Here is a 45543-nt window from a genome sequence, read left to right as displayed (position 1 = left end):
AAGCCAAAATCCGCTAAGGGGCGTCCATGCAGCAAACAACTATGGAAAGACGTGACCCGAGCATGAACGGGAAAGAATCACATCTCAAGCCACGGCTGCGGCGGCGCAGCACCTTTGAGTATGTTGCCTGGGTTATCTGCAGCCTGATCGGCATCGGCATTCTGGTCTCGGTCTCGACCAACCCCAACTTCAGGTGGGGTGTCGTCGCCCAGTACTTCACGCATGAATCCATCCTGCGTGGCCTGATGCTCACGATCTTCCTGACTGTTGCGAGCATGGCCCTGGGAACGCTCCTGGGGCTGGGGCTGGCGATCATGCGGTCCTCGAGCATCAAACCGGTTGCGGCCACCGCGAATGTTTACATCACGATTTTCCGTGGGACACCGGTCCTGGTGCAGTTGATCTTCTGGTTCAATGTTGCGGCGCTGTACCCGAACCTGACCATTGGGATTCCGTTTACGGATATCGGCACGGCGATCGATGTGAACGCCCTGATGGCGCCGATCACCGCGGCTCTGGTCGGGCTGACGCTGAACGAGGCCGCGTACATGGCCGAGATTATCCGTGGCGGCTTCTCCTCGGTCGGCAAGGGCCAGATCGAGGCCGCCGACTCCCTGGGCATGAGCAGTGCGATGAAGATGCGCAAGGTCATCATCCCCCAGGCCATGCCCTCGATCATCCCGGCGACCGGTAACCAGGTCATCGGCATGTTCAAGGGAACGTCCCTGGTCAGTGTGCTCGGCGTTGCCGAGTTGCTCCAAAGCGCCCAGCTCATCTACGCCCGCACCTACGAGACCATCCCGCTGCTGATCGTCGCCAGCCTCTGGTACCTCGTGATGACCCTGCTGCTGAGCTACCCGCAGTCCAAGCTCGAGCAAAAATACTCCCGCGCAACGTCCCGCCTTCCCCGGAAGGCGAAGAAGGTTGTGCTGACAGAACCGGAAGGGACCCTGCGATGAGCAACGACGGCACCATTCACGCCCGCGGAATCCGAAAGTCTTTCGGACCCAAGACGGTCCTGAAGGACATCAACCTGGACATCGCCAGCGGAGAGATCTGCTGCATCATCGGCCCCAGCGGTTCCGGCAAGTCCACCGTCCTGCGCTGCATCAACGGCCTGGAGACCGTTGACTCCGGTGTTCTGAAGGTCAACGGTGAGGACTTCGGCTATTACGAGACTGCGCACGCCTACCACGCGCACAGCCCCAAGAAGCTGGCTGAGCAGCGTACGAGGGTGGGCATGGTGTTCCAGTCGTTCAACCTGTTTCCGAACATGACCGCCCTGGAGAACGTCATGTCCGGGCCGGTGCTGGTCAAGGGCGCCGACAAGAAAGAGTCCGCCAAGCGGGCCCAGGAACTCCTCGCCAGTGTCGGCCTGGCCGGGTTCGGGGACTACTACCCCGCGCAGCTCTCCGGCGGGCAGCAGCAGCGCGTGGCGATCGCCCGGTCCCTGGCGATGGACCCGGAGATCATCCTGTTTGATGAACCAACGTCCGCGCTGGACCCCGAAAAGGTCGGCGAGGTCCTGGCCGTGATGAAGGATTTGGCGAAGAAGGGCATGACCATGGTGGTGGTCACCCACGAAATGGGTTTCGCCCGCGAAGTGGCCGACTCGCTGATCTTCATGGATGACGGCTACGTGGTTGAACGCGGCGACGCCCGGGAAGTCCTGGCCAACCCGAAGGAACCCCGCACGCAGGCCTTCCTGGAAATGGTGCTCTAGGCATGGACGGAAAACTCGCAGTCATCGGGCTGGGCAGTATCGGAAGCATGGCCCTGTGGCAGGCCTCCCGCCTGTCTGATTCAGTGGTCGGGTTCGAAGCCGCGTCTCCCGGCCACGGCCGCAGCGCCGTGGGCGGGGACACCCGGCTGTTCCGCATGATCTACCGCGGCAACCCGGACCTCTACCCCATCCTGGAACGCTCCCGCAGCCTCTGGGCCGAACTCGAAGCCGAGACCGGCCAGAGCATCCTGACCCGCTGCGGCGGTCTCTCCATCGGCACTAAAGACGGCGCCTACCTCTCGGCCCTGCTGGAAACCACCCGGACCAACGGCGCCGAGCACGAAATCCTCAGCCGCGAAGAGATGGCCGAACGCTACCCGCAGCACAACCTCCGCCCGGACGACATCGCCGTCTACGACCCGCACGCCGGTGCCCTGCGCACCGACCGTGCGGTCACGGCCGCGGTCGCGGCCGCCCAGGCCAACGGCGCGACAGTCCACACCAACACACCCATCGACAGCATCACCGAAACCGTCGACGGCGTCGTCATCACCTCGGGTGAGAAGTCCTGGACGTTCGAGAACGTGATCGTCTCCTCCGGCGGCTGGTCCCAGAAGCTCATGCCCGACTACCTGAAGGCAGCAACGCAGACCAAGCGGCTCATCCTGACCTGGTTCGTCGCCAAAAACGCAGCAGAGTTCTCGCCGGAGAAGTTCCCCGTCTTCAGCCGGGTCCACGAGGGCCGCTCCATGTACGGCGCTCCCGCCGTCGACGGCGCCACAGTCAAAGCCACCCTTGACGGCCGCGGCAGACCAACACCGGACCCGGACGCCGTGCCCAGGGAACTGACCCCCGCGGAAATCACCGAGACGACCGAAACCGTCGCCGAGTTCCTCCCCGGCCTGATCCCCAACATCGTCCGTTCCGACACCTTCCCCGAGCTCTACACCAAGGACGGCAACCCCATCCTTGGCCGGTTCAGCGAAGGCAGCAGGCTCTACTGCGCCACCGGCTTCTCCGGCGGCGGCTTCAAAAACGCCACCGGATATGGCCAGATCGCGGCCCACGAGGCCCTCGGCAAACAAACCTACGAGGGCCTGGGCTTCGTACGCCCGGAGCGGTTCAAGACGAGCTAAACCCCATCTGTCAGCAATAGAACAAGCTATGAAGCCATCCTTGCACCCAGCACTGAAAGCGTGACATGAGCACTTCATTTGACCCCAGCACCCTTCACACAGATCTGTTCATCAACGGTGGCTGGCAAAAGGCCGCCAATGGCGCCACTTTCCCTGTTGAAAATCCGGCCACAAATGAAATCATTGCCCACGTCGCCGACGGCGGGTCCGAAGATGCAGCACAGGCCATCGAGGCTGCCAGCCGGGCCCAGGCGCAGTGGGGAAAGTCCACTCCGCGTGAGCGGGCCGACATCCTGCGCCGGGCCTTTGAGCTGGTCATCGCCAACACCGACCACATCGCCGCGATCATGACCGCGGAGATGGGCAAGCCGCTGGCCGAGGCCAAGGGCGAGGTGGCCTACGGCGCCGAAATGCTCCGCTGGTTCTCCGAAGAAGCCGTCCGCATCGGCGGGGACCACACCACCTCGGTGGACGGCAAGACCCAGATCATGATCACCAGGGAACCCGTCGGTCCCTGCGTGCTGGTCACGCCGTGGAACTTCCCGCTGGCCATGGGGGCACGCAAGATCGCCCCGGCCGTGGCCGCGGGCTGCACCATGGTCTTCAAGCCCGCAGCACTGACACCCCTGACCTCCCTGGCGCTGGTGGACATCTTCCGGCAGGCCGGCCTTCCCGACGGCGTCCTGAACGTCGTCACCACCTCCAAGGCCGCCGCAGTGGTAGATCCATGGATGAGCAGCGGCATCGCCCGCAAGATCAGCTTCACCGGCTCCACCGGCGTGGGCAAGATCCTGCTGCGCCAGGCGGCCGAGAACGTCATGCGCTCCTCAATGGAACTGGGCGGAAACGCCCCGTTCATCGTCCTGGCCGACGCGGACATCGAAAAGGCCGTCGACGGTGCCATGAAGGCCAAGATGCGGAACATGGGCGAGGCCTGCACCGCCGCGAACCGTTTCTTCGTGCACCGCTCCGTCCTGGCGGAGTTCAGCGAGAAGTTCGCCAAGAAGATCTCCGAACTGCGGGTCGGCGACGGCGCCCTCGAGGGAACCGAGGTCGGGCCCCTGATCGAGCAAAAGGGCCTGGACAAGGTCGAAAGCCTGGTCGCCGATGCCGTGTCCAAGGGCGCACGCGTCCTGACCGGCGGACGCCGCCCCGAGGGCCCCGGCTACTTCTACACCCCCACCGTCCTGACCGACGTGCCCCTGACCGCGGACCTGATGAACACCGAGATCTTCGGACCCGTCGCAGCCATCACGGCCTTCGACAGCGAAGAGGAAGTGCTCCGCCTGGCCAACGACACCGAATGGGGCCTCGTGGGCTACGTCTTCACTGAAAGCATGAACAAAGCCCTGCACTTCTCCGCAGAACTCGAAGTTGGCATGCTCGGGATCAACACAGGACTGGTATCCAACCCGGCAGCACCCTTTGGCGGGGTCAAGCAGTCGGGACTGGGACGCGAAGGCGGCAAGGTCGGCATAGAGGAATTCCTCGAGATCAAATACACGGCAATAGCTGTCCAGTGAATATGTAGTCGGCGATGAGTGAAAAGAGTGGGATGTCAATGGCACCGAAAGGCCTGTTCACCCTGGAAGGAAGGCCCACCGCGCAGCTGATCGCCGATCAGCTGCGCGAACAGATAGTCCAGGGGACCTTCCGCCCGGGACAGCAGATCAACGAATCTGCCGTGGCCAGCCAGCTGAACCTCCTGTCCAGAGGCCCACTCAGGGAAGCGTTGCAGCGCTTATGCCAGGAAGGGATCCTCATCAGCCGGCGTAACCGCGGAGTCTTCGTCCTGGAACTTAAAGCAGAGGACATCAGGGAGATTTACGCGGTCCGCGAAGCTGCGGAAATCTCCGCCGCCAACAGCCTGCTCGATGGCGGGCCGGAGCAGCTCCAAGACACCTGCGAAGTGCTCAAGGTAATCGTCCGCGATATGACGAAACAACTGGGTGTCCCCGACTGGCAGGTCTTCGCACGGCTGGACATGCAGTTCCACACCTCCTTCATTGCCGGGACGGGAAATTCCCGTCTTGTCAGGATGTACGAGACCCTGGCAACCGAATCACGAATGTGTATCCTCAACCTTGCGGCTTCCCACCGAAGCGTTGACGTCCTGGTTGAGGAACACCAAAGCATCCTGGATCTGCTGGAGGCAGGCGATAGGAAAGGGCTCCACGAGGCCATTAAGAAACACATGCAACACGCCGTTGAAGGCTTCACCGCAACACGACAGGACACCGCGTGAAGAGTTCCCGGTACAGCCCGTGGTCTGGAATATCCTGTATAATCGACAATCGACAACAGGAGGCGACCGCATGGAACCGAAGTTCGAGTGGCAAGCGCAGCGGACGACGACACCGGACGGCGTCTACAGTGTGCTGCGGACCGCCATTCTGGACGGAACTGTGCCCCCCGGCGGGCAGCTGCGGGAAATGCATATCGCTAAAGATCTCGGGATCAGCCGGTCACCGCTGCGCGAGGCAATGACGAGGCTGGAGGAGGAAGGGCTGATCGTAAAGGTCCCCTTCCGCGGGTCCTTCGTTGTGGAGGTAAGCGCTCGGGAGGTCGCCGACATCGCATCCGTCCGACTGCTGGTCGAACCGTACGCTGCCCAGCTCTCTGCCGAAGCGCTGTGCGGACCCCAGCGGCCGCTGTTGATGCAAACCATCGAGGAGCTCAACCGGGCAACGGAGAATAACGACATCCCGGCCAGCATTGACGCACACCTTCGCTTCCACAGGCTCTTTTACGACTTTTCAGGGAATGGCGCGCTGCAAAACCTTTGGAATGGTTGGGAGAACAAGCTGCGTCTCTACCTCGCCATCGACCATCGCTCGTACCACGATCTGCACGACATTGCCGTTGAGCACGAGAGATTGGCTGCTTTTGCCCTGGACGGCGACACTGATGGGTTCCGGCAGGAGCTGGCCAACCATTTCCAGTCGGCGCTGCGCGGCTAACTGTAAGACTGCATCAACAAGCCGCATTGTTTCGGAATGACACGCAAGATCATCCTCATGATGTCGGTCTCCCTGGACGGATTCTTCGAGACGGCCGACCGGGACATCAGCTGGCACCAGGTGGATGACGAAATCCTCCACCACTTGAACGCGCAGTTCCGGTCGATGGGAGCCTTTATGTTTGGGCGTGTCACTCATGAGTTGATGGCCGGTTACTGGCCCACGGCAGACCAGGATCCGGACATCTCGGCGGAACTCGTTGAGTTCGCCGGGATCTGGCGCGAGATGCCCAAGTTCGTGTTTTCGCGGACCCTCACGCAGGCAGGCTGGAATACCGCGGTGATTCACGACGTGGTGCCGGAAGAAATTGCGGAACTGAGGGCGCAGCCCGGCGGCGATATTGCCCTTAGCGGCGCCAACTTGGCTTCCACTTTCATGCGGCACGGTCTGATTGACGAGTTTCAAGTTCTCGTCCATCCCGTGGTTCTGGGGCAGGGCCGGCCGCTGTTCGAGTCCCCTGATGTCAGGATGGACCTCAGGCTCGAGGGGACACGGTCGTTCGGCAACGGCGTCGTTTTGCTCCACTACTCGAGCGGCGGCGCCATCAGCGCCAAACAATGACCCGGTCCGCACGGTGCCGCGTGGCTTCAATGAGCCGCGCGTTCGCTTCGTCGGATCCGTTCGCCCAGGCTTCGGCCGCAGGCCGGTCCATTCCAAAGAGCATATGCCGCTCCACGAGGCGGGAGAGCCGCAGTTCCGGGGGAGTATCGATGAACCACACCTCGTCCAGCTGTGACCGCACCCGCTGCCACGCGGGGTCCTCGGCCAGCAGGTAGTTCCCTTCCGTGATGATGAGGGGTACCGAGGCCGGCACGGCTATAGAGGCAGCCACAGGTTCGTCGAGGGACCTCCGGAAGTCCGGTGCGTAAACAACGTCCTCGTCCCGCAGCGCCAGCCGCTGCAACAGGGAGAAATAACCGCCGACGTCGAACGTGTCCGGGGCGCCCTTGCGCCGCTTCAGCGGCGTGCCGTCGATGACGGCGTTCCCCAGGTGGAAGCCGTCCATGGGAACCACCAGCGCCGCCTGCGGTCCGAAGAAATCGGCGAGGAAGGCGGAGAAGGTGGACTTTCCGGAGCCGGGGGCACCGGCTATGCCAAGGAGTATGCGGGAACCGTTGGACATCCGGAGGCGCAGCTCTGCGACGGCCTGCCGGATGTCCGGGGAATCGAAGGCCCGGGACGCAGACGGCTGGGCGTTGGGCTTAATCATGCAATGAATCCTAGGCCAGGCCCGGCGGCGCGTCAGTCCAATGGAATGGTGACGGTTACTTCGGTGCCGGTTCCGGGTTCCGACGAGATGGCGACGGTTCCGCCGGCTTCCTGCACCTCTGTGGACATTGTCCGAAGCCCGTGGCGGCGGCCGTCGGGAGCCTCCGGAAATGAGGTGTTGCCGGAGCCGGTGTGGGCCGCTGAACGCTTGCCGAATCCCTTGCCGTTGTCGGCAACCGTCAGACGGATGCCGTGGAAGACGGCCGTGAGCCGGACCGTCACGTCAGTGGCATGGGCGTGCCTGAACGCATTGTCCAAGGCTTCCTGCGCAGACCGGTACAGCAAAGAGGCGCAGCCCGCCGGGATCTCCACGCCGTGGTGTGGTGTCTCCCAGTGGACGCAGGTGCCCTGGCGGCGCAGCGGAACCGTCAGCCGGTCGATGCAGCCAGCGAGTCCGAGCCGGTGAAAATCCGCAGACACGGGAGCCGCAGCCGTGTCCGCTGCCTCCGCCACACCGTCGAGAGTTGCTGAGCTTTCCATGCCGGCCCCGTCTCCTTGCACCCTAAATGCGTGAGTTCCGGGGACCTTTCCCCGGGCTGTTGCATTTAAGGGTGGCGCGGGAGGATCAGGCTTAGCGCGGCATATCCTCAGGATCGGATCAGGATTTATGCCTGAAGAATCCCAAGGCCGGGTTTACTGGGCGAACGTCCAGGGCTGGAGCGCCTGCTGCGGATACGTGACCGCGTCCGCGGCGTCGAGCACTTCGAGTGCCGTCATGTGGGCTGCCGCGGCCACTTCGCGTATAGGTTTGCCGTGCGTCACGGCGGCTGCAACCGCAGTCTGCAGAGTCACTGCGGCGGGTTCGTGCTCGGCGCTGGTGGTTTCCAGCGTGGCAACGGCTTCCTCCACTGCCCGGATGTCTTCATCGTCCATCAGTGCACTCCTACTCTCTGCTCCATTGCAGTAACTCCTGCGGCGTCACCGGGACGGGGTTCCGGTGAAGCTGCGTCATGCTGATAAAACAATAAGACAGACAGGTCTGTCTCGGCCAGTCCCGCGGTAGAGTATTTCCTTGATGAACGCACCTGAAGCAAGCGAGGGCACTTTGCTGCCCCAAGGGGTTCGTGCCGGCCAGAACGAACCCCTGCACCGGATACTATCCGCTGCCTACGAGCTCTTCTCCCGCCGCGGGATCCGCGACGTCGGCATTAACGAGCTGATCGAGCGCTCCGGCGTGGCCAAATCCACGTTCTATCGGCACTTCCCGTCGAAGGACGCGCTGGTTCTTGCCTTCCTCGCCCTCCGCGACCAAGTGTGGACCGTGGACCTCATCGTTGCCGAAGCCCGGCGCAGGGGAGATACGCCTGAGGGGCGCCTCCTGGCCATCTTCGATGTGTTCGGCGACTGGTTCCAGCGCGACGACTTCGAGGCCTGCACGTTCATCAACGTCCTCCTTGAAATGGGCCCCGAGCATCCTCTGGGCGAAGCCAGCATCGGCTACCTGGCCCGAATCCGCGGCCACCTCCAGGCACTTGCTGAAGAGGCCGGCTTGCGCGACACCGAGGAATTCGCCCGCTCCTGGCACATCCTGATGAAGGGCTCGATCATTTCGGCCACGGAGGGGGACTTCCTTGCTTCCAAGCGTGCCCAGCAGATGGCCGGCTGGCTGATCGCGCACCACCGGAGCTGAGACCGAATTTCTGCTCACCCCTCCTTATCTTTTCCTTTGCCGGGCCCATTATCTGAGCCCTTGCCTGGCCCCTTGCCACCGTTTTCGTCGCCAGGCGCAGGGGGCGACGACGGCAGGGGCGCCACGGTGGGCGGCGATGGGTGGGCGGCGAGGTTTTGACCCGCAGCCGCAGCCGCTTCCGCGGTTTCGGCCGCCGCCTTCGCGGCCGCGGCCTCGGCCTGGGACGCTGCCGCCTTCTCTGCCGCAGCTTTGGACGCCGCCGCCTTTGCGGCAATGGCGGCGCGGAGATCTGCCCGGACCGCTTCAATCGCTTTCATGATGCTTTGATGGCGCTTGAAGGAGACCTTCCCGTCCGCTGCGGCGCGGGTGACGTGATCCGCGAGTTCATCAAGGGTCCGCAGACCGGTTGCGGGATCTGCACTGGCGGCTGCAGTGCTGACGGTCAAGACCCGTGTCTGCAGTTCCTTGCCGGTCTGCGGGTCCAGATCGGGTGAAGCTGGACTGCAGCCCAAAAGAGCAGCAGCCATGAAGCAGGCGGCCAGCGGCTTGGCGGCGACGCCCAGTCTCCGGCCCGTGCGGTCCAGCGAATCCTTCAAAGTTCCCAACCCTTGTGCGACGGTCCCCGGCTGAGGATCTGCCACAGCCGGAGCGGCGCCGTCAGGTAACGGCAGCCGAATAGATCATAAGCCTACTTAGCTTCAGTCGCAGACTCCGCGGAAGACGAGGGGGCGGCGCGAGTTCTCGTGCAGGTGGCACAACAGCGCCTGCTCAGGGCAGTCGGGGTGGGCGGCGAGATGGCGCAAAAGCCTTAGCCTGACCTCCGACTGGGGATCTGTGGCTGAAATGATGTCCAGGATGAGGTCAATGACCTGCTGGCGCAGCACGGTCCGGCCCCACGGGTCGGATGGCCCGGTGCAGGTCGGATAGAGGCTGACCGCTGGTTGGCAATTCCGAAGCCCCGGTCCTGGTTGCGGCTCGCTGTCCGGCACTTCGCGCTTCTGCCGGTCGGGGACGCTAGCGGCCATCACGGCCCCCCAGGTCGTCGGCGCCTGCCGCTGCAGGAAGGCCTGGGAGTAACAGCTTCTTCATCGGGGGCTCTCCTTCACGGGGCTTCGCTGCGGGACACAGCCCAGTATCCCGCCGCGCTCCTGTGAAAATCTCGGCGTGCCATCCCCGCAACCCGGGGATGCGGGCGGGAATTGGGGGGTGCGTGAAGCGGAATGGTCCCCGCCCGGGGGAGTGCCAAAGTTTCCGTCAGGTAATCCCCGGCTTTTCCCAAGGAAGCAGCAGGAAGTGGCGGGATATCGCACGGACGGAGCCTTAACATGCGGCTGCCTCCGGCGTAGTTTATTGGTGTCGGATGCATCCCGGCCCGTACGCTGCATATAAAAATCCGCTGCATGTAAAAACAGGGTCGGTCACAGACAGGAGGTAACAGCGATGGCTAACATTCTCCGCCGTGCCGGTGTTGAGTTCCCGGAGCCGTTCCGCCGGTTCCTGGAAGGAGATCTGGACTCCTGGCTCCGCGTGGAGGAATACCGTGAGGGCGGTAACTTGGTGGTTAAGGCCGAGGTCCCGGGAATTGACCCGGATAAGGACGTCGACATCACCCTGGCGGGTAATCAGTTGGAGATTTCGGTCCGGCACGAGGAAAAGGCCGAGCACAGGGATAAAGACGGTTACCGTTCCGAATTCCGCTACGGCACCTTTGCCCGCACGGTGAGCCTGCCCGCTCCCGTAAGCCAGGAAGACGTCAGCGCCTCGTACACTGACGGGATCCTTGAAGTCCGCATCCCCGTGCCCGAAGAGCCCGCGGCCGGTGCCCGGAAGATCCGGGTCTCACGTGGTGCCGCGACGGCGCCCGGTTCCGCCGGCCCTGAGTAATACCTTCAGCGTAAAACCTTCAGCGAATCACTGCGTTATCGCGGAGCCCTCGGGCCCCGCGTTGGATAGAGTCGACCTGCACGCGGCCGCCCGGCCGGCCGCATGCATCCCGGTCGGCGAAAGGGACGCAGTGTTTCGGATCAGACAAACGTTCGTGAGGCGTATGGCGGGGTTGCTCGCTGTCGTGATCCTTGCTGGAGGGCTTGCTGGCTGCGCTGTCTCAATGCCCCGGGACCCGGACGGCACCTTGGAGCGGGTCACTGGGGGAAACCTGCGGGTTGGTGTCACGGCCAACGGCAAGTGGGCCAGCCTCCGTGACGGACAGGAACCCCAAGGCATCGAACCAGCCTTGGTGCGCTCCTTTGCCTCCTCCATCAGCGCCAGGCCCGAATGGGTCACCGGAAGCGAACAGGAGCTTACCAAGGCGCTCAAGGAGGGTGAGCTGGACCTGGTGATCGGGGGTTTTGCCGCTGACACACCGTGGATCACACACGCGGGAACCACGCGCCCGTACACCGAATCGAACGACGCCTTTGGCAAAACCGTGAAGCATGTGTTCCTTGTGCCGCTGGGCGAGAACGCCTTTCTGCTGGCCCTGGACCGCTTCCTCCTGCAACAGGACGTGCAGGGGTGAGCCGCACGGAAACCGCCGCCAAGTTCGGCAACACAGAACTGCCCCGGGAGCAAAAAGAGGCCCTGCAAAAGGCGATCAGGTTCGAGTGGATCACCCTTGCTTTTCTGACCGTTTCCACCGCTCTCGTCTTTTTGGTTCTGGGCAATTCCCAGGCAATGAAGGCCGCCTGGATCGAAGACCTCCTCTCGTTCCTGCCGCCTCTGGCCTTCCTGCTGGCCGCCCGGCTGATTCGTCGGCCTCCGACGCAGAAACATCCGTACGGCTATCACCGCTCAGTGGGGATTGCCCACCTTGTTGCCGCGGTGGCGCTGGTGGCCATGGGATCCTTCCTGGTTGTCGACTCCGGCGCCGGCCTGGTCAGCGCGGAGCACCCGACGATCGGCGGCATCGAGCTGTTCGGCCAGACCATCTGGCTGGGCTGGCTGATGATCGCGGCGATGCTGCTGACCGCGGCTCCTCCGGTGTACTTGGGGCGGGTCAAAATCAAGCTGGCCGAAAAGCTCCACGACAAAGTGCTCTACGCCGACGCCGATATGAACAAGGCCGACTGGATGACCGCGGGCGCCGCGGCTGTGGGTGTTTTCGGCATCGGCGTCGGCCTTTGGTGGGCAGACTACGCGGCTGCCCTGCTGATATCGGTCAGCATTCTCCGGGACGGAGTGAAGAACCTTCGCGGTGCCGTGGGAGCGCTGATCGACACCCGGGCGCACACCGTGGACGACTCCGCGCCGGACCCGCTCAACCGGCGGATCGACGTCTACCTGAAGGGGCTTCCCTGGGTTAGCCAGGCCGCCTCACGCATCCGCGACGAGGGGCACGTGTTCCACATCGAGTCCTTCGTGGTGCCGGCCGGGGGAGCCGCCCCGTCCCTGGAAACCATGGAGGAAACACGCAAAGCCTGCGCCGGGCTCGACTGGAAGGTGCAGGACCTCGTCATCATTCCGGTTGCGGAGCTGCCGAAGGAATTCCTGCCCGGACTGCGGTCCCCGGGTGCGGAGTACTGAGCCTAGCCCTCGTAGTGGGTCTTCGCCGGCCCCTGTCCGAGTGAGTCGACGATCGCCGTCGCCACGCTGTGGAGCTTGGTGTTCCGCGTGCTGGAGGCGGCCTTCAGCAGCTGAAATGCCTCCTCCTGGCTGCACCGGTTCTGGGCCATGATGACCCCGACGGCGACGTCAATCACCGTCCGGGACTCCAGTGTTGCCTTGAGGTTTGCGGCCGCATCACTGTAGTGGGCAAACCGCACGGCGAGGCGCAGTGCCATGGATGTCTGGGTGACAAAGTCCTCGGCGAGGTCCAGGACGCGTCCCTCGAACCTGCCGGGGCGGTGGGAGTAGAGATTCAGGGCGGCGCGCGTCTCGCCCTCAAGCTGGAAGGGGATGGCCAGGATGGAACGTACGCCATGGGCCAGCACCTTGCGGGAGTACTGGGGCCATAGCCCGTGCTCTTCAAGATCCGGGATATGGACAGTCACCTGCTCGCGCGAGGCAGTCATGCAGGGCCCGTCACCGAAGTCGTATTGGATCTCGTCCATGGCCTGGGCCTCGGGGGTGCTGCTTGCCACCGTGGCGGCTTTGCGGTGCCGCAGCAGTGTGATTCCGCACAGGACTTCGTCGCCGGGTTCGGAAAGGCTCCGGGCCGAGACCCGGGCAAGCTCATGGAGGAATGCCTCCACATCCGAGCTTGCGAGCACCATCTCATTCAGGTGCTCCGTGATTGATGTTTCAGATTTTGCGGTCGACTCGCTGGCCACGATTTCCAGTACCGTTTCGCTCAGGTCAAGACGAGCCGGCGGGCGCAGCGCATACCACGGAAGGGGAGCGGGTAGCGGCAGCAAAGAGCCGGATCGAACAACTATCCAACGGCCTTCTGCTAAACCGTACCGAGAAATTATATACACCAGTTCGCAGGGCATTATGACTGCGCCGGCGCATCCTCCCGCCTAGGCTGGGGGAGAACGAACCCGAGGAGACCACCATGAGAATTGCTGTGACAGGCGGAAGCGGAAAACTGGGGCGCAGCGTTGTCCGCAGGCTGACGGAGGACGGCCATGCGGTCCTGAACCTGGACCGGACGGGCGAGAGAAGTCCGGCCCTGGCCATCGTGGACTTGCGGAACTATGGCCAGGTCCTGGATGTTGTCCTTGGCCTGGATGACCGGCACCAGGGCTTTGACGCGATCGTCCACCTTGGTGCCATTCCTGCGCCCGGACTTGTGCCGGATGCCGCCACGTTCGAAAACAACATGCTCTCCACATACAACGTCTTCCAGGCGGCCCGCCGGGCCGGCATCAAAAGGGTGGTGTACGCCTCCAGTGAGACGGTGCTGGGACTGCCGTTCGACGTCGACCCTCCCTACATCCCGGTGGACGAGGAGTATCCGGCACGGCCGGAAAGCACCTACTCGCTGGTGAAGCACCTGGAGGAGCAGATGGCCATCGAAATGACGCGGTGGGACCCGGAGCTCAGTATCACCGGCTTGCGGTTTTCCAACGTCATGGACCCCGAGGACTACGAGGATTTCCCGTCCTTCGATTCCGATGCCACGCTGCGCAAGTGGAACCTCTGGGGCTACATCGACGGCCGCGATGGTGCCCAGGCTGTGGCGCGCGCACTGGAGAACGGCAAGCCCGGGTTCGAGGCGTTCATCATCGCCAACGAGGACACGGTGATGAGCCGCTCCAGCGCCAGCCTTGCCGCGGAGGTGTTCCCGGGTGTCCGGGTGACCAAGGAGCTGGGGGAGCACGAGACCATGCTCTCCATCGACAAGGCCAAGCGGCTCCTCGGATTCGCGCCGGAGCACAGCTGGCGCAACTACCACTCCAACCGCACCACGCCCACGGAAGACTGACGATGTGCACCGGACGCGAGTGGCGTCAGCGGATGAGTTCCCGCGTCGTTCCGAACGGCACCTGATCGGAAAGCGCAGCCGTGTAACGGTCGGGTGCGTGGCGCGTGATCAGGATCCCATGTGTCCCGGATTGCATGGCCACTTCCTGAAGGGCCCGCACCGCGTCGTCGAGTTGCTGGTCCAGCGCTGGCCGGCTCGTGACCTGAATATCGATGCGTTCAGTGACGTCAGTCATGGTGCCTTTCCTTCCCGGTGAAATCAGCGGTTCTCGGCGTTCATCGGGTGGGGAACCGATGCCACGGTAACGGGTGTTTTGGCTGCTGCTGGCTGGGGTTTCTCGACGGCGGCGGGCGGGGTTGTCTTCCACTTGAACCGCTTGCCGATGGTGGATCCGCTGCCGCCGCCGCTGCGGTTCTTGTTGAAGATGTCGAAGCCCACTGCGAGCAGGAGCACCAGGCCCTTGATGAGCTGCTGGTAGTCGGTTCCGAGGCCGAGGATGGACATGCCGTTGTTGAGGACGCCCATGATCAGGCCGCCCACCATGGCTCCTGCCACGGTGCCGATGCCGCCCTGGACCGCTGCCCCGCCGATGAAGGCCGCGGCGATGGAGTCCAGCTCGAAGCCCGTGCCGCCGGCGGGCTGGGCGGAGTTCAGGCGTGCCGTGAAGACCAGGCCGGCCAGCGCGGCGAGGACGCCCATGTTCACGAAGAGCCGGAACGTCACGGCCTTGGTCTTGATGCCGGAGAGTTCGGCTGCGTGCAGGTTCCCGCCGATAGCGTAGGTGTGCCGGCCGAAGATGCTGTTGCTCATCAGGGCGGAGTAGGCGATGACCAGGACCGCGAGGACGATGAGGACGATCGGGGTACCGCGGTAGCTTGCCAGCAGGAACGTGATGGTGAGCATCAGCAAGGCGATGAACGCTGTCTTGATGGCGAACCAGGCCATGGGTTCGTTTTCGAGGTTGAACCTGCGGCGGACCCGGCGCTCCTTGATGGCCTGGAAGAGGATGGCCGCGGTGCCTCCCACGCCGAGGATCACGGTGAGCCACTCGAGCATGGAGGTGCCGCCCGAAATGTCGGGGAGGAAGCCGCCGCCCAGGGCGCGCAGCTCGTCAGGGAACGGCGTGATCTGCTGGTTCTTCAGGGTGATGAGGGTCAGCCCGCGGAAGATGAGCATCCCGGCGAGGGTGACGATGAACGCGGGGATCCCGACGTAGGCGATCCAGTACCCCTGCCAGGCGCCCACGAGTGCGCCGACGAGCAGGCACGCGGGGATCGCGATCCACCAGGCCCATCCCCAGTGGACGATCATCACGCCCGATACGGCGCCGATGAAGCCTGCAATGGAGCCGACGGACAGGTCGATGTGCCCGGCGATGATGACCATGACCATGCCGATTGCCAGGATCAGGATGTAGCTGTTCTGGACCACGAGGTTGGTCACGTTCTGGGGCTGCAGCAGGATGCCGTCGGTGAGGACCTGGAACAGGATGACAATGAGGATCAGGGCGACGAAGATGCCGACCTGGCGGAGGCGGCTTGCCAGGAAGCCGAGGGATTCTCGTAGGGCGGACATGTCCGTTATTCCTTCTCTTGGGTCATGTAGTGCATGAGTGTTTCCTGGGAGGCCTCTGCGATGGGGACCTCGCCGGTGACGTGGCCTGCGGACAGGGTATAGATCCGGTCGCAGATGCCCAGGAGCTCCGGGAGCTCGGACGAGATCACGATAACGGCTTTCCCCTGGGCGGCCAGTTCGGCGATGATCGTGTAGATCTCAAACTTGGCGCCGACATCGATGCCGCGGGTGGGCTCGTCGAGGATCAGCACATCGGGGTCCGAGAACATCCATTTGCTCAGGACCACCTTTTGCTGGTTGCCGCCGGAGAGTTTTCCGGTGATGGCCGCGACCGAGGGTGCCTTGATGTTCATGCTCTTCCGGTAGCGGTTGGCCACCGTGGTTTCTTCGTTCCTGTCCACCCAGCCGCGTTTGGCGAGCTTCCCGAGGGCGGCCATGGAGATGTTCCGCTGGATGTCCTCGATGAGGTTCAGGCCGTAGTGCTTGCGGTCTTCGGTGGCATAGGCGATGCCGTGGCGGATGGCTTCGGGCACGGTGGAGGTGTTGATCTCCCGGCCGTACTTGAAGACCTTGCCTGAGACGGCGTGTCCGTAGGTCCGGCCGAACACGCTCATGGCCAGTTCGGTGCGCCCGGCGCCCATGAGCCCGGCCAGTCCTACGACTTCACCCTTGCGGACGTTGAGGCTGGCGTTGTGGACCACAGTGCGGGTGCGGTCCTGCGGGTGCTGGACGGTCCAGTCTTCGATGCGGAGGACTTCCTCGCCGATCGATGGGGTGCGTTCGGGGTACAGGCTGTCGAGGTCCCGGCCCACCATGCCGCGGATGATCCGCTCCTGGGTGATCTGGCCCTGGTCCACGCGCAGGGTCTCGATGGATTTGCCGTCGCGGATGATGGTGACGGCGTCCGCCACCTTGCGGATTTCGTTGAGCTTGTGGCTGATGATGATGCTCGTCACGCCTTGGCCCTTCAAATGCAGGATGAGATCCAGGAGGTGGTCGGAGTCCTCATCGTTCAGCGCCGCCGTCGGCTCGTCCAGGATGAGCAGCTTGACTTCCTTGGAGAGGGCCTTGGCGATCTCCACCAACTGCTGCTTGCCGACGCTGATGTGCTGGATCGGCGTCACCGGGTTTTCGCTGAGTCCCACCCGGGCGAGCAGCTTGGCCGCCTCAAGGTTGGTCTGGCGCCAGTTCACCCAGCCGCGGGAGGCCAGTTCGTTGCCCAGGAAGATGTTCTCCGCGATGGACAGGTACGGGCTCAGGGCCAGCTCCTGGTGGATGATCACGATCCCGCGCTTCTCGCTGTCGGTGATGCTGGAGAACTCGCACGGTTCGTTCTCGAAGAGGATGTCCCCCTCGAAGGTGTTGTGGGCGTAGACGCCGGAAAGCACTTTCATCAGGGTGGATTTGCCGGCTCCGTTTTCGCCGCAGATCGCATGGACCTCGCCGCGGTTCACGTCCAGGGTGACGTCCTGGAGGGCCTTGACGCCGGGGAAGGTCTTGGTGATTCCCCGCATTTGAAGGATGGGTACGTTCATGGTGCTTTCCCGCTGGCTGGTGGGGTGCCGGGACCCTGCGGCTGCAGGGCCCGAGGGAGGGCGCGGCCCGGCCGGATGCCGGGCCGCGCCCTTCCCGGCGCCTACTTGATGTCGGCGTCGGTGTAGTAGCCGGAGTCGATGAGTTCCTGCTTGTAGTTGTCCTTGGTGATGATCACGGACTCAAGCAGGTATGCCGGGACTACCTTGACCTTGTTGTTGTAGGTCTTGGTGTCATTGGTTTCAGGCTCCTGGCCCTTCAGGACTGCATCGACCATCTTCACTGCCTGCTCGCCGAGCTTGCGGGTGTCCTTGAAGATCGTGGAGTACTGCTCCCCGGCGATGATGGACTTGACCGAGCCCTTCTCTGCATCCTGCCCCGTCACGATCGGAAGGCTGCCCTTGGAGTAGCCGCCGGTGCTGGTCAGCGCGGAGATGATGCCGATGGACAGGCCATCGTAAGGCGACAGCACGCCGTCGAGCTTCTTGCCGGAACTGTAGGCGGAGGTGAGGATGTCCTCCATGCGCTTCTGCGCCACCGGCGCCTGCCAGCGGAGGATGGCGGCCTGCTCGAACTTGGTCTGGCCGCTGGGCACCTTTAGTGTGCCGGCGTCCATGAACGGCTTCAGCGTGTCCATGGCTCCGGTCCAGAAAAAGTTCGCGTTGTTGTCGTCCGGGCTGCCGGCGAACAGTTCCACGTTGAACGGGCCCTTGCCGTCCACCTTTTTTCCGCTGGCATCCAGAAGACCCAGGCCCGTCAGGAGCGAGGTGGCCTGCTGGACGCCCACGGTGTAGTTGTCAAAGGTCGTGTAGAAGTCCACGTTAGGTGTGCCGTTGATCAGTCGGTCGTAGGCGATGACCTTGACGTTCTGCTCCTTGGCCTTGGCCAGGACATCGGTCAGGGTGGTGCCGTCGATCGCGGCGATGATCAGGGCCTTGGCGCCCTTGGTGAGCATGTTCTCAATCTGGGACACCTGCGTGGGGATGTCGTCGTTGGCGAACTGCAGATCCGTCTTGTATCCGAGTTCCTTCAGGGACTTTTCGACATTGCCTCCGTCGGCAATCCACCGCTCAGATGTCTGTGTCGGCATCGAAATGCCCACAAGGGAGCCGGCAGCATCGGTGCTGGCGGCGGGTGCCGCGGAGCCGGGCCGGCTGCCGCAGCCGGTGGCCCCGACCGTCACGGCCAGGACCACGGCGAAGGCTCCCAGGAGTTTTTTGAAACGCACGATGTTCTCCTTCCGCGGCTGACTCGGGCCGCGAATTGCTGCTGAGCCGGGAGGCATCTGCGCCTTCCGACGGGACCGGCATTGGGCTCCGGTCGGCTGCTGCGCGATCCTGAGGCCCGCACACCAGTGGGCTTTGCGGTCGGGGCGGCGTCCGTGCCGCCCCGTTCACTTCCTTGAAGCTGCTGCTCAATTCCTTGAGCGGGCTGTCGCTCTTGTGAGCGCTAACAATTACGAGAATAGCTCACCCCTTATTGTGGGTCAACTCACATGTTTACCAGATTGTGCGGGGGTTTTGCCTCTTCGGTGGGCTGGCGAAACCGCCGGGCAGTGTTGCCGCCCGGCGGTGGACTGCGGGGTGTGGCGCCCTCGGGCGCCCTAGCCGCGCCGCTGCAGTCCCGGAACGCCGTCCTCGATGCTGAAGGTTGCCTTCGTGCTGACCGGAGAGCCCGCTGCCGTGACGTACTCCAATACCCGGTAGTCAGCCGTGAGGGACTCCTTGGTAATCGTGGTCCGGACGTATCCCCGCTGGTCGTTGTAGAACTTCAGGTGCGGGTTCCATGCCATCGTCGGCTCCTTGACTGAGCCGGTTCCATTCCCGTTGGACGTGATGGAGGTGCATACCAGTTCCGAACCCACCACCGGCGCATCCGGATCCTTGAAGTCCACTTTGACGTCGCTGGCCCAGTTGCGGTGGACGTCGCCGGTAAGTACGACGGCGTTGCGCACCTTGGCGTCCACCCAGCCTTGCGTGATCCGGCGGCGTGAGGCGGCGTAGCCGTCCCAGCCGTCCATGGACATGTCATCGATGTCCGCCGCCTTGTTGCGGTCGCGCTCCGCGAAGAAGACCTGCTGGCCCAGGATGTCCCAGCGTGCCGTGGACTTCCGGAACCCGTCGAGCAGCCACTGCTCCTGAGCGGCGCCCGTGATGGTCCTGTTCTCCGCCAGGCGCCCGCCGACGTTTTTCCGCCAGCCGTCCCCGGCCAGCTGGTCGTCGCGGTACTGGCGGGTGTCCATCATGTGGAAGTTTGCCAGCTGGCCCCACTGGACCGAGCGGTAGATTTTCATGTCGGGGCCGGACGGAACAGACGGTGCTCGCAGCGGCATGTTTTCGTAGTAGGCCTTGAAGGCGGCGGCCCTCCGGGTGCGGAAGTTGGCGGCGGAGTCGTTGAGCTGTCCGGGATCTGCGTTCTCCGGCACCTCGTCCGCCCAGTTGTTGTCCACTTCATGGTCATCCCAGACCACCAGCCAGGGTGCCGCGGCGTGGGCCGCCTGGAGGTCGGCGTCGGCCTTGTACTGCGCGTGGCGCTGGCGGTAGTTCTCCAGTGTCACAGTCTCCGGGCCCTCATGGTCGCGGACGTTTCCGCCGCCCACCACGTAGGAGTCCTTTTTGTACTCGTACTGGTAGTCGCCGAGGTGGAGGACCAGATCCGGCTGGTCTTCCGCGAGGCGGCGGTAGGCGGTGAAAAAGCCGTGCTCGTACTGCGCGCAGCTGGCGAAGGACATGGCCAGCGCCGCCGGCGTCTCATACCAGGCCGGGCTGGTCAGTGTGCGGCCAACAGGGCTGATGTGGCGGCCCGCGCGGAAGCGGTAGAAATACTCGCGGCCCGGCTTCAACCCGCGCAGTTCGACGTGCACCGAGTGGGCACGCTCGGGAACCGCCCGCTCCACGCCGCGCTGCACCACCCTTTTCATGGCGGCGTCTTCGGCGACTTCCCATGCCACGCCCACCGTGCGCGACGGCATGCCGCCAAGGCCGTCCTCTGCCAGCGGGCTCAGGGCGAGGCGGGTCCAGATGACAAAGCCGTCAGGCCACGGGTCGCCCGAGGCAATGCCAAGGGTGAACGGATCGCCCGGGAGGCTTGCCTCCGAGTTCCGCTGGTCCGCGACGGCAGTACCCGGCAGGGCGATGACCAGGCCGGCACCCAGGCCGGCGGTGATGAGAGATCTGCGCGAAATGTCCATGGCACGAACGTAGCCAGTCCGTTTTGACAGCCGAAGTCACGCGCGTGAATCCCAGGTGAACGCGCGTGACCGTGGTTACTGGGAAGGTTGCGGAACCTCGCAGGCCATCTTTGGGTTGACCCCCATATAATTCAGCGGCCCCGCGGCGATGGTGATCGCCACAGTCCCGGCCTCGGTGCACGAGTCCGGCGAACCGCCGAAATATCCTCGTTGGAATGCGGCGAGGACGCCGATAATGAGCCAGATGATCACTAGCGTTCCGACGATCCTCATGGAATCCTCCGTAGCCCCGTTGCCACACTCCAGTGTGTGTCCAATTATCCACCGCGGGGGCCTTCCAGGACAGGGCTCCCGGACGCGGCCCGCGGCGGCGAGTCAGCTGGGCTCTGTTGTTTCCACCGGGGTCTCTTCCACGTCAGGGGTGTCCTCGGCCGTGGCAACCGACGTCTCTCCACGCGCCGAAGTGTCCTTGGTCTCGGTCCCCTCCTCCGGCTCAAACGTGTTGGGCTCGCCGGCGCCGAGCCCAACGCCGTTTTCCGAGCCCGGAACGGTGCCGCCGTTTTCAGTGTTTTCGGTGCTCATGTCGTCTCCTGATCCTCGTGGGGCTGGAAAAACCACGGTAACAGCGGCAGGCCGGCTTCGTAAGGGCCCACACGCGCCCCAGTGTCCGGCAGGCAGGAGATAATCTTCAACACAGAAATCGCTTCATTCCTTCGGCGCACAGGCGGGATTCCACGTGGTAGACGAATCAACGGGCAAGGCGGGGTGGTGGCGGGTATTCCATGACAAGTTCGTGGTCGAGGAACGCTACGTGGACGCGGGAGACCGCAAGGCGCTGTATGTCACCGCAATTGTCCTTGCCGCAGCGGGTGCCCTCGTCTTCTTCCTGACGCTGACGGATGTGCTTCAGAAGGATGGCCTGGCCGCCGCCGATGAGTCTGCCCGTAGGTGGCTGCTCACCACGCGCTCGGAAGCGCTGACGGTTGGCATGATCATCCTGGCGGTTGTCTTCGGTCCCGTAGCGCTGCCGATCATTGTGCTGGTGGTCACCCTGGCATGGGGAATCCTGGCCAAACACGCCTGGCGGCCTGTCCTGCTTGCGGCAGCAATGGTGACGGGCGTTGTACTCGCCCAAATCATTGGGCATGCCGTCGAACGCGCCCGTCCACCCGTCGATCTCATGCTGTTCGGTGCCGACCATACATTCTCCTTTCCGTCCGGGCACGTGCTCGGCGCCTCGGACTTCCTGCTCGTGACCGCTTTCCTGGTCTTTTCCCGCCACCGGCGCCCGGCAGTCACCGTCGTCGGTTTTGTCTTCGCGGTCATCGGCGTGATCCTGGCCGCCCTCAGCAGGCTCTACCTGGGCTACCACTGGGTGAGCGACGCTGTGGCCTCGGTGTCCCTGTCCCTCGTGGTGCTCGGGGCCGTCATTGCCGTGGACACGTGGCGGACCGCCAGGGTGCCCGGCGAAGCGGTGACCGGCGAATTGTCCAAGGCTGATTCCCCGGCGGACTAAGGCCGGCTGCACCCGGCGCCGGCGATTGCGGAGGCCGCCGGCCGGTGCCAGAGTGGGGCATGGCCACTGAAGACGATGTCCGCCGGATCTGCCTCGCCCTGCCGGGAGTCACTGAGCGCAGCAGCTGGAACCAGCCCGCCTGGTTCGCAAAATCACTGATGGCCCGGATGTGGGAGGAGGGCGTGCTGACGGTCAAGACCGGGGAACGCGAGGCATTGGCCGGTACCGATCCAGATACTTATTTCTGGACGCCGCACCATGAGCGGTCGCCACAGTTGGTCCTGGTCCGGCTTTCAAGGCTCGACGGCGGCGAACTCGCCGAACTGCTGGAAGAATCCTTCCTGTTGGCCGGTGGGCGGATGTGAGGCCGCGGCGTCGCAGCAGGGACTAGCCTTCCGGCTGCCGGGCGTTGCGTGCACGGGCGCGTTCAAGCTGCCGGCGGAGCCTGGCGTTGTCCACCTCGAGTTCCAGCACTTTCGCCACTCCTGCCAGGTTGAGCCCCTCATCCAGGAGCTCACCGATCCGACGGAGCACCGCCAGGTCTGAGTCGCTGTACTGCCGTGTTCCCCCGGAGGTCCGCCCCGGCGTCAGCAATCCGCGCCGCTCGTACAGCCGGATGTTTTGTTGCCCCGTTCCGAGCAGATCGGCCACCACGGAAATTGCGTAAAGGCCCCTGCCTTCGTCTTGATCTGCCACGGTGTTTCCTCGGTTGAGAATAATTTGAACTGCCTCTTGCACCAGTTTGACACCAGTGCTATAAAAAATCTATATCCACCACCATAGATGAAGGTGGGTTAACGTGACATTACATATGTGCTTAAGGAGTGGGAAATGATGCTCATCCGTACCGACCCGTTCCGTGAGCTGGACCGGCTCACTCAGCAGGTCTTCGGAACCGCGGCCCGCCCGGCCGCTATGCCGATGGATGCCTGGCAGGAGGACGGCGAGTTTGTAGTGGCCTTCGATCTTCCGGGCGTTCTGCCCGAGAAGGTGGACCTCAACGTGGAGCGTAACGTCCTTACCGTCCGGGCAGAACGCCAGGACCCCACGCAGCCCAATGTGGAGCTGGTGGTGGCCGAGCGGCCCCGCGGAGTTTTCAGCCGCCAACTGATCCTCGCAGACACTCTCGACACGGAGAACATCAAGGCGAGTTACGACGCCGGCGTGCTGACGCTTCGAATCCCCGTGGCGGAACAGGCCAAGCCTCGCAAGATTGAAATCGAGCGCAAGGGTGAACTCCACGAGATCGGAACCTAGTCCGCGCCGGCGCTTGGCAAGGCAATCACGTGATGCTGCCGGGGCGGCTTCCGGCTTCAAGGTGCCGGCTCCATGCGGCCGGCACCAGGCCGGAAGCCGTTCCTGGTCCCTGACGGGCCATCTGGTCCGCCGCTGAGCCAGCGCCTCCTGCGGATTCACCAAGGGAGGGACAATGCCGGGCAATTTTCCCGATCACTACGCGGCCCTGCATGTGCCGCGGACGGCGACACAGCGGGAAATAGCGCGCGCCTACCGGTCCCTTCTGCGAACGCACCACCCGGACTTGGCCAATCCCACCGCAGCACCCGCCGAACTGCAGCTCATCATGCAGGCCTTCAAGGTGCTCCGTGACCCGAAACAGCGCCTCGCCTACGACCACGAGGTTCTGAGCAACGAACGCGAGGTTCTGAGGAACGAACACAGGGCCGCCGCGGCCGGTCCCAGGGACGGCCAGTCCAAAGACCATTCCCGCGAGGTTCCCGTGCGTCACATCCGCCATGAGGATCCACCCCTACGTGCAACGCCCGTCAGGTGGGAAAGCGGGCCCTGGGCCACCATCCGTTTCGACCCCGGAGGAAAACGAAGACGATGAGCGATTGGCGCCGATACGACTCCCACCTGATCCCTGCCTTTCATGAGCGGTTTGAAGAACGCTGGGGCAAGAACACCGCGCCCTTCCTGGATCCGGAGGCCCATGAAGAGCCGCTTCCGCGCGCGCAGTGGATCAACCCGGCCACCGGGGCTGCCCTCGCCGTGGTGCCCATCTGGTCAGATGATGACCGCCAGCACCGATCGTTCGGGGTCTTCTACCTGCCGCCGGGTGGGGATATCTGGGTGCTCCGCCCGGGCTTCACCGGCTACCTGGAGCCGGGGGAGGACAGTTCCGAGCATCTGCTGGCCCTGAGGAACGACGCCTTTAAGAAGGCCGTCGCCCATGCCAAGGACTTCCTGTTCGGCCCCGCCGTGATGCACTAGGCGCCTGGGCGTTCGCCTTGTCCGGTGCACGCCGCCGTCGTGGGGCACGTCATCCTGCCCTCGTCAGGTGGCGCGGCCTGTGTCATTCTGGAAGGCACCTAAAGTGCCGACGAAAGAGAGGGCCATGTTTTCGCCAAGGGGTTCGTTTTCCAGCTGCAGCGTCAGCGATGCGGCGCAGGCAGTGATCCAAGGGGAGGGCCTGCCGTCCTGAGCGTTTCAGGCAAACTCTTTTCCTGCCCATTTCGAACAACACAGAGGTCCGACTATGCATGCATCCGCCAAAGAGTTGGCCGCGAAGATTCCGCCGGGCTTCACCCTTGGAGTAGCCACCGCCGCATTCCAGATTGAGGGTGCCGTTGACGTGGACGGCCGGGGGAAGGCAGGATGGGACGTCTTCGCAGCCAAACCCGGCGCCATTGTGGATGGCCACAGCCCGGCCGTGGCGTGCGACCACTACCACCGGATGCCGCAGGACGTGGCGCTCATGAAGGAACTGGGCGTCGACTCGTACCGGTTCTCGCTCTCCTGGTCCCGGATCCAGCCAGGAGGCCGCGGCCCCGTGAACAGGGCCGGTCTGGACTTCTACGACCGGCTGCTCGACGAGCTCCTGGCCAACGGCATATCTCCCATGGTGACCCTGTACCACTGGGACACGCCGCTGCAGCTGGACGAGGCAGGCGGATGGCTCAACAGGGACACCGCCTACCGCTTGGCAGAATTCGCCGCCATTGCCGCAGCAGCCTATGGGGACCGCGTGGCGCGCTGGGTGACCATCAACGAACCCGCCACAGTGACCACGAACGGTTATGCATTGGGCCTGCACTCACCGGGGAAGGCGGACTTCGCCAACGGGCTGCCCTCGGTCCACCACCAGCTGCTTGGCCACGGTCTGGCGGTCCAAGCGCTGCGGGCAGCCAAAGTGCCGGGGGAGATAGGCATGTCGAATGTGTACTCCCCGATGGTGCCGAATTCCTCCAATCCACTGGACAGGCTGAGCGCCGGCGCCATGGACGTGGCGCAGAACCGCCTCTACGCCGACCCCGTCCTTGCCGGGAAGTACCCCGACCTTGTCCGCCTCGGGAAGTTCTTTTCGTCCTTCGAGCATCCCGACGAGGACATGGCCATCATTTCGCAGCCGCTGGATTTCTACGGGCTCAACTATTACATGCCCACAAGAGTGGCGGCCGGCGGGGGTGACAGTCCTGTGCCGGCGGCCATGGCGGAAGCCATCGGGGACGATCTCAGCACTGCCACACCGGGCGCGCCCCTGCACATCGAACCTTGGCCGGACACCGAGACCACGGCCTACGGGTGGCCCGTCAAGCCTGCCTATATGGCCGTCGCCCTCAAGGAGATGGCCGCACGGTATCCGAATCTTCCGCCGGTCATCATCACCGAGGGCGGGGCCAGCTTCGAGGACATCATCGTCCGTGACAAGTCCACGAACCGCCGCTTCATTCCGGATGAACGCCGCCTGCGGTACCTGTCGGACCACCTCGGCACTGCGCTCCGTGCCACGGCCCCCGGCGGTGAGGCCGAGGCGGTGGATCTTCGCGGTTACTACGTGTGGTCCCTGCTGGACAATTTTGAGTGGTCCGGCGGTTATAACCAGCCGTTCGGCCTGGTGCACGTGAACTTCGAGACGCTCGAGCGGACACCCAAGGCGTCCTACTACTGGTTCCAGGAACTCCTGGAGGAACGGACGTTGGTCGCTGCCGCAGGAGCCGCCGTCGCCGCTGCCGCTGAAGGTGTCGTTCCCGAGGGTGCCGTTCCCGAAGGCGCTGTGGTGGAGGGCGCCGTCCCCGAGGGCGCGGAACGCGAAGTGTCCGACGGCGAGGCGTCGCCGTTGGGGAGCTGACCTTCCGGTTCAGCTCAGACCGGTTCAGCTCAGATCAGTTCAAGTTCCTTGAGCTTCCGTGCAATGCCGGCGCCGTCAGGCGAGTAGATCCAAGGTACGGAGGAGGCACTGTGGTCTCCGTTTTCCGAATGCCCGCCGGCCAGGACCGACTCGCTGACGGAGAGCTGCCGGATGGCGATTGCGGCCACCTTGTCCGAATGCTCCCGGGTAAACGCGGAGTAGATTTGCTCGTCATGCTGGCCGTTGTCCCCAATGAGCAGCCAGCGCATGTTCGGAAATTCAGCGGCGAGGCGCTCCAGGTTTTGGCGCTTGTGGTCTTGGCCGCTGCGGAACCACCGGTCCTGGGTGAGTCCCCAGTCCGTGAGCACGAGCGCACCGGAGGGATACATGTTGCGCGAGAGGAACCTGCCAAGGGTCGGGGCGGCATTCCAGGGCCCGGTGGACAGGTAGATCACCGGGGCATCGGGGTGTTCCACCGTCAGCCGGTCCAGCAGCACCGCCATGCCCGGAGTGGCCATCCTTGCCCGCTCGCTCAGCACGAACGTGTTCCACAGGGCAAGGAAGGGCCTTGGCAGGGCCGTGACCATGACTGTGTCGTCGATGTCTGAGACGATGCCGAATCTGGCCTCGGGACCGATGACGAAAATGCTGGCCTCCGCCGGCTCGGTGCCTTCCGCCCGCAACACAGCCGTGTGCCAGCCCGGGGAAAGGGAGACCTGGACATCAATGTCGACGAGCCCGCCCCGGTCGGCCCTGACTTTCGTCACGGTGCCGCCGACCGCAATTTCCACCTCGGAGCCCGGGATGGGAACGCTGGTGAATGCGCGCCAGCCCCGGATGTTCTGGGTTCCGTTTTTTGCCGCGTGATCGGCCCGGCTGCCGGGGACAGGCTTGCTGGCCAGCACCACCCTGCCCAGTACCCGGACCCACGTCGTGGAGCCGTAGCCCTGGTAAGCGATTGTTTTGGGTTCGAAATTCCACCTGCGGGCGAGCTTCAGCCGGGCGGTGTTGATCGCATTGGAGAGCCGGTGGGCCAGGCGGAAGACCTGAGTACCGGACAAAGAAGATTCCTGTGACGCCATGTCCATGCCTTCACTCTGCCACAGGCCCCGATCCTGCGGGCGGTTCCCTGACTCTGTTACCTGACCCGGCCGGCTGGGCCTGTTTCATCACGGCGGTCAGCCGTCCCCCAGCAGCCACCGCAAAGTGTCCGCGTTCCGCACCGCGTTGCCGCCGCCGTCGTTATTGAAATAGGCGTATACATCCTTGCCCGCGCCGCGCCACTCACGGATCCGGTCCGCCCACCACCGCAGGTCCTCGTCGGAGTACGAGCCGCCGTACAGGTGCTCGTGGTCCGGACCGTGCAGCCTGACATAGACGAAGGGCGCCGTGGCTCTCAGGATGCACGGCAGGTTGGCCCCGCTCATCACGCAGTAGGCCGCGCCGTGGCGCTCCAGCAGGCTGTACACGTCCGGGTGGTCCCAACTCGGGTGGCGGAACTCGACACTCACCCGGATCCAGGTGGGCAGGGCAGCGAGGAAGTATTCCAGCCGGCCGTCGTCGCGCGCGAGGTCCGGCGGGAGCTGGACCAGCAGGACGGCGCGCTTGTCGCCAAGTTCGTGCCAGCACCGGGAAATCCTCTCGATCCAGACTTCCGGGCCGTAGAGTTTCTTGCCGTGCGTGAGGCCGCGCGGGGCCTTGACGGACAAGGCGAAACCGTCGGGAAGCCGCCGCCGCCAGCTCGCAAAGGACGTGTCCCGCGGCCAGCGGTAGAAACTTGCGTTCAGCTCCACCGTGCTGAACCTCGCCACGTAACGCTGCAGCCTGTCGCGTGCGGGAAGCCCCGGCGGGTAGAGCACGTTCTCCCAGTGGTCGTAACTCCAGCCTGAGGTGCCGATATGCACGGACATGGGATTACTCGAAGTGCGTGCTCAGGTGTCCTCCACCGGCCGACTCCACGATCGCGGCAGCCACCTCGCGGAGTTTTATGTTGCGGTTGCTGGAGGCGGACTTGATCAGCCCGATGGCCTCCTCCTGGCTGCAGCGGTTCTGCGCGATGATGATGCCCACCGCGGTGTCGATGATGGTGCGTGACTCCATCGCCGCTTTCAGGTTCGAGGCCGCGTCGCTGTGCTGGGCTATCCGGATGGCGAGGCGCAGGCCTTTCGAGGCCTGGCGGACGTAGCTGACGGCGCGCTCCACGGCATCGTCGTCAAAGGCATTCGGCTTGTCCGAATAAAGGTTGAGGCCGGCCTTGGCGTTGCCCCCGGGCAGGTCGAACGGCACAGCCAGAACGGAGCGGATGCCGGCTTTGAGGACAGTTTCGTTGTATTCGGGAAATATGTTGTCCAGTTCAAAATCAGGAATGTGGACGATGATGCCTTCCCGGCACGACCGGAGGCACGGCCCGTCCTTGAACTGGTACTGGATTTCGTCAACCGCCCGTGCCTCTTCGCTGCTGCTGGCCACGGTGCCGGCACTGCGGCTCCTCAGGAGCGTGATGCCGCAATACAGCTGGCCGTGGGCTCCAGACAATTGTTCGGCCGAGTAGCGGGCCAGCTCGTTGAGGAAGTCCTCGACGTCTTGGGTGTCCAGCAGGAGGTCCTGGACGTACCCTGTCACGTCAGTCTCGTTCAGACGACTATCCAAGGGAGTCTCCTGTTCTGCCCTTGTCCACCGGTGTGGCTGGCCGGGGGACACGTCCAAAGTCATGATTCGTGGCAGTTGCACCGCCCACACTTCAGGCTACACCCGGGGTTGCTCTCGTGCGGACGTTCCAGCTGTGGCACTGTAAGGGCATGGTACGCATCGAGGATTATGCGGTGGTGGGTGACCTGCACACCGCAGCCCTGATCAGCACTGAAGGTTCCATTGATTGGCTGTGCCTGCCGCGCTTCGATTCGCCGGCCTGCTTTAACGCCTTGCTGGACACGCCCGAGTCCGGACGCTGGAGGCTTGCTCCGGCGGGCGCGGCGGAGTGCACCAGCCGGCGCTACCGCAAACATACCCTGATCCTGGAAACGGAATGGGAAACGGACGACGGGGCCGTCCGGGTTATCGACTTCATGCCTCCCCGTGACGAAGTGGCGGACATCGTACGGATTGTCGTTGGCCTTCACGGTCAGGTCAAGATGCGGGGCGAGCTGGCTCTGCGTTTCGACTACGGCCACATCATGCCCTGGGTGCGCCGCGACAGCCGCGGGCTGCACGCGATCGCCGGGCCGGATTCCGCCTACCTGGCGACGAACGCGCCTCTCCGTGGGGAACACATGCACACCGTCAGTGACTTCACTGTGAAGGCGGGCGAACGCGTGCCCTTTGTGCTGACGTGGGCGCCCAGCCACGTCCGCCGGCCGCGGGCGGTGGACGCGGAAGTTGTCCTGGAGTCCACGGAGAAGTTTTGGCTGGACTGGGCCGGGCAGTCCAAGGTAACAGGTCCATACAAGGACGCGGTGGAGCGCTCGCTCATCACGCTCAAGGCCCTCACCTATGCCCCCACCGGCGGCATCGTGGCTGCCGTGACCACGTCCCTGCCCGAACAGCTGGGCGGACCGCGGAACTGGGACTACCGCTACTGCTGGCTCCGTGACGCAACCCTGACGCTGCAGTCGCTGCTGGCAGTCGGCTATACCGCCGAGGCTGCCGCGTGGCGGGACTGGCTGCTGCGGGCCGTCGCGGGCGATCCCGCTGACCTGCAAATCATGTACGGCATCCACGGCGAGCGCCGGCTGCCCGAGATGGAGCTCCCGTGGCTCTCGGGCTACGAGGACTCATCCCCGGTGCGGATCGGCAACGGCGCGGCCGGACAGCTGCAACTGGACGTCTGGGGCGAGGTGCTGGACTGCCTGTCGCTCACCCGCAATTCCCTGCTCACGCATCCCGACGAGGCCTGGGACGTCCAGGTGGCGCTGATGGAGTACCTGGAAGGTGTTTGGAACCGGCCGGACAACGGGCTCTGGGAAATGCGCGGGCCGAGGCGCCATTTCACACATTCGAAGGTCATGGCCTGGGTTGCCGCGGACCGGATGGTCAAGGGCGTACGGGAATCGGGGTTGCCCGGGCCCGCCGCCCGTTGGGAGGCGCTGCGGGATACGATCCGGAAGGATGTCATGACCCACGGCTTTGACGCTGACCGCAACACTTTCACGCAGTCCTATGGCCGCCCCGAACTGGATGCCAGCCTGCTTCTCATCCCGCGCGTGGGGTTCCTGCCGCCCGACGATCCGCGCGTGATCGGCACCATCGACGCCATTCAGCGCGAGCTGACAGAGGACGGTTTCCTGCTCCGGTACCGGCCCGAAATCAGCGACGACGGCCTCCCCGGTGGCGAGGGAGTCTTCCTGGCCTGCTCCTTCTGGCTGGTGGAAGCGCTCCTCGGTGCGGGCCGCCACCGGCAGGCGACCGAGCTGTTTGAACGCCTCCTGGCGTTGCGCAACGACGTCGGGCTGCTCAGCGAGGAATGGGGGGTCCAGAGTGCCCGGCACCTGGGAAACACCCCGCAGGCCTTCAGCCATTTCGCCCTGGTGACCAGCGCCCTGGAACTGCAACAGCACCGGACACGGCGCAGCAACAAGCCCCTGCGGGCAGGAACTGCGCCGTAGCTACCGTTTCCTGCCAGAGGCCTCTCCATACGCCAAGGCAGTAAGTATACTTACTAACACCTGTCCGACTGGTCAAGGAGGAGGAGAGCTGGGATGTCTGGATACTTCGAACTGGTGGATGCCCCTGACGGCGGTTACCGGATCCGGCTGCTGGACGGCGCTGGCGCACTGATGGCAGTGTCCGTCACCTTCCCCACGAAGCGGGCGGCCGTGGCCGGCGTTGCCCGTGCCCGTGAAATTGCTGGGACCGGGCTGATCCGCGACAACTCCCGCGATGCCGTGGAGCGGTCGGCATTGCTGTCGCCTGAATCCTCCGAGACGGAACGCTGAGGGCCGGGGTGCCGAACCGCCGTGCCGCGGGCACGCGCCGGAAGGGAGTCCTGTTCGACGTCGACGGGACCTTGGTGGACTCCGCCTACCTGCATACGCTCGCGTGGTGGCAGGCGTTCCGCCAATCCGGCTTCGACGTGCCGATGGCGCGGATACACCGCTGCGTGGGCATGGGCGGTGCGCGGCTGGTAGACCATCTGTTGCCGGACGGGCGCGACAAGTCCGTCGATGAGGATGTCCTCGCGGCACACTCGGGAATATTCGGCACCTACTGGCCGGCACTGAGGCCCTTGGAGGGTGCTCGGGATTTGTTGGCGCAGTGCTGTGAAAGCGGGTTGGCGGTGGCGCTAGCGTCCTCAGCCAGGGAACAGGACCTCAAGGCCCTCCGCGCGAGCCTGGCCGCCGATTCCTTCATCGATGCTGCGACGAGCGCCGCGGACGCAAAGGAGAGCAAGCCTGAGCCGGACATACTCGTTGCGGCACTGCATGCCGTCGGGATCGAAGCCTCGGATGCCGTCTATGTAGGTGATGCCGTGTGGGACGTCTATGCCGCGGCCCGGCTCGATATCCCCACCATCGGGGTGACCTGCGGCGGCACGAGCGAGGCGGAGCTGCGGGAGGCGGGGGCCGTCGAAGTGTATTCCGGGCCTCGCGAACTGCTGGATGGCCTCAGGGACAGTGCCATCGGGAAGCTTCTCGCCGGATGAGGCGGGTCTGCCGAGCCGCCCGAGCAGCCTTGCGCCCGCGCAGCTAGCCCCCGGCAACCTCACAAGGCGGTTGACCCGGCGGCGGCCTCCCCGGATGACGGGCGTTCTGATGCCGGCTCATCGGCATAGTCGCCCTTGTTCCACGACACCGTCACTGCAACCGATCCGTCGTCGTTCCTGGTAACTTGCGTAACCACCTCCGGGACCCAGCTCCCATGGCGAGGATCTTGGCGCGGTATGTGGTGACCAGTTCCTCAAGGCTGGACTCGGTCCACTCGCCGGGGCGCATCCGGGTGGAAATCTCCACGGGTTCAGGCTGGTACAGCGTCATCATGATGCCTTTCCTTGGGGGCGCGGACAGTTCCTACGCTAGGAGCCTTCGGTGGCTGAAACAAGGGAATGGGAAGGGGGCTTACCTTTTGCCATGGGGCGCCGGAGTGCTACCTTGGCTGTGCGGCACAACTGATAAGCATGCTGACCTTTACCGCGGGCCGAATGGGCCGTGCTGTCGAAAGAACTGGTTTTGCGGCTGAAGGAAGGGACCCATGAAGGCACTGACCTGGCAAGGCAAGCGCTCGGTGAGCGTGGAAGAAGTTCCCGATCCCGTGATCCAGGAGCCCACGGACGCCATCATCAGGATCACCTCCACCGCAATCTGCGGTTCGGATCTCCATCTCTATGAGGTGCTGGGCCCCTACATGCACAAAGGGGACGTCCTGGGCCATGAGCCCATGGGCATCGTGGAGGAGGTGGGCGGCGCCGTTACCTCGCTCGCCAAGGGCGACCGCGTGGTGGTTCCGTTCAACATCGCGTGCGGGCGCTGCTACATGTGCAGCCAGGGTCTGCAGTCACAGTGTGAGACGACCCAGGTGAAGGAAAAGGGTTCAGGGGCCGCGTTGTTCGGCTATTCCGAAATGTACGGCTCCGTTCCGGGCGGCCAGGCTGAATACCTGCGGGTTCCGTTTGCGGACTATGGGCCGGTCAAAGTCGGCCATGAGCTCCCGGATGACCGCTACCTGTTTCTGTCCGACATCCTTCCCACCGCCTGGCAGGCCGTGAAGTACGCGGATGCTCCGGACGGCGGCACCCTCGCTGTTTTCGGGCTCGGGCCAGTCGGACAGTTCTCGGCGAGGATCGGGAATTATCTGGGCCTGCGGGTCATCGGGGTGGATCCCGTGCCGGAGCGCCGGGAGATGGCTGCACGGCACGGCGTCGAGGTCTTGGACTATTCCACGGACATCGCCGATGAGCTGCGGGAACGGACCGGAGGCCGTGGACCTGATGCAGTGGTGGATGCCGTCGGCATGGAAGCCCACGGTTCGCCCGTGACAGGGTTCGCGCACCAGGCGCTGGGTCTCCTGCCAGACAAGTTGGCGCAGAAGGCCATGGAAACCGCCGGCGTGGACCGGCTTGCAGCCCTGCACGCCACGATCGACGCCGTCCGCCGTGGCGGAACCGTGTCCCTGAGCGGCGTGTACGGAGGCATGGCCAGCCCCATGCCGCTGCTGACCATGTTCGACAAGCAGATCCAGCTTCGGATGGGTCAGTGCAACGTCCGCCGCTGGACTGATGAGCTGCTCCCGCTGGTGGAGGACGACGCCGATCCGTTGGGTGTCATGGATCTGGTCACCCACCGGGCGGGGCTGGCCGGGGCGCCCGCGCTGTATGAGAAGTTCCAGAAGAAAGAGGACGGCTGTATCAAGGTCGTCCTGCAGCCTTAGGGCACCCAATGTGACCGGGCTTTAGCAGAGGGGCCCGGAAGTGCGGCTGGCGGGGGACTAGTTCTCCCGCCAGTCGTGGCTTGTGATGTGGGAGCCTGCCTGCGGGCCCATCTGGAGCATTCCGCCGTCGACGGCCCACGATGCCCCCGTCACGTAGCTCGACGCCGCGGACGCCAGAAACGCGATTACGGCGGCAACCTCCCGCGCGTCGCCGGGCCGACCCAGCGGAACACCGGGCCGGTCCTTGGTGGCGGGGTCCTCATCGGTCTGGGCCGTCATGGGAGTGGCAATTTCGCCTGGCGCCACGGAATTGGCGGTGATGCCGAATTCCGCAAGCTCCAGGGCAATGGTTTTGATGAGGCCGCCAAGGCCGTGCTTGGAGGCGTCGTAGGCCGTCGAGCCCACACGCGGCTGTGTCTCGTGGACGCTGGTGACGGCGATGATGCGGCCGCCCCGTCCGGCATCGACCATCCGCCGGGCCGCCGCCTGGATGCACAGGAAGGCGCCGTTCAGGTTGGTGTCCATGGTGTTCGACCAGGTCTCGTAGTTCAGCTCGAGGAACTTTTTCCCGTCACCGGTTCCGGAATTGTTGACGAACACATCCACGCCGCCCAGCTCCTCGGCAAGCCCGTCGATGACACCGGCACATCCCAGCAGGTCAGTGGTGTCCAGCTGCCTGACCACGGCATTGCGGCCGGCGGCGCGGACCTCGTCCGCGGTTTTTTCGGCGCCGTCCTGGTCAGAGTGCCAGGTAATGCCGACGTCGAGTCCGGCTTTCGCGAGGGCCACCGCCGTGGCCCGGCCAATGCCGGAATCGCTCCCTGTGACAATGGCGGTGCGCGGGGAGAACTCCATGGTGTCGGTCCCTTTCCTTCTCGGCTGCCCTCCGTGGCAGGCCTTGTTGGCGGCTTGGCTGGAGGGTATGGAGGGCTGGCTCTGTGGAGGCTGGCTATATGGGGGTGAAGGTCAGGCGGCGGCGTCGACGACGCAGAAGCGGTTCCCGTCAGGGTCTTCCAGGACAATGAAATCGGGGTCCTCGGGGTAAAGATCCCATTCCACTTGCGAGGCCCCCAGCCCCAGGAGCCGCTCCACCTCGCCCGCCTGGTTGTCGGCATAGAGGTCCAGATGGATGCGCGGGTGTTGCTGCACGGGCGTTTCGCTGAGCATGAGGGCGAGCCTGGCGCCTTCGCCTTTCTGCGGTATCAGGACCACCCAGGTTTCATCGCCCTCCTCCCGGGGGACATAGCCGAGGGCATCACACCAGAAGGCGGTGGCACGGGCGACGTCGTTGACTCCGAGGACAGTTGTTCCGATCGTCAGCATGGTCTCATGCTTGCGTGAGGCTGTTCGTGATGCAAGGGGGCGCGGTCAGCACATGCTGTTCAGTGTCTGTTCGGCGACGTCCATCATTTCCAGGACCAGCGGGTTGCTTCCCTCCAGGAAGGGCGCCGGCGGATAGGTCAGGGCCACGGTCACCTGCCTGGTTCCGTCCGCACTGGTCATCGAGACGGTGCCGTAGCCCAGAATGTCTCCCGGATGGCCGTAGGCGAAGCCGTTGGTGCAGGTGTCGTTCCAGATCCACAGGCCGAGACCATAGAATCCGGCGGTGTTTGACGTCTGCATCTCCTTCAGCGTGGCGGGCTTCAGGAGCTTTCCCTGCATGAGGGCTGAGTAAAACGTGTTCATGTCCGGCACGGTGGATATCATGCCCGCGGACGGGGACCCTATGAGAATTGCCGGGGACGTCACATCAACGCGTTGGTCCTCAATGACCAGATAGCCGTGTGCCATGGCTTCCGGCACGGTCCTGGTGCCGATCATGTAAGTCCCGGTCATTCCAAGCGGGCCGGTGATCTGCTCACTGATGACGTCACCGATCGGCTGTCTCCTGAGCCTCTCCACCAGCAGCGCCAACGCCACGTAGTCCGATGCCGAATAATCGAACCCCTGGGCGAGCCGTTTCTCCCACGTCGTCCTCCCGGCCCATGCAAGCCGCTCGGCCAGGCTGAGCCTGGTGTTGATCACTTCCTTCACCGGCTTGGACTGGATCAATGTCGCCGCATAGTCCGGCATTCCCGACGAATGGCTGAGCAGATCGCGCACGGTGACCGGGAATGGCGGATTCACCGTGCGGCCAAGGTCCGGCAGGTGCTCACTGACAGCGTCGTCGAGGCGAAGCCTGCCCTCTTCCACGAGCTTCAGGACAGTTACAGCCACCATGGACTTCGTCACGCTGGCGACTTGAACGGGATCGGAGAGCTGCACCGGCTCCTTGGTCTTGAGGCTCCTGACGCCGACCGCGCGGGACCATTCTTCGCCCTTATTCTTCACGTGCATCAGGACGGCCGGCGCCCCGTCGTCGATCATCGTCCGGCCGAACAGTTCAAGGTCCCGGAAAGCACCGGCGGAAGTTGATGGCTCCTCAGGCGGATCCGGCGCGGCAGTGCAGCCGCCGAGGGAGGCGGCCAGCACGGCAGCGGACACGGCCGCAACGCACCTCAGGATGGAGACCGGAAGCCTGAACCCTGGCATGCCATCAGATCCTTTAGCAAGTGCCGGCGCTGGACTCACCACAGGGAGGCCAGCCTGCCGGCACCACACATGTTCCTCGCGAGCCCTGAGAAGGTCAAGGGCCCGATGCCGGTGCCGGCATCGCCGGAAGGGCTCGGGATCCGGGCGGGACCGGGGCGGCTAGGTCAGCCGGATCTGGCGGTTGACGTCCTTGTAGAGCAGGTAGCGGAAGTTCCCGGGGCCGCCGGCGTAGCAGGCCTGCGGGCAGAAGGCGCGCAGCCACATGAAGTCCCCGGCTTCCACCTCCACCCAGTCGTCGTTCAGGCGGTAGACCGCCTTGCCCTCGAGGACGAAGAGCCCGTGCTCCATCACGTGGGTTTCCGCGAACGGAATCGACGCACCCGGCTTGAACGTCACGATGTTCACGTGCATGTCGTGTGCGAGGTCGTCCGGGTCCACGAAACGGCTGGTGGCCCAGGCGCCGTCGGTCCCGGGCATGGGCCGCGGCTCGACGTCCTGGTCGCGCGTCACGAAGGACTTGGCCGTGTAGCCTTCCAGCGGTTCGTAGGCCTTGCGGATCCACTGGAAGCTGGCGATGCCGTCGGAGGAGTTGCTGACGGACCAGTCGGCGCCAGCCGCGAGGTAGGCGTAGCCGCCCTCCTCGAGGTGGTGGATTTCGCCGTCGAGGCTGAGGTCCAGCTTGCCTTTGGTGAGGAATATGACGCCTTCGACGCCGGCCTCCGCCTCGGGCTTCTGGGATCCGCCGCCGGGAGCCACCTCAACGATGAGCTGGGAGAACGTGGTGGCGAAGCCCGCGATGGGCCGGGCGATGATCCACGCGCGCGTGTTGGTCCAGCCGGGGAGGTTGGAGGTGACGATGTCCCGCAGCACGCCCTTGGGAATGACGGTGTAGGCCTCCTTGACCACGGCCCGGTCGGTCAGGAGCTGGGTCTGCGGCGGCAGGCCGCCCTCGGGGAAGAAGTAGTTGCTCATGAGTGTGCTCCTTGCGGTGTAGACGAGAGGGGGGAAGTGTGTGCGGCGAGACGCGGGTGGGCCAGGCCAGTGAGCTGGGGGAGTCCGACGCCGGCAAGCGCCAGTACTTCTTCGGCACCTACCGCTCCGCATTGGACGCCGCGCAGCACGAACGCCGCCAGTGCCCGGGCCGTGGCGGGCTCGTCCATGACCCCGCCCGCGGTTTGCTCGACGTAGTTGCGGAGGCGTGCCGCTGCGGCCGGAAGCCCCTGGCGGTAGAACGCGTATGTGGCCGCGAACCGGCTGGGCAGCTGGGCTGGGTGCAGGTCCCAGCCCTGGTAGTAGCCGCGCTCGAGGGACCGCCGCACCAGCCGGCCGTGCAGCTGCCAGGCATTTTCGACGTTGTCGCCAACGGGGATGATGTTGGTGGAGCCGTCCGAGAGCCGGATGCCGGTCCCTGCCACGGCCAGCTGCATGACCTCCTTGGCGAAGTCCGCCACCGGGTGCTCCATGGACTGGTACTCGGCCGAAATTTGCAGCGAGGCCGAATAATCGTACGTGCCGTAGTGAAGCCCGCTGATCCTTCCAGGCACGGCGTGGGGAAGCTGCGCCACCGGCGAGCTGCCGTCCGGGCCGAGGATGAGCTGGGGCGTCTCCACCTGCACCTCGAACCGGAGCCGGCCGGTGGGGAGTGAGTGGACTTCCTCCAGCCGGGAGACCGCATAGTCCATCGCCTGGACCTGGGCGACGGTGGTGACCTTGGGCAGGGTGAGGACCAGCCCCTCGGGCAGTTCGCCCGCCGCGGCGAGGCCGGACACGAAGAGGTCCAAGGTGCGCAGGCCGCGGGCGCGGGTGGGTGCCTCGAAGCATTTGAAACGGATCCCGATGAAGGGCGGCGCCGATCCAGCCGCAACTGCGGCGGCCACAGCGGAAGCCGCAGCAACTGCGGCGGCGTCCTCGGCGTCGTCGCCCCTGTCCCCAAAGCCGTCCTCGAAGTCGAGGCGGAGATCCTCGATCGGTTCGCTGCCGAGTTTGGCCTCCACCCGGGACGCCACGGCTTCGGCGAGCTCCGCTTCCTGGCCGAGCAGCGCGCCCAGGCGCGCGAGCCCGCCGTGGGCGGCCGCCGTCGACAGCGCCTGGGCGCCCCAGTCGGCAGCGAACGACGGCGTGAACCGGTCCGCGGGCACGTACACCGTGTGAACGGGCTGCCGGGAGCCGTCGTCGCCCGGGTAGTTCTGCTCCAGCAACCGGTCGGTGGCCGCCAGCTGGGAGTCGATCCGGGCGAGGTCGGCCGCGCCGAGTGATGGTTCGGGTACCGCCATGCCTCAGCCCACCAGTTCGTAGGCCGGCGTGGTGAGGAAGTCCGTGTAGTCCTCGGAAAGGCAGATGTCCGCGATCAGGCTGCTGGCGGGCTGGTAGTAGCGCTCGAAGGCTTCCTCGCCCACTTCGCCGCGCAGCTTCTCGGTCTCCTCAGCCAGGATCTTCGTGACCAGCTCGCGCGTGACCGTGTTGCCGGTGTCGGCCAGGACCACCTTGTTGCGGATCTGCTGCCACACCTGCGAGCGGGAGATCTCCGCCGTCGCGGCGTCCTCCATGAGGTTGTGGATGGCCACCGCACCGTTGCCCGAAATCCACACTGCCGTGTAGGCGACGGCGACATAGAGGTTCAGGCGCAGCCCGGCCTCCGTGACCTGGCCGTCGGCCGAGGCAATGTCCAGCAGCTGGCCGGCGGTCACGGAGACCTCCGGGCGCTGCTTGTCCAGCTGGTTCGGGCGCTCGCCGAGAACGGCGTCAAACACTTCACGGCACACCGGAACGAGGTCCGGGTGGGCCACCCAGGAGCCGTCGAAGCCGTCGTTCGCCTCGCGGGTCTTGTCCGCGCGGACCTTCGCGAAGGCCTGGGCCGTGACTTCAGGTTCGCGGCGGTTGGGAATGACGGCCGCCATCCCGCCCATCGCGAAGGCGCCGCGGTGGTGGCAGGTCTTCACCAGCAGTTCCGTGTAGGCGCGCATGAACGGCGCCGTCATGGCCACGGTGGCGCGGTCCGGGAGTACGAAGCTGGCACCGGCGTCACGGAAGTACTTGATGATGCTGAACAGGTAGTCCCAGCGGCCTGCGTTCAGGCCGGAGGCGTGGTCGCGGAGTTCGTAGAGGATCTCGTCCATTTCGAACGCAGCCGGGATGGTCTCGATCAGCACGGTGGCGCGGATGGTGCCCTGGTTGAGGCCGAGGAAGTCCTGGGCGAAGACGAACACCTCGTTCCACAGGCGGGCCTCGAGGTGGCTCTCCATCTTGGGCAGATAGTAGTACGGGCCGTGGCCGTTGAGCACCAGCTGCTTGGCGATGTGGAAGAAGTGCAGGCCGAAGTCCACCAGGGCACCCACGGCGGGTTCGCCGTCGATCAGCAGGTGCCGTTCCTCCATGTGCCACCCGCGCGGACGGGCCACGACGACGGCGAGCGGGGCGTCGGTACGGAGCCGGTACTCCTTGCCTTCCGGGGAGGTGTAGCTCAGGGTCCCGGTGGCAGCATCACGCAGGTTCAGGATGGCGTCGATGACGTTGGCCCACGTGGGCGTGCTGGCGTCCTCGAGGTCGGCAAGCCACACCTTCGCGCCGGAGTTCAGCGCGTTGATGGCCATCTTGGCGGGCGAGGCGGGGCCGGTCATCTCGACCCGGCGGTCCTGCAAGGCGGCAGGCGCCGGCGCAACCTTCCAGTCGCCGTCGCGCACGTCCTGGGTGTCCGGCAGGAAATCGAGGCTGCCGGTCCGGGCCACGTGCTCGCGCTTGGCGGCCCGGGCTTCGAGGAGGTCGGCGCGGGTGCCGGCGAAGCGCTTATGGAGCTCTTCGACGAACGCCAGGGCCTTCGGGGTGAGAATCTCCTCGGCCCGCTCGATCGGCCGGGGGTCTGTGACTGTGATAGCCATTGTTGGTCCTTTCCAGGGCTGCTAATCAGGCGTCGGCGAAGGCTGCTGTGGGTGCGGCAGCAGGTGCTGCTGCTTCCATTGTGTCCTCCATTGCCGCCGGTGAGGTGTGGACACCGGCTGCTGCATGGGCCGCGGCGGCCACTGCGGCCGCGACGTCTCCGGCCACGTGGGGGTCGAACACGCTGGGGATGATGTAGCTGGCGTTGAGCTCATCGTCGGCCACGCGGTTGGCGATGGCATTCGCGGCGGCCACCAGCATCTCGGGCGTGATGTCGGAGGCGCCGGCGTCCAGCAGCCCGCGGAAGAAGCCGGGGAAGGCCAGCACGTTGTTGATCTGGTTGGGGAAGTCGCTCCGCCCCGTGGCCACCACGGCGGCATGGCGGGAGGCGACGGCGGGATCGATTTCCGGCGTCGGGTTGGCCATGGCGAAGACAATCGCGTCCTTGGCCATCGAGGCGACCTGCTCCTCGCCGATCACGTGCGGTGCGCTGACGCCGATAAAGACATCGGCGCCGCGGAGAGCCTCGTGCAGGGTGCCGGAGAATCCCTCCTCGTTGGTATTGGCGGCAATCCAGCTGCGGTGCTCGTCGTTGTACTGCTCGCCGGAGTGGATGGCACCGGAACGACCGGCGGCCACGATGTGCCTCGCGCCCTGGGCCTTGAGCAGCTGGATGATCGCAGAGCCGGCGGCGCCAACGCCGGAGACGACGATCCGCACCTCGTCGAGCTTCTTTCCGACGACGCGCAGCGCATTGGCGAGGGCGGCGAGTGTGACGATGGCCGTGCCGTGCTGGTCGTCGTGGAAGACCGGGATGTCGAGTTCGTCGCGGAGCCGGTTTTCGATCTCGAAGCAGCGGGGGGCCGCGATGTCCTCGAGGTTGACGCCGCCGTAGACCGGGGCGAGGGCCTTGACGATCCTGATGATCTCTTCGGTGTCCTGGGTGTCCAGGCAGACGGGCCAGGCGTCGACGTTGGCGAACTGCTTGAACAGCGCAGCCTTGCCTTCCATCACGGGAAGCGCGGCGGCCGGGCCGATGTTGCCCAGGCCAAGAACGGCCGAACCGTCGGTGACCACGGCGATCGTGTTCCGCTTGACCGTGAGGTTCCGGGCGGCGTCGGGGTTTTCCGCAATGGCGAGGCAGACGCGCGCGACGCCGGGGGTGTAGGCGCGGGAGAGGTCGTCGCGGTTGCGCAGGGCGACCTTGGGAACCACTTCGAGCTTGCCGCCCAGGTGCATCAGGAAGGTGCGGTCCGAGACGTTGCGGACCGTGACGCCGTCGAGGGCGTTCAGGGCGTCCTTGACCCGGTTGGCGTGGTCGTCGTCGGTGGTGTTGCAGGTGACGTCCACAACCAGGGTCTCGTGGTGGGACTCGGTGACGTCCAGGGCCGTGATTGCGGCTCCGGCGGCGCCCACGGCCGCGGCGAGCTCGCTGGTCGCGGTGAAGCTGGACGGCGCCTCGACGCGCAGGGTGATCGAATTTCCGGGGCTCGGGTTCGCCATTGGGTGTCCTCCTGGTTGGGCCCATCGCTGGGCTTGGCTGTCGCCGCTGAATGTTTTCGTATTATGGATATTATTATCTACTGTATGGAAACACAAGCCCCTAAGGCCTCTATTCGGTGCACCGGTTGCCTGCATCGACGCGGACCCGGCCGTACTGTATGTTGGGATTTCTAAGCAGTTCTTTTCACAATGCGGATAAGAGTTGTCGCAATCTACACCTGCAGGAGACGACGGAATGGCCGAGAAAGCCGCGGGAGGCGTGCAGTCCGTTGAGCGCGTCTTCGAACTTTTGGAACTCATCACGGATGCCGGGGGAGACGTCACGCTCAGCGAGCTCTCGTCCTCCACAGACCTGCCGCTGCCCACCATCCACCGCCTCCTGCGCACCCTCGTCACGCTCGGCTACATCCGCCAGCTGCCGAACCGCCGCTACGCCCTGGGGCCGCGGCTGATCCGCCTCGGCGAGGGCGCCAACAAGCAGCTCGGGGCCCTCGCGCGGCCGCAGCTCAAGTCCCTCGTGGACCGGCTCGGCGAGACGTCCAACATGGCCGTGCTCGATTCGGACATGGTCATCTACGTGGCCCAGGTCCCTTCGCTGCACTCGATGCGCATGTTCACCGAGGTGGGCCGCCGTGCGCATACCCATGACACCGGCGTAGGCAAGGCCATCCTCGCGCAGCTCGACGACGAGGCCGTCCGCGGGATTGTGTCCCGGACGGGCATGCCGACGCCCACGCCCAAGAGCATTGGTGACATCGACGCCCTGCTGGAGGACCTGAAGCTCATCCGCGAGCGCGGGTACTCCATCGACGAGGAGGAGCAGGAACTCGGCGTCCGCTGCTTCGCCATGGCAGTGCCGAACGCCCCCACCCCAACGGCCATTTCCGTGTCCGGGCCCGTGTCGCGGGTGGACAAGTCCTTTGCCGACCGCGCCGTGCCGCTGCTCCGCGAAGCGGCCCAGGCGATCTCGGACGAGTTCAACCAAAACTGACCTGCTCCTTGAGCGCGAACAAGCACGTAATGCCCCCAAATCTCGGATTTGGGGGCATTAGCTGCTAGTTCGCGCTTTCGTGGGTCAGTGCTCGGACGCGGAGGAGGTCTGGATGGGGACTTCCTTGCCGTCGCAGTCAATCAGCTTGCCGCCCTCGAAGCGGTCGCCGTCGGCCAGGCACTGCAGGTCCTCTTCACGGACCACGCGCCCCGTGCCGGCAACAAAGACCGACTGATTCTCCGAGTTGCCTGCCTTGAGGTGGTTGAAGAGCAGGTTCAGCAGGATGGCCATGACAGCCGCCGAGCTGATGCCCGAGTGGAAGATGGTGCCGAACCAGGACGGGAACTGGTCGTAGAACGTCGGAGCGGCAATCGGGATCATGCCGAACCCGATGGATGCCGCCACGATGATCAGGTTCATGTTGTTCTTGTACTCCACTTTGGCCAGTGTCCGGATGCCGCTGGCGGCAACGGTTCCAAACAGTACGACGCCGGCACCGCCCAGGACGGGGGTCGGCACCGCTGCAACGACACGGCCAAGCACCGGCAGCAGGCCCAGGATGACCAGGATGAGGCCGCCGGCGCTCACCACGAAGCGGCTCTTGACGCCGGTGATGGCCACCAGGCCCACGTTCTGGGCGAAGGCGCTTTGGGTGAAGGAGTTGAACAGCGGGGAGACGGCACTGGAGAGCATGTCCGCACGCAGGCCGTCGCCGATGCGCTTGGAGTCCACCTTGGTGCCAACGATCTCGCCCACGGCAATAATGTCCGCGGAGGTTTCAGTAAGGGTCACCAGGATGACGATCAGCATGGAGATGATCGCGGCGATCTCGAAGGTGGGCGGACCGAATGCGAACGGGGTGGGGAACGCGACGATTTCGCCCTGGCCGACCTTGGAAAAATCAGCCATGCCGAAGATGAAGGCGATGACCGTGCCCAGGACCATGGCCAGCAGGATGGAGAGGCGGGAGATCGCTGCACTGCCCACTTTGCTGAGCAGGAGGACGATTGCCATGGTGGCGGCGGCCAGGCCGATGTTGGCCATGCTGCCGTAGTTGGGTGCCTTGCTGTTGCCGCCCATGGCCCAGTTGGCCGCCACTGGCATCAGGGTCAGGCCGATGGTGGTGATGACCGTTCCGGTGACCACCGGCGGGAAGAACCGGATGATCTTGGAAAACAGTGGCGTGATCAGCAGGCCGATCAGCGACGCCGCAATCACCGAGCCGAAGACCGCCTGGATGCCGCCGCCGCCGTGGACGATCGCAACCATCGTGGAGACGCCCGCGAAGGAGACGCCCTGTACCAGCGGGAGTTGTGACCCGAAGAACCGGATGCCGACCGTCTGAAGGATGGTGGCCAGGCCGCCGACGAAGAGGCAGGCGGCGATGAGCAGGCCGATGTCCTGTGATGACATGCCGGCGGCCGCACCAATGATCAGCGGCGGGGCAATGATGCCTCCGTACATTGTGAGGACGTGCTGGAACCCGTAGGCAAACGTGGCCCCAAGGGACAGTCTCTGGTCTTCGGGGCGAACTGCCGCTGTGCGGGCTTTTTTCTTGGTGTTCATGGCAGACTTTCTTGGTTCATGGCAGACGCCTTCGTCTGGCTAACAATGTCTGGCTAACAGGGTGTTCTGAAGTGCTGGGCCGGTGCGGAGCCTGGACCGGCAGGGTGCCCACGCCGGGAGTCATCCCTTGAGGGGATGGCGACTCCCGGCGCGGATGTGTAAGCGGGTGCCGCGTTTAGCAGAAGCCGGCAATGCCGGACCATGCGATCTCCGCCGGGGCAGCGTCTTCGCGCTGGACCGTTGCCTCGATCAGGCCGTAGGGCCGGTCGGCGGCGAAGAAGACCTCGTTGGGGTTGTCTAGGCCGAAGGGCGAGAGGTCCACCAGGAAGTGGTGCTTGTTGGGCATCGAGAACTTGATCTCATCGATCTCGTTGTGCGCTTCAAGGACCTTGGTCCCCATGTCGAACAGGGTCTGCTGCAGGGCGTGGGAGTACTTCTCGGTGAACCCTTCGAGCAGCAGGCCCTTGATGTCCTCATAGCTCTTGTTAAAATCAAACGTGCTGAAGTCCGTGCCCGCTTTGAACCGCCAGCGTGCGGAGACGTCGGTGGCGAGGATGCGGTCGGTGGTCTCCGGCAGGGTGGTGTATTTGTCCTTCGGGTACCCCACGAAGCCGGACTGCGTTGACTTCAGGACGGTCAGGTCCTTGAGCCCGGAAATGAGGTGGGTTGCCGTCCCGTCCTTGACGAGAACGGCGGTGCGCACCTCTTGGCCGTTGCGCACGAAGGAGTGGTCGTGCCCCGCGCCGTGGGCCTGGATGCGGTCCCAGCTGTAGGACTCGGCTTCCCAGCGCCCGCCGGTGACCCAGCTGAAGCTTGAAGTGAAGTGCTCGCCAAGGCGCAGCAGGAACGCCTCCGGTGAGCCAATGCCATCCTTGGCGAAGGCGTAGATGGTGTTCTTCTGGGTGTCCGTGGCCACGACGTGGCTGTTGTCGCCCTCGAGGTGGGCGGCGGCGAAGTCGCCACGGAGCTGTGAGGTGACATTCAGGTCTTCAATTTCGTGGCGGTCAGTGTCCCGGGTGATTTTGACGACGCGGACTTCCGCCTTGCCGTACTGGTTCTGGCCGAGGATGATCTTGCTGCTCATTGGTCTGTTCCCAACTTCCGTGAGGTGGAACCGAGGTTCCATCATTGAAATTAAGCGCGCGTTTCAGGCGCGTTTCCGATGGCGCCGACCCAACAAAAAAGAGCCGACATCCAGTGATGCCAGCTCATTACGACCCTGCCTGCTGCTCCCAGGTTACGTGACCTAGGCCACGAATTGCTTACAAGCGTAGCCCAGCCTCTCCGGTGGTGTACATCACTTTCTGAAATTTTTGATTGTGACCGTCCGCCCGCAGGGCCTCTTGACGGTCAGCGGCCGTCGCCATAAGCTTTTCGTATAGCAAAAGAATTATTCCGAAATGTGGAAAAGCATCGCTCGGAAGTATCTTAGGAAAAGGAGGATCAGATGTCCCCGCAGGACCAGTACCCGGCCACCCAGGCCACTGCACCGGCCCAGCCAGCCGCGCCTTCAGTCCCGGAGTTCTACCTCCCCCGCGGCGGCGGAGCGGATCCGGATTTTTATCTTCCCGCGGACCGTACACACGCGCCGGGCCGGATCTCCCGCTGGATCCATCGGCTTCCGGTCTTCGGCAGGCGGCCGTAAGCAGGTGCTAAGCGACACCCGAATCGC

General features: G+C 64.6%; 50 protein-coding genes and 1 pseudogene. 24 read left to right on the top strand and 27 right to left on the bottom strand.

Features of this window, described 5'->3' with window-relative positions; translation table 11 throughout:
• Positions 1-62 precede the first annotated feature (62 nt).
• The 7 genes from AC5RUM_RS15335 (at position 63) to AC5RUM_RS15305 (ending at position 6440) form a co-directional block, all read left to right on the top strand.
• Positions 63-959 (top strand): amino acid ABC transporter permease, encoded by an 897-nt coding sequence (locus AC5RUM_RS15335; protein WP_494035725.1) that lies wholly within the window; start codon positions 63-65, stop codon positions 957-959.
• Complete coding sequence (locus tag AC5RUM_RS15330) at positions 956-1723, top strand: amino acid ABC transporter ATP-binding protein (RefSeq protein ID WP_494035724.1); 768 nt, start codon at positions 956-958, stop codon at positions 1721-1723. The genes AC5RUM_RS15335 and AC5RUM_RS15330 overlap by 4 nt, the downstream gene beginning before the upstream one ends.
• A 2-nt stretch (positions 1724-1725) precedes the next feature.
• On the top strand, positions 1726-2859 hold the full coding sequence (gene solA / locus AC5RUM_RS15325; protein ID WP_494035723.1) for an N-methyl-L-tryptophan oxidase: 1134 nt from the start codon (positions 1726-1728) through the stop codon (positions 2857-2859).
• Positions 2860-2924: 65 nt separating this feature from the next.
• Entirely contained in the window at positions 2925-4382 is a 1458-nt protein-coding gene (locus AC5RUM_RS15320) for an NAD-dependent succinate-semialdehyde dehydrogenase (RefSeq protein WP_494035722.1), read from the top strand.
• A 38-nt stretch (positions 4383-4420) separates the two neighbouring features.
• The gene (locus AC5RUM_RS15315) at positions 4421-5104 is read left to right on the top strand and encodes a GntR family transcriptional regulator (RefSeq protein WP_494035721.1); all 684 of its coding nucleotides are present in this window, start codon (positions 4421-4423) and stop codon (positions 5102-5104) included.
• A gap of 70 nt (positions 5105-5174) precedes the next feature.
• Entirely contained in the window at positions 5175-5819 is a 645-nt protein-coding gene (locus AC5RUM_RS15310) for a GntR family transcriptional regulator (protein WP_494035720.1), read from the top strand.
• A gap of 36 nt (positions 5820-5855) precedes the next feature.
• Positions 5856-6440, top strand: coding sequence for a dihydrofolate reductase family protein (locus tag AC5RUM_RS15305; RefSeq protein WP_494035719.1), 585 nt, complete (start codon positions 5856-5858; stop codon positions 6438-6440).
• On the opposite strand, the gene AC5RUM_RS15300 is transcribed toward AC5RUM_RS15305, so the two are convergent.
• The 3 genes from AC5RUM_RS15300 to AC5RUM_RS15290 form a co-directional block, all read right to left on the bottom strand.
• A complete protein-coding gene (locus AC5RUM_RS15300; protein WP_494035718.1) occupies positions 6424-7089 on the bottom strand; it encodes a nucleoside/nucleotide kinase family protein in 666 nt (221 codons plus the stop codon). The genes AC5RUM_RS15305 and AC5RUM_RS15300 overlap by 17 nt on opposite strands.
• Before the next feature lie 32 nt (positions 7090-7121).
• Positions 7122-7628 carry a sensor histidine kinase gene (locus AC5RUM_RS15295; protein WP_494035717.1) on the bottom strand — a complete coding sequence of 169 codons (507 nt, stop codon included), beginning with the start codon at positions 7626-7628 and terminating at the stop codon, positions 7122-7124.
• A 153-nt stretch (positions 7629-7781) separates the two neighbouring features.
• Positions 7782-8021 carry a hypothetical protein gene (locus tag AC5RUM_RS15290; protein WP_494035716.1) on the bottom strand — a complete coding sequence of 80 codons (240 nt, stop codon included), beginning with the start codon at positions 8019-8021 and terminating at the stop codon, positions 7782-7784.
• Between the two features lie 142 nt (positions 8022-8163).
• Between AC5RUM_RS15290 and AC5RUM_RS15285 the strand changes: the two genes are divergently transcribed.
• Positions 8164-8778: a TetR/AcrR family transcriptional regulator gene (locus AC5RUM_RS15285; RefSeq protein WP_494035736.1), complete on the top strand. Its 615-nt coding sequence runs from the start codon at positions 8164-8166 to the stop codon at positions 8776-8778.
• A 14-nt stretch (positions 8779-8792) separates the two neighbouring features.
• On the opposite strand, the gene AC5RUM_RS15280 is transcribed toward AC5RUM_RS15285, so the two are convergent.
• Positions 8793-9374, bottom strand: a complete 582-nt coding sequence (locus AC5RUM_RS15280; RefSeq protein ID WP_494035715.1) for a mucin-associated surface protein — start codon at positions 9372-9374, stop codon at positions 8793-8795.
• 102 nt (positions 9375-9476) lie between these two features.
• Positions 9477-9662 carry a hypothetical protein gene (locus tag AC5RUM_RS15275; RefSeq protein ID WP_494035714.1) on the bottom strand — a complete coding sequence of 62 codons (186 nt, stop codon included), beginning with the start codon at positions 9660-9662 and terminating at the stop codon, positions 9477-9479.
• A gap of 556 nt (positions 9663-10218) precedes the next feature.
• On the opposite strand from AC5RUM_RS15275, the gene AC5RUM_RS15270 reads away from it, so the two are divergent.
• The 3 genes from AC5RUM_RS15270 (at position 10219) to AC5RUM_RS15260 (ending at position 12300) form a co-directional block, all read left to right on the top strand.
• Positions 10219-10662, top strand: coding sequence for an Hsp20/alpha crystallin family protein (locus AC5RUM_RS15270; protein ID WP_494035713.1), 444 nt, complete (start codon positions 10219-10221; stop codon positions 10660-10662).
• 223 nt (positions 10663-10885) lie between these two features.
• Positions 10886-11296, top strand: coding sequence for a transporter substrate-binding domain-containing protein (locus AC5RUM_RS15265; RefSeq protein ID WP_494035712.1), 411 nt, complete (start codon positions 10886-10888; stop codon positions 11294-11296).
• Entirely contained in the window at positions 11293-12300 is a 1008-nt protein-coding gene (locus AC5RUM_RS15260; RefSeq protein WP_494035711.1) for a cation diffusion facilitator family transporter, read from the top strand. Before AC5RUM_RS15265 ends, AC5RUM_RS15260 begins: the two co-directional genes overlap by 4 nt.
• Before the next feature lie 2 nt (positions 12301-12302).
• On the opposite strand, the gene AC5RUM_RS15255 is transcribed toward AC5RUM_RS15260, so the two are convergent.
• The gene (locus tag AC5RUM_RS15255) at positions 12303-13046 is read right to left on the bottom strand and encodes a GAF and ANTAR domain-containing protein (RefSeq protein ID WP_494035710.1); all 744 of its coding nucleotides are present in this window, start codon (positions 13044-13046) and stop codon (positions 12303-12305) included.
• 224 nt (positions 13047-13270) lie between these two features.
• Here AC5RUM_RS15255 and AC5RUM_RS15250 point away from each other — a divergent pair, with 224 nt between their 5' ends.
• Positions 13271-14143 (top strand): NAD-dependent epimerase/dehydratase family protein, encoded by an 873-nt coding sequence (locus AC5RUM_RS15250; protein ID WP_494035709.1) that lies wholly within the window; start codon positions 13271-13273, stop codon positions 14141-14143.
• A 25-nt stretch (positions 14144-14168) separates the two neighbouring features.
• Here AC5RUM_RS15250 and AC5RUM_RS15245 read toward each other — a convergent pair whose 3' ends face one another.
• From AC5RUM_RS15245 to AC5RUM_RS15215, 7 genes are all read right to left on the bottom strand, one after another.
• Positions 14169-14378 carry a hypothetical protein gene (locus AC5RUM_RS15245; protein WP_494035708.1) on the bottom strand — a complete coding sequence of 70 codons (210 nt, stop codon included), beginning with the start codon at positions 14376-14378 and terminating at the stop codon, positions 14169-14171.
• Between the two features lie 23 nt (positions 14379-14401).
• Positions 14402-15718 carry a multiple monosaccharide ABC transporter permease gene (mmsB, locus tag AC5RUM_RS15240; RefSeq protein WP_494035707.1) on the bottom strand — a complete coding sequence of 439 codons (1317 nt, stop codon included), beginning with the start codon at positions 15716-15718 and terminating at the stop codon, positions 14402-14404.
• Positions 15719-15723: 5 nt separating this feature from the next.
• Complete coding sequence (gene mmsA, locus AC5RUM_RS15235) at positions 15724-17253, bottom strand: multiple monosaccharide ABC transporter ATP-binding protein (RefSeq protein WP_494035706.1); 1530 nt, start codon at positions 17251-17253, stop codon at positions 15724-15726.
• Between the two features lie 101 nt (positions 17254-17354).
• Positions 17355-18479, bottom strand: coding sequence for a multiple monosaccharide ABC transporter substrate-binding protein (gene chvE, locus AC5RUM_RS15230; RefSeq protein WP_494035705.1), 1125 nt, complete (start codon positions 18477-18479; stop codon positions 17355-17357).
• Between the two features lie 375 nt (positions 18480-18854).
• Positions 18855-20441 carry an alkaline phosphatase D family protein gene (locus AC5RUM_RS15225; RefSeq protein WP_494035704.1) on the bottom strand — a complete coding sequence of 529 codons (1587 nt, stop codon included), beginning with the start codon at positions 20439-20441 and terminating at the stop codon, positions 18855-18857.
• Between the two features lie 75 nt (positions 20442-20516).
• Positions 20517-20714 carry a hypothetical protein gene (locus AC5RUM_RS15220; protein WP_494035703.1) on the bottom strand — a complete coding sequence of 66 codons (198 nt, stop codon included), beginning with the start codon at positions 20712-20714 and terminating at the stop codon, positions 20517-20519.
• Between the two features lie 102 nt (positions 20715-20816).
• Complete coding sequence (locus tag AC5RUM_RS15215) at positions 20817-21023, bottom strand: hypothetical protein (RefSeq protein ID WP_494035702.1); 207 nt, start codon at positions 21021-21023, stop codon at positions 20817-20819.
• A 154-nt stretch (positions 21024-21177) separates the two neighbouring features.
• Between AC5RUM_RS15215 and AC5RUM_RS15210 the strand changes: the two genes are divergently transcribed.
• Both AC5RUM_RS15210 and AC5RUM_RS15205 read left to right on the top strand, forming a co-directional pair.
• Entirely contained in the window at positions 21178-21957 is a 780-nt protein-coding gene (locus AC5RUM_RS15210) for a phosphatase PAP2 family protein (protein WP_494035701.1), read from the top strand.
• Between the two features lie 59 nt (positions 21958-22016).
• Positions 22017-22322 carry an MmcQ/YjbR family DNA-binding protein gene (locus AC5RUM_RS15205; protein ID WP_494035700.1) on the top strand — a complete coding sequence of 102 codons (306 nt, stop codon included), beginning with the start codon at positions 22017-22019 and terminating at the stop codon, positions 22320-22322.
• Positions 22323-22344: 22 nt separating this feature from the next.
• On the opposite strand, the gene AC5RUM_RS15200 is transcribed toward AC5RUM_RS15205, so the two are convergent.
• On the bottom strand, positions 22345-22653 hold the full coding sequence (locus AC5RUM_RS15200; protein ID WP_494035699.1) for a MerR family transcriptional regulator: 309 nt from the start codon (positions 22651-22653) through the stop codon (positions 22345-22347).
• Positions 22654-22791: 138 nt separating this feature from the next.
• Here AC5RUM_RS15200 and AC5RUM_RS15195 point away from each other — a divergent pair, with 138 nt between their 5' ends.
• The 4 genes from AC5RUM_RS15195 to AC5RUM_RS15180 all read left to right on the top strand — a co-directional run bounded on the left by AC5RUM_RS15195 (position 22792) and on the right by AC5RUM_RS15180 (position 26047).
• Positions 22792-23214 (top strand): Hsp20/alpha crystallin family protein, encoded by a 423-nt coding sequence (locus tag AC5RUM_RS15195; protein ID WP_400581644.1) that lies wholly within the window; start codon positions 22792-22794, stop codon positions 23212-23214.
• Between the two features lie 172 nt (positions 23215-23386).
• On the top strand, positions 23387-23806 hold the full coding sequence (locus AC5RUM_RS15190) for a J domain-containing protein (RefSeq protein WP_494035698.1): 420 nt from the start codon (positions 23387-23389) through the stop codon (positions 23804-23806).
• The gene (locus tag AC5RUM_RS15185; RefSeq protein ID WP_494035697.1) at positions 23803-24189 is read left to right on the top strand and encodes a hypothetical protein; all 387 of its coding nucleotides are present in this window, start codon (positions 23803-23805) and stop codon (positions 24187-24189) included. The genes AC5RUM_RS15190 and AC5RUM_RS15185 overlap by 4 nt, the downstream gene beginning before the upstream one ends.
• Positions 24190-24454: 265 nt before the next feature.
• The gene (locus AC5RUM_RS15180) at positions 24455-26047 is read left to right on the top strand and encodes a GH1 family beta-glucosidase (protein WP_494035696.1); all 1593 of its coding nucleotides are present in this window, start codon (positions 24455-24457) and stop codon (positions 26045-26047) included.
• Positions 26048-26076: 29 nt separating this feature from the next.
• Here the strand turns inward: AC5RUM_RS15180 and AC5RUM_RS15175 are convergent, their stop codons facing one another.
• The 3 genes from AC5RUM_RS15175 to AC5RUM_RS15165 form a co-directional block, all read right to left on the bottom strand.
• Positions 26077-27135: an App1 family protein phosphatidate phosphatase gene (locus tag AC5RUM_RS15175; protein ID WP_494035695.1), complete on the bottom strand. Its 1059-nt coding sequence runs from the start codon at positions 27133-27135 to the stop codon at positions 26077-26079.
• A gap of 90 nt (positions 27136-27225) precedes the next feature.
• Entirely contained in the window at positions 27226-27957 is a 732-nt protein-coding gene (locus AC5RUM_RS15170; RefSeq protein WP_494035694.1) for a DUF72 domain-containing protein, read from the bottom strand.
• A gap of 4 nt (positions 27958-27961) precedes the next feature.
• Positions 27962-28696 (bottom strand): ANTAR domain-containing protein, encoded by a 735-nt coding sequence (locus AC5RUM_RS15165; RefSeq protein WP_494035693.1) that lies wholly within the window; start codon positions 28694-28696, stop codon positions 27962-27964.
• A gap of 149 nt (positions 28697-28845) precedes the next feature.
• On the opposite strand from AC5RUM_RS15165, the gene AC5RUM_RS15160 reads away from it, so the two are divergent.
• The 3 genes and pseudogenes from AC5RUM_RS15160 (at position 28846) to AC5RUM_RS15150 (ending at position 31685) form a co-directional block, all read left to right on the top strand.
• Entirely contained in the window at positions 28846-30648 is a 1803-nt protein-coding gene (locus AC5RUM_RS15160) for a glycoside hydrolase family 15 protein (RefSeq protein ID WP_494035692.1), read from the top strand.
• A gap of 93 nt (positions 30649-30741) precedes the next feature.
• Positions 30742-30924: pseudogene (locus tag AC5RUM_RS15155) on the top strand (DUF1508 domain-containing protein); the annotation flags it as partial.
• Between the two features lie 62 nt (positions 30925-30986).
• Entirely contained in the window at positions 30987-31685 is a 699-nt protein-coding gene (locus tag AC5RUM_RS15150) for an HAD family hydrolase (protein WP_494035691.1), read from the top strand.
• A 151-nt stretch (positions 31686-31836) separates the two neighbouring features.
• On the opposite strand, the gene AC5RUM_RS15145 is transcribed toward AC5RUM_RS15150, so the two are convergent.
• Complete coding sequence (locus tag AC5RUM_RS15145) at positions 31837-32019, bottom strand: hypothetical protein (protein WP_494035690.1); 183 nt, start codon at positions 32017-32019, stop codon at positions 31837-31839.
• A 211-nt stretch (positions 32020-32230) separates the two neighbouring features.
• On the opposite strand from AC5RUM_RS15145, the gene AC5RUM_RS15140 reads away from it, so the two are divergent.
• Positions 32231-33406, top strand: coding sequence for a zinc-dependent alcohol dehydrogenase (locus tag AC5RUM_RS15140; RefSeq protein WP_494035689.1), 1176 nt, complete (start codon positions 32231-32233; stop codon positions 33404-33406).
• Positions 33407-33463: 57 nt separating this feature from the next.
• Here AC5RUM_RS15140 and AC5RUM_RS15135 read toward each other — a convergent pair whose 3' ends face one another.
• The 7 genes from AC5RUM_RS15135 to AC5RUM_RS15105 all read right to left on the bottom strand — a co-directional run bounded on the left by AC5RUM_RS15135 (position 33464) and on the right by AC5RUM_RS15105 (position 41314).
• Positions 33464-34261 (bottom strand): SDR family oxidoreductase, encoded by a 798-nt coding sequence (locus AC5RUM_RS15135; protein ID WP_494035688.1) that lies wholly within the window; start codon positions 34259-34261, stop codon positions 33464-33466.
• Positions 34262-34372: 111 nt separating this feature from the next.
• Entirely contained in the window at positions 34373-34729 is a 357-nt protein-coding gene (locus AC5RUM_RS15130) for a VOC family protein (protein ID WP_494035687.1), read from the bottom strand.
• Positions 34730-34774: 45 nt separating this feature from the next.
• Complete coding sequence (locus tag AC5RUM_RS15125) at positions 34775-35938, bottom strand: serine hydrolase domain-containing protein (protein ID WP_494035686.1); 1164 nt, start codon at positions 35936-35938, stop codon at positions 34775-34777.
• Between the two features lie 159 nt (positions 35939-36097).
• Positions 36098-36910, bottom strand: a complete 813-nt coding sequence (locus AC5RUM_RS15120) for a bifunctional allantoicase/(S)-ureidoglycine aminohydrolase (RefSeq protein WP_494035685.1) — start codon at positions 36908-36910, stop codon at positions 36098-36100.
• Entirely contained in the window at positions 36907-38211 is a 1305-nt protein-coding gene (locus AC5RUM_RS15115) for a DUF6986 family protein (protein ID WP_494035684.1), read from the bottom strand. Before AC5RUM_RS15115 ends, AC5RUM_RS15120 begins: the two co-directional genes overlap by 4 nt.
• Before the next feature lie 3 nt (positions 38212-38214).
• On the bottom strand, positions 38215-39813 hold the full coding sequence (gene aceB / locus AC5RUM_RS15110) for a malate synthase A (RefSeq protein WP_494035683.1): 1599 nt from the start codon (positions 39811-39813) through the stop codon (positions 38215-38217).
• A gap of 25 nt (positions 39814-39838) precedes the next feature.
• On the bottom strand, positions 39839-41314 hold the full coding sequence (locus AC5RUM_RS15105) for an NAD-dependent malic enzyme (RefSeq protein ID WP_494035682.1): 1476 nt from the start codon (positions 41312-41314) through the stop codon (positions 39839-39841).
• Positions 41315-41549: 235 nt separating this feature from the next.
• Between AC5RUM_RS15105 and AC5RUM_RS15100 the strand changes: the two genes are divergently transcribed.
• Complete coding sequence (locus AC5RUM_RS15100; RefSeq protein WP_494035681.1) at positions 41550-42305, top strand: IclR family transcriptional regulator; 756 nt, start codon at positions 41550-41552, stop codon at positions 42303-42305.
• An 84-nt stretch (positions 42306-42389) separates the two neighbouring features.
• Here the strand turns inward: AC5RUM_RS15100 and AC5RUM_RS15095 are convergent, their stop codons facing one another.
• Positions 42390-43871 carry a nucleobase:cation symporter-2 family protein gene (locus AC5RUM_RS15095; RefSeq protein WP_494035680.1) on the bottom strand — a complete coding sequence of 494 codons (1482 nt, stop codon included), beginning with the start codon at positions 43869-43871 and terminating at the stop codon, positions 42390-42392.
• A gap of 175 nt (positions 43872-44046) precedes the next feature.
• The gene (gene pucL, locus AC5RUM_RS15090) at positions 44047-44955 is read right to left on the bottom strand and encodes a factor-independent urate hydroxylase (RefSeq protein WP_494035679.1); all 909 of its coding nucleotides are present in this window, start codon (positions 44953-44955) and stop codon (positions 44047-44049) included.
• A 363-nt stretch (positions 44956-45318) separates the two neighbouring features.
• Between pucL and AC5RUM_RS15085 the strand changes: the two genes are divergently transcribed.
• Positions 45319-45516, top strand: coding sequence for a hypothetical protein (locus tag AC5RUM_RS15085; protein ID WP_494035678.1), 198 nt, complete (start codon positions 45319-45321; stop codon positions 45514-45516).
• Positions 45517-45543 lie beyond the last annotated feature (27 nt).

It is taken from the genome of Arthrobacter sp. B2060, from assembly GCF_059090445.1.
The sequence above is the reverse complement of the archived record's forward strand: the minus strand, read 5'-3'. Positions and strand labels throughout refer to the sequence as shown.

Bases quoted from the DNA above. Each gene is read 5' to 3' on its own strand.
- solA (WP_494035723.1), top strand. From the start codon at position 1,726: ATGGACGGAAAACTCGCAGTCATCGGGCTGGGCAGTATCGGAAGCATG.
- AC5RUM_RS15290 (WP_494035716.1), bottom strand. From the start codon at position 8,021: ATGGACGATGAAGACATCCGGGCAGTGGAGGAAGCCGTTGCCACGCTG.
- AC5RUM_RS15245 (WP_494035708.1), bottom strand. From the start codon at position 14,378: ATGACTGACGTCACTGAACGCATCGATATTCAGGTCACGAGCCGGCCA.
- AC5RUM_RS15190 (WP_494035698.1), top strand. From the start codon at position 23,387: ATGCCGGGCAATTTTCCCGATCACTACGCGGCCCTGCATGTGCCGCGG.
- AC5RUM_RS15250 (WP_494035709.1), top strand. From the start codon at position 13,271: ATGAGAATTGCTGTGACAGGCGGAAGCGGAAAACTGGGGCGCAGCGTT.
- AC5RUM_RS15310 (WP_494035720.1), top strand. From the start codon at position 5,175: ATGGAACCGAAGTTCGAGTGGCAAGCGCAGCGGACGACGACACCGGAC.
- aceB (WP_494035683.1), bottom strand. From the start codon at position 39,813: ATGGCTATCACAGTCACAGACCCCCGGCCGATCGAGCGGGCCGAGGAG.
- AC5RUM_RS15145 (WP_494035690.1), bottom strand. From the start codon at position 32,019: ATGATGACGCTGTACCAGCCTGAACCCGTGGAGATTTCCACCCGGATG.
- AC5RUM_RS15215 (WP_494035702.1), bottom strand. From the start codon at position 21,023: ATGAGCACCGAAAACACTGAAAACGGCGGCACCGTTCCGGGCTCGGAA.
- AC5RUM_RS15140 (WP_494035689.1), top strand. From the start codon at position 32,231: ATGAAGGCACTGACCTGGCAAGGCAAGCGCTCGGTGAGCGTGGAAGAA.
- AC5RUM_RS15330 (WP_494035724.1), top strand. From the start codon at position 956: ATGAGCAACGACGGCACCATTCACGCCCGCGGAATCCGAAAGTCTTTC.
- AC5RUM_RS15105 (WP_494035682.1), bottom strand. From the start codon at position 41,314: ATGGCGAACCCGAGCCCCGGAAATTCGATCACCCTGCGCGTCGAGGCG.
- AC5RUM_RS15125 (WP_494035686.1), bottom strand. From the start codon at position 35,938: ATGCCAGGGTTCAGGCTTCCGGTCTCCATCCTGAGGTGCGTTGCGGCC.
- AC5RUM_RS15300 (WP_494035718.1), bottom strand. From the start codon at position 7,089: ATGATTAAGCCCAACGCCCAGCCGTCTGCGTCCCGGGCCTTCGATTCC.
- mmsA (WP_494035706.1), bottom strand. From the start codon at position 17,253: ATGAACGTACCCATCCTTCAAATGCGGGGAATCACCAAGACCTTCCCC.
- mmsB (WP_494035707.1), bottom strand. From the start codon at position 15,718: ATGTCCGCCCTACGAGAATCCCTCGGCTTCCTGGCAAGCCGCCTCCGC.
- AC5RUM_RS15315 (WP_494035721.1), top strand. From the start codon at position 4,421: ATGGCACCGAAAGGCCTGTTCACCCTGGAAGGAAGGCCCACCGCGCAG.
- AC5RUM_RS15195 (WP_400581644.1), top strand. From the start codon at position 22,792: ATGCTCATCCGTACCGACCCGTTCCGTGAGCTGGACCGGCTCACTCAG.
- AC5RUM_RS15285 (WP_494035736.1), top strand. From the start codon at position 8,164: ATGAACGCACCTGAAGCAAGCGAGGGCACTTTGCTGCCCCAAGGGGTT.
- AC5RUM_RS15120 (WP_494035685.1), bottom strand. From the start codon at position 36,910: ATGAGCAACTACTTCTTCCCCGAGGGCGGCCTGCCGCCGCAGACCCAG.
- AC5RUM_RS15100 (WP_494035681.1), top strand. From the start codon at position 41,550: ATGGCCGAGAAAGCCGCGGGAGGCGTGCAGTCCGTTGAGCGCGTCTTC.
- AC5RUM_RS15225 (WP_494035704.1), bottom strand. From the start codon at position 20,441: ATGGACATTTCGCGCAGATCTCTCATCACCGCCGGCCTGGGTGCCGGC.
- AC5RUM_RS15135 (WP_494035688.1), bottom strand. From the start codon at position 34,261: ATGGAGTTCTCCCCGCGCACCGCCATTGTCACAGGGAGCGATTCCGGC.
- AC5RUM_RS15335 (WP_494035725.1), top strand. From the start codon at position 63: ATGAACGGGAAAGAATCACATCTCAAGCCACGGCTGCGGCGGCGCAGC.
- AC5RUM_RS15085 (WP_494035678.1), top strand. From the start codon at position 45,319: ATGTCCCCGCAGGACCAGTACCCGGCCACCCAGGCCACTGCACCGGCC.
- AC5RUM_RS15095 (WP_494035680.1), bottom strand. From the start codon at position 43,871: ATGAACACCAAGAAAAAAGCCCGCACAGCGGCAGTTCGCCCCGAAGAC.
- AC5RUM_RS15130 (WP_494035687.1), bottom strand. From the start codon at position 34,729: ATGCTGACGATCGGAACAACTGTCCTCGGAGTCAACGACGTCGCCCGT.
- AC5RUM_RS15295 (WP_494035717.1), bottom strand. From the start codon at position 7,628: ATGGAAAGCTCAGCAACTCTCGACGGTGTGGCGGAGGCAGCGGACACG.
- AC5RUM_RS15115 (WP_494035684.1), bottom strand. From the start codon at position 38,211: ATGGCGGTACCCGAACCATCACTCGGCGCGGCCGACCTCGCCCGGATC.
- AC5RUM_RS15185 (WP_494035697.1), top strand. From the start codon at position 23,803: ATGAGCGATTGGCGCCGATACGACTCCCACCTGATCCCTGCCTTTCAT.
- AC5RUM_RS15180 (WP_494035696.1), top strand. From the start codon at position 24,455: ATGCATGCATCCGCCAAAGAGTTGGCCGCGAAGATTCCGCCGGGCTTC.
- AC5RUM_RS15220 (WP_494035703.1), bottom strand. From the start codon at position 20,714: ATGAGGATCGTCGGAACGCTAGTGATCATCTGGCTCATTATCGGCGTC.
- AC5RUM_RS15170 (WP_494035694.1), bottom strand. From the start codon at position 27,957: ATGTCCGTGCATATCGGCACCTCAGGCTGGAGTTACGACCACTGGGAG.
- AC5RUM_RS15265 (WP_494035712.1), top strand. From the start codon at position 10,886: ATGCCCCGGGACCCGGACGGCACCTTGGAGCGGGTCACTGGGGGAAAC.
- AC5RUM_RS15205 (WP_494035700.1), top strand. From the start codon at position 22,017: ATGGCCACTGAAGACGATGTCCGCCGGATCTGCCTCGCCCTGCCGGGA.
- pucL (WP_494035679.1), bottom strand. From the start codon at position 44,955: ATGAGCAGCAAGATCATCCTCGGCCAGAACCAGTACGGCAAGGCGGAA.
- AC5RUM_RS15270 (WP_494035713.1), top strand. From the start codon at position 10,219: ATGGCTAACATTCTCCGCCGTGCCGGTGTTGAGTTCCCGGAGCCGTTC.
- AC5RUM_RS15305 (WP_494035719.1), top strand. From the start codon at position 5,856: ATGACACGCAAGATCATCCTCATGATGTCGGTCTCCCTGGACGGATTC.
- AC5RUM_RS15320 (WP_494035722.1), top strand. From the start codon at position 2,925: ATGAGCACTTCATTTGACCCCAGCACCCTTCACACAGATCTGTTCATC.
- AC5RUM_RS15160 (WP_494035692.1), top strand. From the start codon at position 28,846: ATGGTACGCATCGAGGATTATGCGGTGGTGGGTGACCTGCACACCGCA.
- AC5RUM_RS15175 (WP_494035695.1), bottom strand. From the start codon at position 27,135: ATGGACATGGCGTCACAGGAATCTTCTTTGTCCGGTACTCAGGTCTTC.